Source organism: Flavobacterium soyae (assembly GCF_021245985.1).
In the GTDB taxonomy this organism is placed as follows: Bacteria; Bacteroidota; Bacteroidia; order Flavobacteriales; family Flavobacteriaceae; genus Flavobacterium; species Flavobacterium soyae.
In genome coordinates this window covers 66,054-123,724 of the sequence record NZ_JAJQXA010000009.1, presented here as the reverse complement: position 1 = coordinate 123,724, position 57,671 = coordinate 66,054, and the positions used below count along the sequence as shown (strand labels likewise).

The 57,671-nt window shown below is 33.7% G+C and carries 51 protein-coding genes and 2 tRNA genes (2 of these 53 cut by a window edge); 29 read left to right on the top strand and 24 right to left on the bottom strand.

Features of this window, described 5'->3' with window-relative positions; translation table 11 throughout:
- From LUU93_RS13125 to LUU93_RS13105, 5 genes are all read left to right on the top strand, one after another.
- Positions 1 to 1,663, top strand: partial view of a DEAD/DEAH box helicase gene (locus tag LUU93_RS13125; protein ID WP_232681583.1) — the 3' portion only. The gene continues 1,238 nt to the left of window position 1, outside the view; 1,663 of the gene's 2,901 nt are visible here — the last part of the coding sequence; its start codon lies off the left edge, out of view; its stop codon occupies positions 1,661 to 1,663.
- Positions 1,664 to 1,741: 78 nt separating this feature from the next.
- A complete protein-coding gene (locus LUU93_RS13120) occupies positions 1,742 to 3,001 on the top strand; it encodes a type IX secretion system plug protein (RefSeq protein ID WP_232681581.1) in 1,260 nt (419 codons plus the stop codon).
- 79 nt (positions 3,002 to 3,080) lie between these two features.
- On the top strand, positions 3,081 to 3,467 hold the full coding sequence (gene apaG / locus LUU93_RS13115; protein WP_073489142.1) for a Co2+/Mg2+ efflux facilitator ApaG/CorD: 387 nt from the start codon (positions 3,081 to 3,083) through the stop codon (positions 3,465 to 3,467).
- 182 nt (positions 3,468 to 3,649) lie between these two features.
- Complete coding sequence (pruA, locus tag LUU93_RS13110; protein WP_232681580.1) at positions 3,650 to 5,275, top strand: L-glutamate gamma-semialdehyde dehydrogenase; 1,626 nt, start codon at positions 3,650 to 3,652, stop codon at positions 5,273 to 5,275.
- 343 nt (positions 5,276 to 5,618) lie between these two features.
- Positions 5,619 to 6,350: a hypothetical protein gene (locus LUU93_RS13105; protein ID WP_232681579.1), complete on the top strand. Its 732-nt coding sequence runs from the start codon at positions 5,619 to 5,621 to the stop codon at positions 6,348 to 6,350.
- A gap of 70 nt (positions 6,351 to 6,420) precedes the next feature.
- On the opposite strand, the gene rsmG is transcribed toward LUU93_RS13105, so the two are convergent.
- A complete protein-coding gene (rsmG, locus tag LUU93_RS13100) occupies positions 6,421 to 7,050 on the bottom strand; it encodes a 16S rRNA (guanine(527)-N(7))-methyltransferase RsmG (RefSeq protein WP_232681578.1) in 630 nt (209 codons plus the stop codon).
- Between the two features lie 107 nt (positions 7,051 to 7,157).
- On the opposite strand from rsmG, the gene LUU93_RS13095 reads away from it, so the two are divergent.
- From LUU93_RS13095 to LUU93_RS13065, 7 genes are all read left to right on the top strand, one after another.
- Complete coding sequence (locus tag LUU93_RS13095; RefSeq protein WP_232681577.1) at positions 7,158 to 8,255, top strand: fatty acid desaturase family protein; 1,098 nt, start codon at positions 7,158 to 7,160, stop codon at positions 8,253 to 8,255.
- 74 nt (positions 8,256 to 8,329) lie between these two features.
- Positions 8,330 to 9,520, top strand: coding sequence for a pyridoxal phosphate-dependent aminotransferase (locus LUU93_RS13090; RefSeq protein WP_232681576.1), 1,191 nt, complete (start codon positions 8,330 to 8,332; stop codon positions 9,518 to 9,520).
- Between the two features lie 483 nt (positions 9,521 to 10,003).
- Positions 10,004 to 10,459, top strand: coding sequence for a ferritin-like domain-containing protein (locus tag LUU93_RS13085; protein ID WP_232681575.1), 456 nt, complete (start codon positions 10,004 to 10,006; stop codon positions 10,457 to 10,459).
- Between the two features lie 317 nt (positions 10,460 to 10,776).
- A complete protein-coding gene (locus LUU93_RS13080; protein ID WP_232681574.1) occupies positions 10,777 to 12,651 on the top strand; it encodes a peptidase U32 family protein in 1,875 nt (624 codons plus the stop codon).
- A gap of 1,045 nt (positions 12,652 to 13,696) precedes the next feature.
- Positions 13,697 to 14,857: a formate-dependent phosphoribosylglycinamide formyltransferase gene (purT, locus tag LUU93_RS13075; protein WP_232681572.1), complete on the top strand. Its 1,161-nt coding sequence runs from the start codon at positions 13,697 to 13,699 to the stop codon at positions 14,855 to 14,857.
- A gap of 3 nt (positions 14,858 to 14,860) precedes the next feature.
- The gene (locus LUU93_RS13070; protein ID WP_232681571.1) at positions 14,861 to 15,178 is read left to right on the top strand and encodes a DUF6370 family protein; all 318 of its coding nucleotides are present in this window, start codon (positions 14,861 to 14,863) and stop codon (positions 15,176 to 15,178) included.
- Positions 15,178 to 15,753: a Crp/Fnr family transcriptional regulator gene (locus LUU93_RS13065; protein ID WP_232681570.1), complete on the top strand. Its 576-nt coding sequence runs from the start codon at positions 15,178 to 15,180 to the stop codon at positions 15,751 to 15,753. Before LUU93_RS13070 ends, LUU93_RS13065 begins: the two co-directional genes overlap by 1 nt.
- A 188-nt stretch (positions 15,754 to 15,941) precedes the next feature.
- On the opposite strand, the gene aceA is transcribed toward LUU93_RS13065, so the two are convergent.
- Both aceA and aceB read right to left on the bottom strand, forming a co-directional pair.
- Complete coding sequence (gene aceA, locus LUU93_RS13060) at positions 15,942 to 17,222, bottom strand: isocitrate lyase (protein WP_232681569.1); 1,281 nt, start codon at positions 17,220 to 17,222, stop codon at positions 15,942 to 15,944.
- A 325-nt stretch (positions 17,223 to 17,547) separates the two neighbouring features.
- Positions 17,548 to 19,149, bottom strand: coding sequence for a malate synthase A (aceB, locus tag LUU93_RS13055; RefSeq protein ID WP_232681568.1), 1,602 nt, complete (start codon positions 19,147 to 19,149; stop codon positions 17,548 to 17,550).
- Positions 19,150 to 19,346: 197 nt separating this feature from the next.
- On the opposite strand from aceB, the gene LUU93_RS13050 reads away from it, so the two are divergent.
- The 5 genes from LUU93_RS13050 to LUU93_RS13030 all read left to right on the top strand — a co-directional run bounded on the left by LUU93_RS13050 (position 19,347) and on the right by LUU93_RS13030 (position 23,623).
- The gene (locus LUU93_RS13050; RefSeq protein ID WP_232681567.1) at positions 19,347 to 20,828 is read left to right on the top strand and encodes a helix-turn-helix domain-containing protein; all 1,482 of its coding nucleotides are present in this window, start codon (positions 19,347 to 19,349) and stop codon (positions 20,826 to 20,828) included.
- Positions 20,829 to 20,834: 6 nt separating this feature from the next.
- Entirely contained in the window at positions 20,835 to 21,194 is a 360-nt protein-coding gene (locus tag LUU93_RS13045; RefSeq protein WP_232681566.1) for a hypothetical protein, read from the top strand.
- Positions 21,195 to 21,707: 513 nt separating this feature from the next.
- The gene (locus LUU93_RS13040) at positions 21,708 to 22,424 is read left to right on the top strand and encodes a pirin family protein (protein WP_232681565.1); all 717 of its coding nucleotides are present in this window, start codon (positions 21,708 to 21,710) and stop codon (positions 22,422 to 22,424) included.
- 165 nt (positions 22,425 to 22,589) lie between these two features.
- A complete protein-coding gene (locus LUU93_RS13035; RefSeq protein ID WP_232681564.1) occupies positions 22,590 to 22,820 on the top strand; it encodes a (4Fe-4S)-binding protein in 231 nt (76 codons plus the stop codon).
- A gap of 269 nt (positions 22,821 to 23,089) precedes the next feature.
- Entirely contained in the window at positions 23,090 to 23,623 is a 534-nt protein-coding gene (locus LUU93_RS13030) for a YceI family protein (RefSeq protein WP_232681562.1), read from the top strand.
- A 270-nt stretch (positions 23,624 to 23,893) separates the two neighbouring features.
- On the opposite strand, the gene LUU93_RS13025 is transcribed toward LUU93_RS13030, so the two are convergent.
- On the bottom strand, positions 23,894 to 24,757 hold the full coding sequence (locus LUU93_RS13025) for a helix-turn-helix domain-containing protein (protein WP_232681561.1): 864 nt from the start codon (positions 24,755 to 24,757) through the stop codon (positions 23,894 to 23,896).
- Between the two features lie 95 nt (positions 24,758 to 24,852).
- Between LUU93_RS13025 and LUU93_RS13020 the strand changes: the two genes are divergently transcribed.
- Together LUU93_RS13020 and fabD are read left to right on the top strand one after the other, a co-directional pair.
- Positions 24,853 to 25,215 (top strand): DUF983 domain-containing protein, encoded by a 363-nt coding sequence (locus LUU93_RS13020; RefSeq protein ID WP_232681560.1) that lies wholly within the window; start codon positions 24,853 to 24,855, stop codon positions 25,213 to 25,215.
- Positions 25,216 to 25,288: 73 nt separating this feature from the next.
- Positions 25,289 to 26,164: an ACP S-malonyltransferase gene (gene fabD / locus LUU93_RS13015; RefSeq protein ID WP_232681559.1), complete on the top strand. Its 876-nt coding sequence runs from the start codon at positions 25,289 to 25,291 to the stop codon at positions 26,162 to 26,164.
- A 94-nt stretch (positions 26,165 to 26,258) separates the two neighbouring features.
- Here fabD and LUU93_RS13010 read toward each other — a convergent pair whose 3' ends face one another.
- From LUU93_RS13010 to LUU93_RS12995, 4 genes are all read right to left on the bottom strand, one after another.
- The gene (locus LUU93_RS13010) at positions 26,259 to 26,576 is read right to left on the bottom strand and encodes a hypothetical protein (RefSeq protein ID WP_232681558.1); all 318 of its coding nucleotides are present in this window, start codon (positions 26,574 to 26,576) and stop codon (positions 26,259 to 26,261) included.
- Positions 26,564 to 26,761, bottom strand: coding sequence for a hypothetical protein (locus LUU93_RS13005; RefSeq protein WP_232681557.1), 198 nt, complete (start codon positions 26,759 to 26,761; stop codon positions 26,564 to 26,566). The genes LUU93_RS13010 and LUU93_RS13005 overlap by 13 nt, the downstream gene beginning before the upstream one ends.
- Before the next feature lie 210 nt (positions 26,762 to 26,971).
- Complete coding sequence (gene galE / locus LUU93_RS13000; protein ID WP_232681556.1) at positions 26,972 to 27,985, bottom strand: UDP-glucose 4-epimerase GalE; 1,014 nt, start codon at positions 27,983 to 27,985, stop codon at positions 26,972 to 26,974.
- Between the two features lie 38 nt (positions 27,986 to 28,023).
- Positions 28,024 to 29,157 (bottom strand): DegT/DnrJ/EryC1/StrS family aminotransferase, encoded by a 1,134-nt coding sequence (locus tag LUU93_RS12995; RefSeq protein ID WP_232681555.1) that lies wholly within the window; start codon positions 29,155 to 29,157, stop codon positions 28,024 to 28,026.
- Positions 29,158 to 29,290: 133 nt separating this feature from the next.
- On the opposite strand from LUU93_RS12995, the gene LUU93_RS12990 reads away from it, so the two are divergent.
- Both LUU93_RS12990 and LUU93_RS12985 read left to right on the top strand, forming a co-directional pair.
- Entirely contained in the window at positions 29,291 to 30,523 is a 1,233-nt protein-coding gene (locus LUU93_RS12990) for a 3-deoxy-D-manno-octulosonic acid transferase (RefSeq protein WP_232681554.1), read from the top strand.
- A 346-nt stretch (positions 30,524 to 30,869) separates the two neighbouring features.
- Complete coding sequence (locus LUU93_RS12985; RefSeq protein ID WP_232681552.1) at positions 30,870 to 31,094, top strand: PG1828 family lipoprotein; 225 nt, start codon at positions 30,870 to 30,872, stop codon at positions 31,092 to 31,094.
- A gap of 146 nt (positions 31,095 to 31,240) precedes the next feature.
- Here LUU93_RS12985 and LUU93_RS12980 read toward each other — a convergent pair whose 3' ends face one another.
- The 4 genes from LUU93_RS12980 to mutS all read right to left on the bottom strand — a co-directional run bounded on the left by LUU93_RS12980 (position 31,241) and on the right by mutS (position 34,708).
- Complete coding sequence (locus tag LUU93_RS12980) at positions 31,241 to 31,621, bottom strand: DUF1508 domain-containing protein (protein WP_232681551.1); 381 nt, start codon at positions 31,619 to 31,621, stop codon at positions 31,241 to 31,243.
- Between the two features lie 145 nt (positions 31,622 to 31,766).
- Positions 31,767 to 31,852, bottom strand: a tRNA-Leu gene (locus LUU93_RS12975).
- A 14-nt stretch (positions 31,853 to 31,866) separates the two neighbouring features.
- Positions 31,867 to 31,939 (bottom strand) — tRNA-Gly (locus LUU93_RS12970).
- Between the two features lie 162 nt (positions 31,940 to 32,101).
- Positions 32,102 to 34,708 (bottom strand): DNA mismatch repair protein MutS, encoded by a 2,607-nt coding sequence (mutS, locus tag LUU93_RS12965; RefSeq protein WP_232681550.1) that lies wholly within the window; start codon positions 34,706 to 34,708, stop codon positions 32,102 to 32,104.
- 155 nt (positions 34,709 to 34,863) lie between these two features.
- Between mutS and LUU93_RS12960 the strand changes: the two genes are divergently transcribed.
- The 3 genes from LUU93_RS12960 to LUU93_RS12950 all read left to right on the top strand — a co-directional run bounded on the left by LUU93_RS12960 (position 34,864) and on the right by LUU93_RS12950 (position 38,183).
- On the top strand, positions 34,864 to 35,295 hold the full coding sequence (locus tag LUU93_RS12960) for a DUF1573 domain-containing protein (RefSeq protein ID WP_073489093.1): 432 nt from the start codon (positions 34,864 to 34,866) through the stop codon (positions 35,293 to 35,295).
- 74 nt (positions 35,296 to 35,369) lie between these two features.
- The gene (locus tag LUU93_RS12955; RefSeq protein ID WP_232681549.1) at positions 35,370 to 35,906 is read left to right on the top strand and encodes an RNA methyltransferase; all 537 of its coding nucleotides are present in this window, start codon (positions 35,370 to 35,372) and stop codon (positions 35,904 to 35,906) included.
- A gap of 114 nt (positions 35,907 to 36,020) precedes the next feature.
- Positions 36,021 to 38,183, top strand: coding sequence for an Ig-like domain-containing protein (locus LUU93_RS12950; protein ID WP_232681548.1), 2,163 nt, complete (start codon positions 36,021 to 36,023; stop codon positions 38,181 to 38,183).
- A gap of 87 nt (positions 38,184 to 38,270) precedes the next feature.
- On the opposite strand, the gene folK is transcribed toward LUU93_RS12950, so the two are convergent.
- Positions 38,271 to 39,404, bottom strand: coding sequence for a 2-amino-4-hydroxy-6-hydroxymethyldihydropteridine diphosphokinase (gene folK, locus LUU93_RS12945; protein WP_232681547.1), 1,134 nt, complete (start codon positions 39,402 to 39,404; stop codon positions 38,271 to 38,273).
- A gap of 136 nt (positions 39,405 to 39,540) precedes the next feature.
- Between folK and sppA the strand changes: the two genes are divergently transcribed.
- From sppA to LUU93_RS12930, 3 genes are all read left to right on the top strand, one after another.
- On the top strand, positions 39,541 to 41,298 hold the full coding sequence (sppA, locus tag LUU93_RS12940; RefSeq protein ID WP_232681546.1) for a signal peptide peptidase SppA: 1,758 nt from the start codon (positions 39,541 to 39,543) through the stop codon (positions 41,296 to 41,298).
- Between the two features lie 12 nt (positions 41,299 to 41,310).
- Positions 41,311 to 42,258: an alpha/beta hydrolase family protein gene (locus LUU93_RS12935; protein WP_232681545.1), complete on the top strand. Its 948-nt coding sequence runs from the start codon at positions 41,311 to 41,313 to the stop codon at positions 42,256 to 42,258.
- A 169-nt stretch (positions 42,259 to 42,427) separates the two neighbouring features.
- Positions 42,428 to 45,028, top strand: a complete 2,601-nt coding sequence (locus LUU93_RS12930; protein ID WP_232681544.1) for an AsmA-like C-terminal region-containing protein — start codon at positions 42,428 to 42,430, stop codon at positions 45,026 to 45,028.
- A gap of 81 nt (positions 45,029 to 45,109) precedes the next feature.
- On the opposite strand, the gene LUU93_RS12925 is transcribed toward LUU93_RS12930, so the two are convergent.
- Both LUU93_RS12925 and LUU93_RS12920 read right to left on the bottom strand, forming a co-directional pair.
- Positions 45,110 to 46,162, bottom strand: coding sequence for a glycosyltransferase family 9 protein (locus tag LUU93_RS12925; protein WP_232681543.1), 1,053 nt, complete (start codon positions 46,160 to 46,162; stop codon positions 45,110 to 45,112).
- Between the two features lie 227 nt (positions 46,163 to 46,389).
- Entirely contained in the window at positions 46,390 to 47,184 is a 795-nt protein-coding gene (locus tag LUU93_RS12920; RefSeq protein WP_232681542.1) for a DUF2797 domain-containing protein, read from the bottom strand.
- A gap of 222 nt (positions 47,185 to 47,406) precedes the next feature.
- On the opposite strand from LUU93_RS12920, the gene LUU93_RS12915 reads away from it, so the two are divergent.
- Positions 47,407 to 48,915 (top strand): GH3 auxin-responsive promoter family protein, encoded by a 1,509-nt coding sequence (locus tag LUU93_RS12915; protein WP_232681541.1) that lies wholly within the window; start codon positions 47,407 to 47,409, stop codon positions 48,913 to 48,915.
- A gap of 1,018 nt (positions 48,916 to 49,933) precedes the next feature.
- Here the strand turns inward: LUU93_RS12915 and serB are convergent.
- The 6 genes from serB to LUU93_RS12885 all read right to left on the bottom strand — a co-directional run bounded on the left by serB (position 49,934) and on the right by LUU93_RS12885 (position 53,777).
- A complete protein-coding gene (gene serB, locus LUU93_RS12910; protein ID WP_232681539.1) occupies positions 49,934 to 51,163 on the bottom strand; it encodes a phosphoserine phosphatase SerB in 1,230 nt (409 codons plus the stop codon).
- Positions 51,164 to 51,399: 236 nt separating this feature from the next.
- On the bottom strand, positions 51,400 to 51,837 hold the full coding sequence (locus LUU93_RS12905; protein ID WP_232681538.1) for a VOC family protein: 438 nt from the start codon (positions 51,835 to 51,837) through the stop codon (positions 51,400 to 51,402).
- 115 nt (positions 51,838 to 51,952) lie between these two features.
- Complete coding sequence (locus LUU93_RS12900) at positions 51,953 to 52,396, bottom strand: SRPBCC family protein (protein WP_232681537.1); 444 nt, start codon at positions 52,394 to 52,396, stop codon at positions 51,953 to 51,955.
- Positions 52,397 to 52,398: 2 nt separating this feature from the next.
- Positions 52,399 to 52,806, bottom strand: a complete 408-nt coding sequence (locus LUU93_RS12895; protein WP_232681536.1) for a VOC family protein — start codon at positions 52,804 to 52,806, stop codon at positions 52,399 to 52,401.
- A 109-nt stretch (positions 52,807 to 52,915) separates the two neighbouring features.
- Positions 52,916 to 53,320, bottom strand: coding sequence for an SRPBCC family protein (locus LUU93_RS12890; protein ID WP_232681535.1), 405 nt, complete (start codon positions 53,318 to 53,320; stop codon positions 52,916 to 52,918).
- 46 nt (positions 53,321 to 53,366) lie between these two features.
- Positions 53,367 to 53,777, bottom strand: coding sequence for a VOC family protein (locus LUU93_RS12885; protein ID WP_232681534.1), 411 nt, complete (start codon positions 53,775 to 53,777; stop codon positions 53,367 to 53,369).
- 143 nt (positions 53,778 to 53,920) lie between these two features.
- Here LUU93_RS12885 and LUU93_RS12880 point away from each other — a divergent pair, with 143 nt between their 5' ends.
- On the top strand, positions 53,921 to 54,886 hold the full coding sequence (locus tag LUU93_RS12880; RefSeq protein WP_232681533.1) for a GlxA family transcriptional regulator: 966 nt from the start codon (positions 53,921 to 53,923) through the stop codon (positions 54,884 to 54,886).
- Positions 54,887 to 55,575: 689 nt separating this feature from the next.
- On the opposite strand, the gene LUU93_RS12875 is transcribed toward LUU93_RS12880, so the two are convergent.
- The 3 genes from LUU93_RS12875 to LUU93_RS12865 all read right to left on the bottom strand — a co-directional run.
- Positions 55,576 to 55,857 carry a hypothetical protein gene (locus LUU93_RS12875; RefSeq protein ID WP_232681532.1) on the bottom strand — a complete coding sequence of 94 codons (282 nt, stop codon included), beginning with the start codon at positions 55,855 to 55,857 and terminating at the stop codon, positions 55,576 to 55,578.
- Between the two features lie 87 nt (positions 55,858 to 55,944).
- Positions 55,945 to 56,514 (bottom strand): hypothetical protein, encoded by a 570-nt coding sequence (locus LUU93_RS12870; protein ID WP_232681530.1) that lies wholly within the window; start codon positions 56,512 to 56,514, stop codon positions 55,945 to 55,947.
- A 7-nt stretch (positions 56,515 to 56,521) separates the two neighbouring features.
- Positions 56,522 to 57,671 carry the 3' portion of a hypothetical protein gene (locus LUU93_RS12865; protein WP_232681529.1) on the bottom strand. 323 nt of this gene lie beyond the right edge of the window, so the window shows 1,150 of its 1,473 coding nt (coding positions 324–1,473); its start codon lies beyond the right edge, outside the window; its stop codon occupies positions 56,522 to 56,524.

Here is a 57,671-nt window from a genome sequence, read left to right as displayed (position 1 = left end):
AAACATAAAAAGCAAAGAAAGGCTTTTCCCTCTGCCTGACGGAAATTATTTCCTGATTCCGTTAGAATGGTTCAGTAAATACAGTTCGCTGGCAAAACTCGGAAAAATAGAAAGCGGCACTTTACTTTTACGCAAAAGTAATTTTACTGCCCTTGATGCTATTGCCGAAATCAAAGATGATGTAACGTATAAAGCTGAATATGTGGCTTCTGATTTATTGAAAGCAACTTTAAGGCCTTATCAAATCGATGGTGTAAAATGGCTTTTAGGACATTTTAATTCGAATTTGGGCGCTTGTCTTGCCGATGATATGGGACTTGGAAAAACATTGCAGACTTTAGCTGTTTTGGTTGCCGTTCAGGAACAATTAGGATTTACTACGAAAACTACCAATTTTGATTTATTTGCAAACGAAACTACTATAGAAAGAGAACCACTTAAAACTTTGATTGTTTTGCCTTCTTCATTGGTTTTTAACTGGTACAATGAAGCTGCAAAATTTACTCCGCATTTTTCAAAAATGCAATATGTGGGTAATGACAGAAAACAACTAGCCGCAAGATTAGCCACAACTGATTTAATTTTTACGAGCTACAGCATTATTCATCGTGATATTTCAATTTTAGAAAAATATGATTTCCGTTATTTGATTTTGGACGAAAGTCAATACATTAAAAATAAAAATTCTAAGATTTTTAAAGCCATTAATAAAATAAGTACAGGTCATAAAATCGCTTTAAGTGGTACGCCTATCGAAAATTCGCTGGACGATTTATGGTCGCAGATGCAGTTTATTAATCCTGATATTTTGGGCACTTATAATTTCTTTGCTGAGAATTTTAAAATCCCAATTGAGAAAAAGCAGAATGAAGAGGTTTTATCTGAATTAAAAAATCTGGTTCAGCCTTATATTTTGCGAAGAACCAAGGAACAGGTTTTAAAAGATTTACCTGAATTATCAGAGCAGATTTATTATTGTGAAATGGATCCTGAACAGGAAAAATTATATGAACAGGAAAAATCAAAAGCGCGTAACTTTTTATTAAAAATGGATGGTTCAAGTCCGGACAAAATCAGCATTATTAATACGCTGATGAAGTTAAGACAATTGAGTAATCACCCAAAAATGGTAGATCAGGAATCTGAAATTGATTCCGGAAAATATATTGCTGTTACAAATTATTTGGAAAATTTAGTCAAAGCAAAACAGAAAGTAATCATTTTCAGTTCGTTTGTTACCAACCTGCATTTTTATACCGATTGGTGCAAGGAAAACAAAATAGGATATTGTGAGATTACAGGAGAAACGCCAGCCAGCAAAAGAGAACAGCAGGTAAAACTGTTTCAGGAAAAAGAAGAACCTTTATTGTTTTTTATTTCGTTAAAAGCAGGAGGCGTCGGTTTAAATATTACTAAAGCTTCTTATGTTTTATTTTTAGATCCGTGGTGGAATCCTTTCGCAGAAAAACAAGGAGTTGGAAGGGCACACCGAATTGGGCAATTGAATAAAGTAAACGTGATTCGTTTTATTTCGAAAAATACGGTAGAAGAAAAAATCATCAAACTGCAGGAAAATAAAAAGCTTTTATCTGATTCCCTTTTAGAGGAAAGCTACATAAATGATGAGATCGAAGCTAATTTAGAATACATTTTAAATTCTTAATAAATCGCTCCGTCCAATAAATGACATCTTATTACGTTTAATAAAATTCTTATATTTACAATCTTACAACGTAATAAGATGCCAAAATTTTTATATCAAAGTCTGCTTTTGTTTTTTGTTTTTACTTTCGCGAAAGCTCAGGAAATACAAACTGAAGTAGTTCCTCCATACAATATCAAAACCGTTACTTTTGTTCAGAATGGCAATAATGTTGTTCCGATATTTGAAATGAATTCTACTTTTGAATTTCAGTTTGATGATTTGTTTGGAAATGAAGCCAATTATTATTTTGAAATCACACATTGCGATTATAACTGGAAACCAACAGATATTCCAAAAACAGATTATTTAAGAGGTTTTGACGGTCAAAGAATTACAGATTATTCGAACTCGTTTAACACGCTTCAGGTTTATTCGCATTATAGATTGGCATTTCCAAACCAGTTTACAACACAGATACGATTGTCTGGAAATTATATTTTGAAAATTTTAAATGAAGATAAAGAAGTTATTTTCTCCAGAAAATTCATTATTTATGAAGAACATTGTACAGTTGCGGCACAGGTAAAAAGAACCCGAAACCTGAGCAATATTGATTACAAACAGAATTTAGATTTTTCGATTGTTTCTAATGATATTACTTTTCAAACTCCAATTCAAAATGTAAAAGTTCTTTTATTACAAAACGGAAATTTTAATACGGTTATTAAAAATATCCCGCCACAATACACAATTGGGAATCAACTGGTTTATAAATACGATGCCGAAACGCAGTTTTGGGGTGGAAACGAATTTTTATATTTTGAAAATAAAGACATTCGTGCAGCCAATAATAACGTTGGTAAAGTGGGTGCTAACAACGATATTTATAACGCTTATTTGTATACCAATGCAGCAAGAGGAAATCAGATTTATACCAATTATCAGGACGTAAACGGTAATTTTGTGGTAAAAAATATAAATGGCTCAGATAACAGCATTGAAGCTGATTATGCCTGGGTTTACTTTTCGCTTTCGGCGCCGGCTTTCAGGCTTAACAAAGATATTTATGTTACGGGAATGTTCAATAATTACAGCCTTTCACCAGAATATAAACTGGATTATAATACTGATAAAGCCGTTTTTGAAAAAGCAATAATGATCAAACAAGGTTTTACTAATTTTCAATACACCGTTGCCGATAAAAAAGGGAATATAGATAATGAAAATGCCATTGACGGTAATTTTTATCAAACAGAAAATGAGTATACTATATTAGTTTATTACAAAGAAAGTACTGATCGTTATCAAAGAGTTATAGGAAAAGGTAATGCAAACTCCATAAATATCGTTAATTAAAACATTGTTAAGGTTTTAGGTTTCCTGTTTTTTTTTCGTAGCTTTGTACCTATAACTCACACAGATTTACTAGGTTAATATGGTTTCTCAAATTACACGAGGCATAAAAATATCGGTTCTAACTAGTTTTGAAGGCACTTACTTCAAGAACTATAAGATTCACTTTGCTTTTAGTTACGTGGTTACAATCGAAAATCATAGTAAAGATTCTGTTCAGTTAACTTCTCGCCACTGGGAAATCCACGATTCATTAAACGACTTAGATATCGTTGATGGTGAAGGCGTTATAGGTAAAAAACCAGTTTTAAAACCGGGAGAAAACCACACTTACAGCTCTGGTTGCTTATTATCATCTCCTTATGGTGCCATGAAAGGTCATTTTAATATGATCAATTTCACTACAACCAAAACATTCAAAGTAATTGTACCTACTTTTAGAATGTGCGCTCCTTTTGCATTGAATTAATTCAAGTTTTTTTCAGAAAAAAACTCAAACTTAAACATTTACATGGATAGATGTTTTTACAATTTACCCCTATTAGTTTATTAAATTACAACTTTTTAATCTTGTATTGTGATATAATCAAATTATCATTTGTACTTTTGTAAAAAATTAAACAATTCGTAAATTTTAAAATAATTTATCCCATGTTAAAAGGATTCTTTCATGTACCAAAAGCGGTAAACGAGCCTGTAAAAAGCTACGCACCGAACTCACCAGAAAAAGCAGCTGTTCAGGCAGCTTATACTACAATGTGGAACGCTCAAATTGATGTTCCTTTATATATTGGAAGCGAAGAAATCAAAACTGGAAACACAAGAAATATTACAGCTCCTCATGATCACAAACACATCGTTGGAAAGTATCATTTAGCTGAAAAACAACATATCGAAAAAGCAATTGCAAATGCTCTTGAATCAAGAAAAGCATGGGCAAACATGGCATGGGAACAACGTGCTGCTATTTTCTTAAAAGCTGCTGAATTAATCGCTGGTCCTTACAGGGCGCGTATTAATGCTGCAACTATGATTGGTCAGTCTAAAAATATTCACCAGGCAGAAATTGATGCTTCTTGTGAATTAATTGACTTTTTACGTTACAATGTTGAGTTTATGACTCAAATCTACAACGATCAGCCAAAATCAGATTCTACTGTTTGGAACCGTTTAGAATACAGACCCCTTGAAGGTTTTGTTTACGCTATTACACCTTTTAACTTTACTGCTATTGCTGCAAATCTTCCTGCAAGTGCTGCTATGATGGGTAACGTTGTGGTTTGGAAACCAAGTGACAGCCAGGTCTTCTCTGCAAAAATCATCATCGATGTTTTCAAAGAAGCTGGAGTTCCAGACGGTGTAATCAACGTAGTTTTTGGAGATGCTTTAATGATTACAGATACTGTTTTGGCAAGCCGTGATTTTGCCGGTGTTCATTTTACAGGTTCAACTCACGTATTTAAAGATATCTGGGCAAAAATTGGAGCTAACATCCACCATTATAAAACGTACCCAAGAATCGTTGGTGAAACTGGTGGTAAAGATTTTATCATTGCACACCCAAGCGCAAACGTAAAACAAGTTGTTACGGGTATTACTCGTGGAGCTTTCGAATTCCAAGGTCAAAAATGTTCTGCAGCTTCAAGAGCTTATATTCCACAAAGTTTATGGCCAGCTGTAAAAGAACAATTAATTACTGATGTAAAATCTATGAAAATGGGTTCTCCGGAAGATTTCGGAAACTTTATTACAGCAGTTATTCACGAAGGTTCTTTTGATAAATTAGCTAGTTATATTGATCAGGCTAAAAAAGATGCTGATGCTGAAATCATTATTGGTGGAAATTACGATAAATCAGTTGGATACTTTATTGAGCCAACGGTTATTGTAACTACAAACCCAAAATATACTACAATGGAAACCGAATTATTCGGACCAATAATTACAATTTATGTTTACGAGGATGCTAAATGGGAAGAAGCTTTAGAATTAGTTGATACTACTTCTGAGTATGCTTTAACAGGAGCTGTTTTCAGCCAGGATCGTTATGCTATTGAAACAGCAACTACAAAATTACAAAACTCTGCTGGTAACTTCTATATTAATGACAAACCAACCGGAGCAGTTGTAGGAATGCAGCCTTTTGGTGGTGCAAGAGCTTCTGGAACTAACGATAAAGCAGGTTCTGCATTAAACTTATTACGCTGGGCTTCTCCAAGAACGATCAAAGAAACTTTTGTAACTCCGGAAGATTACAGATATCCTTTCTTAGGTTAATTTTTGTTTCAAGTTTCAGGTTTTGAGACCTGTCCATATAAAAAAGCCGAATCTTGAAAAGATTCGGCTTTTGTTTTTTCCGTTAGACTTACATGAAAATGCTTTTTTAGATACTTCTGGCAATAATAAAGTCAGGTTTCAAATTGGCATAAAGTCTTACATGTACGACAATTTTAAAAAAATGTAGTATTTTTCTTATAACACTAATTATCAGCTATATACACATTAAAAAAAACATATTTTGATATTTTAAAAACTTCTTGTTCCCTACTAAAAAGATGCATGACTCTAAATTTGTCCTCGTAAAAAACTACTATTTATATAAGATAAAGAACTACAAAACATGAGAAATTTAAACAACGTACCAGAGGTAATTTCAGAAGCAAAAAGCATTGGGCATCCAATTAACTTTAAATGGACTAAAAAGAAAATAGATCAGCTTTTAGATCCTATTGAAGGTAATGATGCATTAGAAAGTGTATTAATGCAAATTAACCACAAAGCTTCTGTAGGTCTAACTGCAGCTTTATTAGAATGGATTTACTGGCGTTTTACAGGTTACACAAAATTTACAGAAGATACACAAAAACGTATTGAAGCACTTTGGTGCTCGATTAACGATCGTGAACAAACAAATCCTTTGTTATTTGATTGTGATCTTGACATACCTGCTAACGGATCTGTTAATGGTGCTTTATGGATCGCTCTAATGAATGTGAGAATGGTCGATGTAAAATACAGAAAAGGATCTTACCTGCTTCAAAGCGAACTTGTAGGCCTGGCATTACTAGCCCGACACGTAACCCCAAAAAAGAAAATATTTGATAAATGGTTCGATAATACAATTATAGAATTAATTCGTTTATATCCTTGCCAATACAGTTATGATAATCTTGATGAATCAGATGAAGCAATTTACGACTCATCAAACGAACCTGTTTTATGCAGAGAATTCTTTTTTGATGCTGCGTTTAAATATTCTGTCGAAGCGTCAGAAAATGCAATTCATAACTTTATTGATAATTTAGACATAAAAGCAAACCCTTTTCTAGACTTCTCTAGGAAAGCATCTTAGTAGTAGAAACTATTAATTCAAAAATAACCCGTAAAGAAATTCTTTCCGGGTTATTTACTTTTATTTATATTTAGGACTTAAACTTTAAAGGAAGATGAACCACTTTTTTGGTTTCAAAAAATTCATCATCAAATATTGCTGCTAAATCATACAAAGCCGCATTTGGAAAATCTTTTAATTCTTCAGTCAGATCACCGCCTTTCAAATATAGAATACCATTTTTTAAAGTATGCTTATGCTGCTTTTTAATTTTATCTTTTATCCACGAAACAAAATCCGGCATATTGGTTACGGCACGGCTTACGATAAAATCGAAATCACCTTTTACCAATTCAGCACGTTTTTGTTCAGCTTTTACGTTCTTTAATTCTAATGCATCAACAACACCCTGAACCACTTTTATTTTTTTTGCTATAACATCAATTAAATAAAAACGAGTTTCCGGAAAAAGAATCGCTAACGGAATGCCGGGAAAACCGCCGCCCGTTCCAACATCTAAAACTGTTGCTCCGGGCTCAAATTTCATTATTTTGGCAATTCCTAATGAATGTAAAATATGTTTTGTATATAAAGAATCAATGTCTTTGCGTGAAATCACATTGATTTTTTCATTCCAATCGTGGTATAAAAAGTCTAATTTTTGAAATTGTTCAATTTGAAGATCGGTCAAATTGGGAAAATATTTCAATATCTCATCCATTGCTGTAAATTTTTAACAAAAGTACTACTTTACGATTGAAATATTTAACTCAATTTTGCAAATTGAAAATTTATAATAATTACCTTTGAAAACTATTTAAATTAATTATGAATAACACTGCTCCAACTTTTGCAAGGCAAGACAATCTGAAGTTTTTCAGAACACTTAATTCTCGGGTAAACAATTACTTTAAGGAGAATAACATTCAGAAAACAGGGAACTGGAAGTTACATTTAAAAGCCGTTATTCTATTCGCAGTTTTTTTAACTCCATATTTTTTAATACTTACCTTAAATATGCCTTTTTGGGTAATGCTGCTTTTATCTATCGTCATTGGCGTTGGAATGGCAGGTGTTGGAATGAACGTAATGCACGATGGTAATCACGGTTCGTACTCTAATAAAAGCTGGATTAATAAATTCATGGGCGGAACCATTTATGTTCTGGCCGGAAACGTTTACAACTGGCAGGTTCAGCACAATGTGCTTCACCATACTTATACTAATATTCCGGGGCACGACGAAGACTTAGATGCCGGAAGAATTATCCGTTTTACAAAGCATGCAGAATGGCATAGTTTTCACCGTTTTCAACATTATTACTCTGTTTTCTTATATGGTTTATTGACTTTCAATTGGGCTATTACTACCGATTTTAAGCAAATGAGAAATTATCTTAAAAGAAAATTATCTTACGGAGAGCCAAAAAGCCCAAAAATTCTTTGGACAACTTTAATCATCACTAAAATCATTTATATCTCAATCTGGATTGTTTTACCAATGCTTATTGGAATTTCTTGGTGGAAAGTACTTATTGGCTTTTTCGTAATGCACTACACAGCCGGATTGATCTTAAGTGTTGTATTTCAATTGGCACACGTTGTAGACCACACTACAAATCCATCTCCAAATGAATTAGGAGAAATGGACAACACATGGGCAGTTCACCAATTGTACACCACAACTAATTTTGCACCAAAAAATGCAATTGTAAATTGGTACACTGGCGGATTGAATCACCAAATCGAACATCATATTTTTCCAAATATCAGTCACATTCACTATGGTAAAATTGCAAAAATTGTAAAGGAAACTGCAAAAGAATGTAATTTACCCTATTACGAATACAAAACAATGCGAAGTGCTATTGCAGCTCACTTTAAACATTTGCGTGACTTAGGAATGAAACCTGAATTATCTGTTTAAACTAAAAAAAATCTATTAATAATTAACCTTCCTTAAATTAGCGCAGCAAATTAAGGACATTCAAAATTTTTATAATGAACCATATTCTTTCGGACAGAATCAACAACTTAGCGACTTCACAAACTTTAGCAATGGCGGCTTTAGCACGCGAGCTAAAAGCACAAGGAAAAGACATTATCAGTTTAAGTTTAGGTGAACCAGATTTTAATACGCCAGACTTTATTAAAGAAGCTGCAAAAAAAGCAATCGACGATAATTACAGCACATATTCTCCTGTTGATGGATATCAGGACTTAAAAGAAGCTATCTGCAGAAAATTTAAAAGAGACAATGATTTAGAGTACAAACCATCTCAAATCGTAGTTTCTACGGGAGCAAAACAATCTTTATACAACATTGCACAAGTAATGTTAAACGATGGTGACGAAGTTATTTTACCAGCGCCATACTGGGTTTCTTATTTCGAAATCGTAAAACTTTCTGGCGGAGTCCCTGTTGAAGTTCCAACATCTGTAGAAACAGATTTCAAAATTACTCCAGAACAATTAGAAGCTTCAATCACGCCAAAAACAAAAATGATGTGGTTCTCTTCTCCATGTAATCCTTCAGGATCTGTTTACAGCAGAGAAGAATTAACAGCGCTTGCAAAAGTTTTAGAAAAACATCCAAATATTTACGTAGTTGCCGATGAGATTTATGAACACATTAATTTCTCAGGAACTTTCTGCAGTATCGGTTCAATTCCGGGAATGTTGGAAAAAACAATCACAGTAAACGGAGTTGCTAAAGCATTTGCAATGACTGGATACAGAATTGGATATATTGGAGCGCCAGAATTTATCGCAAAAGCGTGTACAAAGATTCAGGGGCAAGTAACATCTGGAGCAAACTCTGTGGCACAAAGAGCTACAATTACAGCTGTAGATGCAGATCCAAAAGTATTAAACGAAATGGTTCAGGCTTTCCACGGTCGCAGAGATTTAGTTGTTGGATTGTTAAAAGAAATCCCGGGAGTAAAAATCAACGTTCCAGAAGGTGCATTTTATGTATTCCCAGACGTTTCTTCTTTCTTCGGAAAAACATTAAAAGGAACTGAAATCAAAGATGCAAACGATGTTTCGATGTATCTTTTGGCCGAAGCGAATGTTGCAACAGTAACAGGAGACGCTTTCGGAAATCCAAATTGTATTCGTTTCTCTTATGCAACAAGCAACGACATTTTAAAAGAAGCATTACGCAGAATCAAAGAAGCTTTGACTGCATAACAATATTCTAAGTTTATAAAAACGGCTTAAGGTTCAAAAGTTTCATCACTTTTATACTTTAAGCTGTTTTTTTATGGGATTAATTTGGGCGTGTCCCTCCGGGTCGGGCTTTCGGCTATATCTTTTATTTCGCTCCGCTTCATAAAAGGATACCGCCTCAATCCCTCACGCAAAGCGAAAACGAGAAAAATTCATTTTAAAAAGAAATAAATAACATTTAGTTTAATTGCCTCCAGCTTTAGCTGGAGGTTAAAATAAGCTTCCATACTGGCTTTAGCCAAACTATACCTTTGGCTAAAGCCCATTCCTAGTCCATTTAACTTTCTCCAGCTAAAGCTGGAGGCAATTAAATCTGAATAAAACAAATCAATATTTTCAAAATTCCCATTCCACAATATTGTAAAACCCTGCACATAATCCTGTAAAACATAACACTTTAGAAATCACCAACTTTGTAATGTATTAATTTAAAAACTATTAGTCATGATACATACAGATGAAACCACAAAAGAAACAGTTAAAACTTTAGAAGGATTAATTTCAATTCTTGAAGACGGAAAACTAGGATATACAAACGCCGCAGAACATGTTGAGAATTTAGCCCTCAAAGCTGATTTTCTGGAATATGCCCGTGAAAGAGCTTTATTTATTGTAGAATTACAAGACGAAATCAACAAACTCGGAAAATCAACAGATACTTCCGGCGGTGGGCCATTAGGCGCATTACATAGAACATGGATTGATATCAAATCATCTTTTACCGGCGGAGATACTAAAGCCATTATAAATGCCTGTATTACCGGAGAAGAAGCCGTTATTGAAAAATACAAAAAAGCACTTGAAGAAAACGATTTGGAACACAGCCAGGTTTTCATTGTTTCAAAACAACTAAACAGTATTCAAAATACTTTATCGCAAATTAAAATGAAAGCGAACTAATTATTATTGACACTTTTATTTTAGGGAAACTATCTGGTTTAAATAATCAGATAGTTTTTTTATTTTTATATATCGACATACATGAGCGGATTAAAATCCGTTCCTAAAATATGTTCCGAACTTACAGCTCTTCTTAATAAAGTTCCGAAGGAACGATTCATTTTGCAGCAACGGATTTTAAAGAAAATAACATTAACTCATTCCATATTAAGTTAACAATTTCAAAAAAATCCCTTCATCGTTAGCAAACTCAAATAATTTATAAGACCTTTGCACACTTTTTTTCGGGAATACCACAAAAGTCTAAAGTTTTAGAAATGAAGAAGAAAATCGAAATATTAGCTCCTGCTAAAGATTTAATTGGAGGAATCGCAGCCATAAACAGTGGTGCTGATGCAGTATATATTGGAGCTCCGCAATTTGGTGCACGATCTAATGCCAACAACTCTATTGAAGATGTTGCTGAGTTGGTAAAATATGCGCACTTATTTAATGCACAGGTTTTTGTGGTTATGAATACCATTTTGTACGACAACGAATTAGAAACTTGCCGTCAAATGATCTGGGAATTGTATGAGATTGGTGTCGATGCCCTGATTATTCAGGATATGGCTATTATGGAAATGGAGCTTCCTCCTATCGTACTTCACGCCAGCACACAAGCCAATAATCGTGATGCAGATAAAATTAAATTCCTAAAAGATGCTGGAATCAAACGCGTGGTTTTGGCACGTGAATTAAACCTGCATCAAATTAAAGAAATATACGACCATGCTGATGTTGAATTAGAGTTTTTCGTAACCGGTGCATTATGTGTATCCTTCAGTGGAAACTGCTACATGAGTGTGGCAAACGGAGAACGCAGCGCCAATCGTGGTTCTTGCGCGCAAAACTGCCGTTTACCGTATAACTTAATCGACGGAAATGGAGATACTTTAATTAAAAACAGTCACTTACTTTCGATAAAAGATTTAGATGTTTCAGATCAAATTCCGAATTTGATCGAGGCCGGAATCGTTTCTTTTAAAATCGAAGGCCGATTAAAAGATGTAGTTTACGTAAAAAACAACGTTTCATATTTACGTCAGAAATTAGACAACTTTTTAGAAGGTGCAGGAAGCGATAAATACACAAAAGCTTCTTCTGGAAAATGCACTTATACTTTTGATTCTACCTTAAGCAGAACTTTCAACCGTGGTTATACCGATTATTTTGTAAACGAAAGACATAACACAATTGGTTCTTGGGAAAGCCCAAAATCAAAAGGGCAGTATATTGGTAAATTGATCCGAACTGTTGGGAACGCTTACGAAATTGAAAACGGCGAATTATTAAACAACGGTGACGGACTTTGTTTCATTAACGAAAACAATGAAGCCGACGGAATCTACGTAAACAAAGCCGAAAACGGTAAAATTTACCCGAACGTTTTAAAAGAAGTAAAAGACGGAACTTTCATCTACAGAAATAACGACGCCGCTTTCATCAAAATTGTTGAAAGAGAAGACAGTGCTGTTCGTAAAATCGGTACTACTTTATTGCTTACCGAAAATGAAACCGGTTTTGAATTAATCGCAACCGATGAAGACGGAAACGTAAGTATCGTTAATTTAGAACACTCAAAAGAACAGACTAAAACAGGCGAATCAATTGAAGAAAATATTAAAACACAATTGGCAAAAACAGGTTTCACTCCTTATACTGCCGATGAAATCAATATTATGTTTTCTCAAAACTGGTTCCTTCCTATTTCAAAAATCAACGAAATGCGAAGAACGGTTTACGATCAGTTAACCGAAATTCGTTTGGCAAATTACAAACGTGAGGAACACCAAATGGTAAAAACGTCACATCCGTATCCAGAAACCAAACTGGATTTCATGTACAATGTTTCTAACAAAACAGCTCGTAAATTCTACGAACGTCACGGTGTAACCGAAATCGAAAAAGCATTCGAGTTACAATGGGATCCAGGAAAATCTCGTGTAATGACAACCAAATATTGTATAAAATACGAGCTGGCAAAATGTCCAAAATATCATAGAAATACAATGGAAGGCAAATTAAAAGAACCATTAGTATTAAAACAGGGAGAACTTGAATACAAACTAAAATTCAACTGTAAACCCTGCGAAATGGAAATCTGGGAAAAAGATGCCGAATTTGAAATTGAAGAAGATCATTTTCATTAAAAAAGTTTAACCGCAAAGTTCGCAAAGGAATACGCAAGGTTCGCAAAGGTTTATAAAATCTTTGCGATCTTTGCGGTTAAATTAAAATCTTCCGAATCTCCAAAATCTGCGTGAGAATAAATTCCATTTTTTATCTTTACTCTTCAAACTAAATTTAAATGGAATCTAAAAATAACATTCAAAAACATGCAATTATTACTGGAATTTTTGTTACCTCTTTTTTTCCATTATTAATATTTTCGGATAGTTATTTCATCGATTTATGTATTCAAATATGTGATTTCGGTATTTTTTGGAATTCAATTTTCTGGGGAATCTTATTTCCAATATTCATTGTTTTTCTCTTTTGGAATACCGCTAAAAAAATAAGTCATTCATTAAATCAAATAACTTACTTTCAAGCTTGTTCTCAGTTTTCTTTTGGAGTAAGTTCTAAACTTATACTATCATTTTTTACAATTTACATAATCGGACTATTTGTTAATGGATTATCTGTTGTATTAAGATCACAAATTCCATACATAATTCTATTTTCAATGCTAATGATTTTATTTCTATCATTTGTATTAATGATTTTAACATTTATAAGCAGTTTAATAATGGTAAAGCTAAACCAGAATATCCAATCTTGAATTAAATTGCCTCTAGCTAAAGCTAGAGGTCAAAAAAGAAATCTCGCAATTAGGCTTTAGCCAAAAAAGCAAGAATTTTGGCTAAAGCCTCTCACTTAATCAATTTACCCCCTCCAGCTAAAGCCGGAGGCAACTCATCCTAAAAAATAAATCTGCCGAATCTGCAAGCCGAGCGACAGCGAATAGGCGAAGCAAATCTGAGTGAAAAACTCTTAGTGATCTTTTTTAACTTAAAAACAAAAACCTTGCGTTCTTTGCGTAAATCCTTTGCGAACTTTGCGGTTAAACCCACATTACGTAGACGCACTGCAGTGCGTTTCTACACCAATCCATGCGAATAGGCTTTGCGGTTAAAAACATTTTTCGCTACTTTTACTACTCCATTTATATTCCAAAATTTCAAATATCCTCCTATGAAAATACTACTCCTGGGTTCAGGCGAATTAGGCAAAGAATTTGTCATTGCCGCGCAACGAATCGGACAAACCATAATTGCTGTTGACAGTTACGAAAATGCCCCGGCAATGCAAGTTGCACACGATTTTGAAGTCATCAATATGCTTGACGGCGAAGCACTTGATAAAATCGTAGCCAAACACAAACCAGATTTTATAGTTCCTGAAATAGAAGCCATTCGCACCGAACGTTTTTACGATTACGAAAAACAAGGCATCACCGTTGTTCCTTCAGCTAAAGCAGCAAACTTTACCATGAACCGTAAAGCGATTCGTGATTTAGCAGCGAAAGAATTAGGTTTAAAAACAGCCAAATATCAATACGCCACTTCAGCAGAAGAACTGCAAAAAGCCGTTCAGGAAGTTGGAATTCCGTGTGTAGTAAAACCTTTAATGTCTTCATCAGGAAAAGGACAATCGACTATAAAAACAGAAAGTGATATCGAAAAAGCTTGGCAATATGCCGTTGCAGGATCGCGTGGTGATGTTATTGAAGTTATTGTAGAGGCTTTTGTCGATTTTCATTCAGAAATTACACTTTTAACGATTACTCAAAACGGCAATCCAACTTTATTCTGTCCTCCAATTGGCCACAGACAAGAACGCGGCGATTATCAGGAAAGCTGGCAGCCGGCGCAAGTTTCTGAAGCTGATTTATATGAAGCCCAGGATATGGCTGAAAAAATTACCGAAGCGCTTGGCGGTGCAGGACTTTTTGGTGTTGAGTTCTTCTTAACGAAAGAAGGTGTTTATTTCTCTGAACTTTCTCCACGTCCGCATGATACCGGAATGGTAACTTTAGCGGGAACTCAGAATTTCAACGAATTCGAATTACATTTAAGAGCTATTTTAAGTCTTCCAATTTTTGAAATCACTTTAGAAAAAGCAGGAGCAAGTGCTGTAATTTTAGCATCAGAAAATTCTACTAATCCAACTTTTACCGGAATTGAAAAAGTCGCTGCCTTACCAAAAACTGATTTCAGGATTTTTGGAAAACCAACTTCAAGACCCTATCGCCGAATGGGAGTTGTTTTAAGCCACGATACACTTTCGACTCCAATCAACGAAATAACAGAACGTGCCAAAGAAACGGCAAAATTAATAACTGTAAATTCTTAAAAAATGAAAAAACTTATATTCATGCTTTTCTTATTTATTGGAATTGCAGCTCAGGCTCAAGATAAAAAAATAATCAATAAACCAATAATTGTTGAAGCTTCTTGCGGAGAATGCCAATTTGGAATGAAAGGCAAAAGTTGTGACCTAGCGGTTTGTATTGACGGAAAAACGTATTTCGTTGACGGAACAACGATTCACGATCACGGAGATGCACATGCAGAAGATGGGTTTTGCAATGCGATCAGAAAAGCTTCTGTAACCGGAACAATAGAAAAAAATCGTTTTAAAGCAACATCCTTCACTTTAGTAAACGAAAAATAATGGCATTAATTCTTGAAAATATTGCCAAACATGTTTCTTTGACACCAGAGGAAAAGGTACTTTTTTTATCTAAACTAGAAACGAATACTTACAAAGCCAAAACAATTTTATTGAACGCTGGCGAAGTCTGTAAACATTCTTATTTTGTAAATTCAGGAATTTTAAGGAGTTTCAATATCAACGATAACATTGTTGAACACGTACTTTCTTTTGCCTGTGAAGGCTGGTGGATGAGCGATATGTACAGTTATTTTTCGCAAAAACCGGGACAGCTTTTTATTGAAGTTTTGGAAGAAGCTGAAGTTGTTTCTTTATCGAAAGAAAACCAGGAACAATTGTATCTTGAGATTCCAAAACTGGAACGCTTTTTTAGAATTTTAATTGAAAATTCGTTAGTAGCCAATCAACAGCGATTAATGGACAATTTAAGTTTACCTGCCGAAGAACGTTTTGAAAAATTTACTAAAAAATACGGAACATTAGTTCATAAAGTTCCTCAAAAACAAATCGCTTCTTTCATTGGTGTAACGCCAGAATTCTTTAGTAAAATGAAGGCTAGGCTTTTGAAGAAATAAGTTTTTTTGCCACAGATTTAACGGATTAAAAATATTGCCACGAATTGCACAAATTTTCACGAATTAAATTGTGTTAAAAATTGAACTAAAATTTGTGGTAATTCGCGGCTAAAAAAAATCCTTTTTAATCTGTGAAATCTGTGGCAAAAAAAATAAAGCCAGTTCATTGAACTGGCTTTTCTTTTGAATTAAAATTGCTCAACCTCAGTAGAATGTTTCATTGCTGTTATTGAAGACCTTCCTATCATAACCGTATTTTGAACGGCATCAAAATAAGAAGTACCAACAAAAGCCTGATGTTTTACCGCTCTGAATCCGTTTTTCTGTAAATCAAATTCACGTTCCTGCAATTCAGAGTAACCCGCCATTCCGCGTTCTTTATACGCTTTAGACAATTCAAACATACTCGTATTTAAAGCATGAAATCCTGCCAAAGTAATGAATTGGAATTTATAGCCCATTGCAGCCAAATCTTCTCTAAACGTTTCCATTTCGGCAACTGTTAATTTTGCAGCCCAATTAAAAGACGGAGAACAATTGTATGCCAGCATTTTATCCGGAAATTCTTTTTTCATAGCTGTCGCAAATTTTCTTGCAAATTCTAAATCTGGATTACTGGTTTCCATCCAAATTAAATCAGCGTAAGGTGCATAACTCAAACCTCTTGCAATTCCCTGCTCGATTCCGTTATTTACATAAAAGAAACCCTCGGCAGTTTTCTCTCCAGTTAAAAATTTTCTATCTCTAGGATCTGCGTCGCTTGTTAATAAATTAGCTGCATCAGCATCTGTTCTGGCAACAATTAAAGTTGAAACACCCATAACATCTGCTGCCAAACGCGCAGCAATTAATTTATTGATTGCTTCCTGAGTAGGAACCAAAACCTTTCCGCCCAAATGGCCGCACTTTTTAGCAGAACTCAGCTGATCTTCAAAATGAACTCCAGAAGCCCCGGCTTCGATCATAGATTTCATTAATTCGAAAGCATTTAAGTTACCGCCAAAACCCGCTTCGGCATCAGCTACAATTGGAACCAGATAATCTTTTTTATCTTCAATATTATTTACAGTCTGAATCTGATCAGCGCGCAATAAAGCGTTGTTGATCTTTTTTACCACCATCGGAACGCTGTTTACAGGATAAAGCGATTGGTCAGGATACATTTCTCCTGCCAGGTTTGCATCGGCAGCAACCTGCCATCCGCTTAAATAAATCGCTTCTAAACCTGCATCGACTTCCTGAATCGCCTGATTCCCGGTCAAAGCCCCTAAACCAGCTACATAATCCTGACTTTTTAACTTTCTCCATAATTTTTGAGCTCCCATTTTGGCAATAGAATGCTCAATATGATATGAACCCTGAAGTGTAACTACTTCACTCGCAGTGTAAGGACGTTCAACACCTTTCCATCTTGGGTTCGTTATCCAATCGTTAATCAATTCCTGAATTCTGTCTTCTGTTGTTTTCATAAATGTTTAAGTTAAGTGGTTAGTAAGTGATAGTATTCAGTTCACAGTTAAAAGTGTTCAGTTTTAACTGGACTCATTTTTTTTTAACACATAGAAGCATAGTTTTCATTTGTGGTTAAAGGCATTTCATTTGTTTAAACAAACATAGCTATGTGTGAAAATCTAGATTTTTTCAAAATTCTTTTATTCACATTTTAAAACTATGTATCTATGTGTTTAAAATCATTCGCAGAAATTTTCTATTCTCATTTTATCTGCCTGATCTGCTAAATCTGCGTGAAAAATTTATTCTCTCGCAGATCTTACAGATTTAGCGTTTTTTTTCTTATAGATATTTATAACATGGAATCGTTAAGAAATCAACAAAATCAGCATTTACAACTAATCTTTCCAGTACTTTTTCAGCCAGTGGAAATTGTTGTTTTTCGTGATTTTCTTCTCCTAATTCCTCTTTGATTTTTCTAAATTCGTCTAAAGCCAATTCATGATAATAAGCCAAATCTAATTTTCGTCCATTATCCAAAACCACTTTATTCTGAAGCCATTGCCATAATTGCGATCTCGAAATTTCGGCAGTTGCAGCATCTTCCATCAAATTATGCAGTGCAGCGGCGCCTTGTCCGTTCAGCCATGAAGCCAGGTACAAAACTCCTACGTTAATATTTTTTCGAACTCCGTTTTCTGTAATGATTCCTATTGGCGGCTCAATCAAATCTTCTTCAGTTATTTTGCGATGTTCTCTTTTAACATGAATCTGATTTGGAGTTGGCATTCCTTTATCAAAAACTTCTTTTGCCAAAGAAACCAAATCCGGATGCGCCACCCAGGTTCCGTCGTGACCGTTTCGAACTTCTCGTTCTTTATCCGTTTTTACTTTTGCAAAAGCAACTGCATTGGCTTCTTCATTATTTTTAATCGGAATTTGAGCCGCCATACCGCCAATGGCATGAATACCATGTTTATGACATCTCTGAATTACCAAATTTGAATAGGCATTCATAAAAGGCGAAGTCATATTTACCTGATCGCGATCCGGAACGATGAATTTTGGGTTCTTGCGAAATTTCTTGATATAAGAAAAAATATAGTCCCAGCGTCCGCAGTTCAAACCAACGATATGTTCTTTCAATTCATAAATAATTTCATCCAGCTGAAAACTTGCTGTAATCGTTTCGATTAAAACCGTCACTTTTATAGTTCCTCTTTTCAGTTTCAAATAATCCTCTGTAAAATCAATTACATTATTCCACCAGCGCGCTTCCAGATAATGTTCTAATTTCGGAATGTAGAAATACGGCCCTGAATTGTTTTCTAAAAGTCGTTTATGATTATGAAAAACATACAAACCAAAATCTACCAAAGAACCTGAAACTTCTTTTCCTTCAATTAAAACATGCTTTTCTGGCAAATGCAAACCTCTTGGACGTACAATTAGCGTTGCAATCTTTTCATTTAAATGATATGACTTTTGTTTCACCAAATCGGTGTGTGTAATTGTTTTGTTAACTGCATCGATTAAATTCAGCTGACCATCCATTAAATTTTGCCAGGTTGGCGAAGTGCTGTCTTCAAAATCGGCCATAAATGTTTTGGCACCAGAATTCAAAGCGTTGATAATCATTTTACGGTCAACAGGACCGGTAATCTCCACTCTTCGATCTAATAAATCTTTTGGAATTTCACCAGCTGTCCAATTGCCTTCTCTGACATTTTTAGTTTCCGGAATAAAAACCGGCATGATTCCCTGATCAAAAGTGACTTGTTTTTGCTCGCGCTGTAAAAGCAATAGTTTTCGCTGTGATTCGAATTTTCTATGCAATTCAGTTATAAAAACAATTGCTTCTTCTGTCCAGATTTTTGGGTAACGAAGCTTCTTTTCGGCTAAAAATTCCATCGCCGTTTCGGTAATTTCAATTTGGTTTTTCATAGCAGTGGTTTTTAATTTTCATCAGTAACAATTGAAACGCTTATATTTTTTTCAAAACACAAAACCATAACAAACTGATAACTAATAATTTCTACACCACAATATTAGAAAAAAGTTTTTTACAAAACAAGCGAACGTTCGCTAAATATTAAAAATAATTTTTTGGCGATTATTTTTAGAATAACTATATTTGATTCATGGATATCGAAAAAGACTATATAAAGCTGATCTTCGGACTAAAATTGAAGCAAGTTCGGACGCAAAAAAATCTGTCACTTTTTGGCTTGGCCAAATTGACAAATCTTTCAAAATCGTATTTAAACGAGATTGAAAAGGGGAAAAAATATCCAAAAACAGATAAAATTTTATTACTCTGCGAACATTTGGACGTGACTTACGACCAAATGGTGTCTTTAAAACTTGATAATAATCTAGCCCCAATCGGCGAAATCTTGAAATCAGGAATTTTAAAAGAGATTCCACTTGAGCTTTTCGGAATTCAGGAAGCTGATTTAATTGATATTATTGCAAATGCTCCTGCAAAGGTCAATGCGTTCATTAGTACGATTATTGAAATCGCACAACATTATAATTTAAGCCGTGAAAGTTTCTTTTTGGCTGCATTACGATCTTATCAGGAAGCACACAGTAATTATTTTGAAGATTTAGAAGATAAAGTTATTGCATTTTCGAAGTCGTTTCAGATTAATCTGGATTCTAAAATCAGTATTGAAGAATTAGAAGCAATTCTGGAAGAAGAATACGAATACAACATAAAAGAAATCGCTTTTACAGATCAGGAAGCTTTAGACGATTTACGTTCGATTTATGTTCCCAAAAGCAAAACTTTATTACTTTCTACAGAACTTGATGCTCCGCAGAAAGCTTTTATCCTGGCAAAAGAAATTGCCTATAATTACTTAAAGATTTCAGATCGATTATTGACTTTCAGCTGGATAAAGTTTGAAAATTTCGATCAGGTCCTGCATAACTTTTATGCCTCATATTTTGCCGGTGCTTTATTATTGCCGAGAAAATCATTGGTAGACAAAATCAATTCTTTTTTAGAAAATGAAAATCCAAAACCTGAAGAATTTGTGGCGTTAATAGAAAGTTTTGAAGTTTCACCGGAATCGTTTTATCAGCGATTAACCAATTTATTACCGAAAGATTTTCAACTGAAAAACTTATTCTTTTTAAGATTATCTCATCGAGTTGGTTCGGATGTTTACCAAATCAATAAAGAATTACATATTACACATCAGCAGGAACCTCATGCCAACGAAACCAATGAGCATTATTGCAGAAGATGGGTTTCGGTTAAAACGATAGACGAAGCCATCAAACAAAATAAATCTCATTTTTTTGATGCACAAATTTCAAGCTACGCCAATAGCGGCAATGAATATTTAGTTTTTTCATCGGCCACAAAAGATCCTTTCGCAGAAAATTACATCAGAAGTATTTCTGTTGGTATTTTAATTAATCCGACAATGAAAAAGAAATTTAAATTTATTGAAGGAAAACCTTTAGTGAAAAGAATTGTTGGTGTTACGTGCGAAACTTGTGCCGTAAAAGATTGCCTGGAAAGAGCTGCGCCTCCAATTGTTTTAGAAAGAAAGAAACGCCATGAGAATACTGATATTGTAGTACAGCAGTTTATAAATCAATTTAGTTAGAATCTTATGAAATATTTCGCTTTAATAATAATGCTCCTTTCTATTAACTTCAATCAGAAAACAGATAAACTTAACGGTCGTTACAATTATTTAATTGAAGATGACAATTCCTATATTCAAAAAGATAAAATTACTTTTAAGGATAGCATTTTTGCTTTTGACAACAAATATCTGCCGAAAGGAAAAGTTTCTTATGGGAATGTAATATTATTAGAGAATTTCATCAATACTGATTTAATTATAAGCATTCGTAAAGATCAAATTAAAAAAGATACTATTCTGTTTTACATGCATGATAAGAAACATCCTGCCATGAATTATCTTGATATAGTGGTTGGAAAAGGAAAATTGATTAAGATTAAGTAATTCAGCACAATCTTGTCATCCTGAGGAACGAAGGATCACACTCGGAAGTCGACAAAGATTGGCGATTATGCAGGCGGAATTTCTCGTGTGATCCTTCGTTCCTCAGGATGACAAACTGTGTGGTTAATTTGAAGCTAAAAAAAACTTTATAATTTCCAATCTTTGCAGAATTACTTGAGAAGATTTCTCCTTCGTCGAAATGACAAACCATGTGGTTACTTTGAGGTAAAACCTTTGTAACTTTGTACCTTTGTACCTTTGAACCTTCTTATAAAAACAAAACTTCTCGTTTAGCCCCGATAGAAGTGGAAATCCTTTTGTGGTGAGGTTCAACACAAAAGATTGCAGCGAATAGCGAGACGTCACGTCTCTTAAAAACTAATTTTCTGCTTCAAAAAAACCTTAGAACCTCAGCATCTTAGAATATCAGAATCTTTTCTTAATCTAGGTTAAGTGCTTTTCCTTGACCATCGTGGTATCTTTGTACTATAAAATTACAAAACATACAAAATCATGGAAAATATAATATTGCACAAAGCAGAAACAAGAGGAAACGCAAATCACGGATGGCTTAACGCTTATCATAGCTTTAGTTTTGCGAGCTGGTACAATCCAGAAAGAATTCAGTTTGGAGCACTTCGCGTTTTAAACGATGACACGATTGCAGCCGGAATGGGATTTGGAACTCACCCTCACGATAATATGGAAATTATTACAATTCCGTTAGAAGGTGATTTGGCTCACAAAGACAGCATGGGAAATACTGAAGTTATCAAAAACGGTGATATTCAGGTGATGAGTGCCGGAACCGGAATTCAGCATAGTGAATTTAACCCAAATACAGATCAGCAGACTAAGTTGTTACAAATTTGGTTATTTCCTAACAAAAGAAATGTTACGCCGCGTTACCAGCAAATTACTTTAAGTGCTGCTGACAGACACAATAAATTAGCGCAGGTTTTATCTCCTAATGCAGATGACGAGGGAGTTTGGATTCACCAAGACGCTTGGTTTCAAATGGGAAATTTTGATGCTGGAATTACAACTGAATATAAAATTAAAAAAGAAGGAAACGGAGTTTATGCTTTCGTTTTAAAAGGAAATGTTACAATCAACGGTCAGGAATTAAACACTCGTGATGCTGTTGGAATTTCAGGAACTGATTCTTTAAATATTAAAGCAAACACAGATGCTGAATTCTTATTAATGGACATTCCGATGAATTATTAATTCGTAAAAAAATAATTAATACCTGTATTTTGAAACGATAATAAATCTGAAAATCAGATCATTATCGTTTCTTTTTTTATTCCATTTCAAAAAAGAAAGACTAACTTTATAAATAAGAAAATTGGTCTGACTTTAAAATTAAACTAATCCTTAAAATTTTAAACCATGAATCCAAATAACCTCACTAAAGAATATACAAACGGAGAAGTCACGATTGTATGGCAATCCGGAAAATGCATTCATTCTGCAAATTGCGTAAAAAACAATCCAGATGTTTTTCGTCCTAAAGAAAAACCTTGGATTACTCCTGAGAAATCTACAACTGAGAAAATAATTTCGACTGTTAATAAATGTCCTTCCGGAGCTTTGACGTATTATATTAATAGTAAAAGCTAAGATTACGCAATAGTATTTTTGCCACAGATTAAAAGGATTAAAAAAAAACGCTGCCACGAATTGCACTAATTTTCACCAATTTTAAATCAATTTATTTCGTGGAAATTCGTGCAATCGTGGCGAAAAAAAATCACTTTAATCCTTTTAATCTGTGGCAAAAAAACATCTCATTTTTATTTCTTAATCTAGATTAAGTACTCCAGGACAACTGTCAACGTAACTTTGTCCTATCAAAATGAAATAAATTAATTATTTAAAAAAATAAAATTATGGCAACTACAAAATGGTCAATTGACCCAACACATTCAGAAATTGGTTTTAAAGTTAAACACATGATGTTTACAAATGTTTCAGGAAAATTTGGAGCATACGACGCAACAATTACTACAGACGGAGACAGCTTCGAAAATGCTGCAATCGAATTTTCTGGTGATGTAGCTTCTATCGACACTGCAAATGCTGACAGAGACGGACATTTAAGAAGCGGAGATTTCTTTGATGCTGAAAATCATCCAAAATTAGCTTTCAAAGCTTCATCTTTCAAAAAAATCAATGATGGAGAATATGAATTAACTGGTGATTTAAACATTAAAGGTGCTTCTAAAACAGTAAAATTTCCTGTAGAATTTAGTGGAACCATGACTGATCCCTGGGGAAACACAAAGGTAGGTTTAAGCATTGAAGGAAAAATTAATCGTAAAGATTGGGGTTTAAACTGGAACTCAGCTCTTGAAACCGGAGGTGTTTTAGTAGGCGAAGAAGTTCGTTTAAACATTGAATTACAATTTGTAAAACAAGCTTAATACTTTATAATAGGTTTTAATTTGGTTGGTTAAGAAGCCTGCTCCTTTTCTCGGGAGTGCAGGCTTTTTTGGGTTTGCCACGAATTACACGAATTTCCACTATTTTTTTTCCTTCAAAACTGTAAATGTTTTTTTTCTGCCACAGATTAAAAGGATTTTCACGGATTATTTATTCGTAGAAATGCAGAAAAAAAATCTTTTTAATCCTTTTAATCTGTGGCAAAAAAAATAATTCGTGGAAATTCGTGTAATTCGTGGCAAACTTAAAACTTATCGCACAGTATTTCGAAATTCTGTTGGTGACAATCCTGTTTGTTTTTTAAAGAATCTGGAGAAATACGAGTAATCTTCGTAACCGACTTTAAATGCCACTTCATTAACCGCTAATTGTTTATCGATCAACATTCTTTTTATTTCGAGGATTACGCGATTTGCGATAACTTCTGTGGCGGTTTTTTGCAGAATTTCATTGCAGATTCTGTTTAAATGTTTCAAAGTAATATTTAGTTTTTCTGCATAAAAAGACGGCAATTTTTCGGTTCTAAAATATTCCTCTAAAAGCGTTTCAAACTTATTGATTTTAATATTGTACGAATGGGTTTGATGCGAATAGGTTTCGCCATATTTACGGGCAATTTCGATATGAATTGAATCTAACAAATTCAGCATTTTGTCCAGCTGATATTTATTATTTTGATTATTTTCCTGAATCAGTAAATCAAAATAAGGGAGGATTTTTGGGATTTCTTTTTCTTCGAAAACCAATTCCGGTCGGTTATGGATCGAATGATAAAAATTATAGTCGTTGATATTTTTTTGTCCGAAATACAAATTATACAATTCCTGCGAAAAGATAATTACAAATCCTTCAACGTCTTTAGACAAACTCCAATGATGCATTTGTCCGGGCTGCAGTACAAACAGACTTCCTCTTTTTATTTCGAATTGATCAAAATCGACTTCGTGCTGTCCGGAACCTTTTGTAAAAAACACCATTAAATACGAATCATGACGATGCGGTTCTTCTACAAAACTGTGGCTTTTTAAATGCTCTGTAAAAGTATTGACGTAAAAATCGCAATGAATATCATTACAGCTAAAATTCTGAACGCTGTAAACGGGGTACTTCTTCATAAGAAATGTCTCTATTGTGCTATAATATGCGAAGATATAAAAAAGACTTTTATCCCGCTCTGAATTATCTTTGTGCAAATAAAAACATCAAAGTCATGTCAAATTCATTAACTCATATTTTAAGCAACGAATGTCCTGTTTGTCATAAAGGAAAAGTATTTACAGACAAAAATATTTTTTTGACTTTTGGCCTTCCAAAAATGAATGAATACTGCAGTCACTGCAATTATAAATTTCAAAAAGAGCCTGGTTATTTCTTTGGCGCTATGTATGTAAACTACGGATTAACAGTTGCTCAGGGAATTGCCACCTATTGTATTGCTCAGTTTTTCTTTGAAAAAAATTTCGATTTAAGAATTATTCCAATCATCACTGTTGTCATTACTTTACTCACTTCTTTTAATCTTCGCTTTTCGAGATTAGCATGGATTTATATGTTTAAGGATTATACGAAATAAAAAAATAGTACTTTTGCCTTCCAATTGAAACTAATTTTCAATTTTAAAAAAAAGTAAAAATTAAATTAGACAAATGAAAGCATACGTATTTCCGGGTCAGGGCGCACAGTTTACAGGAATGGGCAAAGACTTATATGAAAATTCGGCTTTAGCCAAAGAACTATTCGAAAAAGCCAATGAAATTTTAGGTTTTAGAATTACAGATATAATGTTCGAAGGCACTGCCGAAGAACTAAAAGAAACTAAAGTAACACAGCCGGCAGTATTTTTACATTCTGTTATTTTAGCTAAAACTTTAGGCGAAGATTTTAAGCCAGAAATGGTTGCAGGACATTCTTTAGGAGAATTTTCTGCTTTGGTTGCCAACGGAACTTTATCTTTTGAAGATGGTTTGAAATTAGTTTCTCAACGCGCTCTTGCTATGCAAAAGGCCTGCGAAATTACCCCATCTACAATGGCTGCTGTTTTAGGTTTAGCCGATAATATTGTGGAAGAAGTTTGTGCTTCGATAGACGGAATTGTGGTTGCAGCAAATTACAACTGCCCGGGACAATTAGTTATTTCCGGAGAAACTTCTGCTGTTGAAAAAGCTTGTGAAGCAATGAAAGCTGCAGGAGCAAAACGTGCTTTAATTTTGCCTGTTGGTGGTGCATTTCACTCACCAATGATGGAACCCGCAAGAGAAGAATTAGCGGCAGCGATTGAAGCAACTACATTCTCTACTCCTATATGCCCAGTATATCAAAACGTAACTGCAAATGCAGTTTCTGATGCTGCAGAAATTAAAAAAAACTTAATCATTCAATTGACTGCTCCGGTAAAATGGACGCAATCAGTACAGCAAATGATCGCTGACGGTGCTACTTTATTCACAGAAGTTGGCCCAGGAAAAGTATTGACTGGTTTGATTAGTAAAATTGATAAAGAAGCGGTTACTGCGAATGCTTAATTTTTAGTATTCAGTAATCAGTTTTTAGTGATCAGTTTAAAACTATACGCATAAAAAAATCCTCATGAACGAAATGTTTATGAGGATTTGTTTTTTATAGCTGTTTTACTTCTTCGCAATAATTATTTATAATTCCGGTGATCAAATAGTTTTGGTTTCTTTTTTCAAAGAAGATATACCAAGTTGTTCTGAGATTAATTTTATAAAAAATATAATTTGAACCTAAATACTGGAGAGGTTTTGGGGTTTTCTTGTGAGAAAAACTTGAAATACAGGAAATAACAAAACCAACTATTTTATCGGTATAATTCTGAGCCGTTTCAAAGAAACCAAAATATTCCTCTTCAAAAAGTGCAAAAACTAAATTATCAAAATATTCAAGAACTGCTTTTTCAAAAATTATTTTTTCCAAGGATAAGCTTTTATTCTTTTAGACATTTCAGCTTTAAACTCCTCCGGTGTTAATCCTCTTGCAAACTCAGCATCAAAATCAAAAGTTTCAGGATCTATTCCTTTAAATTTAGGTTTTTGAATTTCGTATTCTACTCTAGGCTCCTCAACCTTATCATTCTTTTTATTTTCTTTTTTTGAGCCCATAATTCCTACATTTTTATCTTACAAAATTACAAAATAAAAAAGAGGCTGTCTCAAAAGTAAAATCAAGCTGTTGAGAATCGCGTAAATGGAAAATTTCTCCGATAGGTATCCGAATAAAAAAGAGGTTGTCTCGACTTTTGAGACAGCCTCTTTTTTATGTGTATAGTTTTCAACTGATCACTAAAAAAACTGACCACTGAATACTAAAAATCAAGAACGAACCTTCTGCTCCCATTTCCAGGCACTTGCCATTGCTTCGTCTAAACTTAATTCTGCTTTCCAGCCTAAAACATTGTTTGCTTTATCTGTGTTTGCGTAAGCTTCTGTAATATCCCCTTCGCGGCGCGGCTTGATTACGTACGGCAGTTTTTTATCGCTTACTTTTTCGAAACTATGAATTACTTCTAACACAGAACTTCCTTTTCCAGTTCCTAAATTAAAAGTTTCAACTTTTTGCAAGTTCTTTTTATCCAACAAACGCTGTAAAGCAATTACGTGTGCTTTAGCCAAATCGACAACATGAATATAATCACGAACAGCAGTTCCGTCTGGTGTTGGATAATCATTTCCGAAAACTGATAATTCCTGACGTAACCCTACTCCGGTCTGGGTAATAAACGGAACTAAATTTTGAGGAACTCCTAAAGGTAATTCTCCAATTTCGGTTGAAGAATGCGCCCCAATCGGATTAAAATAGCGTAATAAAATAGCGCTGATATTAGTTACTTTAGCTGTATCTGTAATAATTTCTTCTCCAATCTGCTTGGTATTTCCATAAGGAGACATTGCAGTTTGAACCGGAGCATCTTCTGTAATTGGCATTTTTTCGGCTTGACCGTAAACCGTACAAGAAGAGCTAAAAATAAAACTTGCTTCAGGTTTTTGCTGTAATTCCTGCAAAAGATAAACCAAACTGCTAATGTTGTTTTCGTAGTACAACAAAGGCTGTTCAACACTTTCTCCAACCGCTTTTGAAGCCGCAAAATGAATCACCCCAGTAACATCATTATGTTTTTTAAAGAAATCCCGAACGGCACTTTTTTCTCTTAAATCAATTTTTTCGAATAAAGGTGTTTTTCCTGTTATCGCTGTAATTCCTTTTAAAACATCTTCTGAAGAATTTGAAAGGTTATCAATTATCACAACTTCAAAGCCTTCGTTTTGCAATTCGACTACGGTGTGAGAACCTATAAATCCTAATCCTCCTGTTACTAATACTTTCATTTTATTTGGTTGTTTTTTGTGGTTATTTTGGCTTTTAATTATTTATTCAAAAATTCTAAAACAGAATCTGTTATAAATTTAATCTGCTCGTCATCAAGTTCTGTATGCATCGGTAAAGCAATTACTTCCTGCACTAACTGGTTTGTAACCGGAAATTGCTCTTCTTTATAACGAGGATCTAAATATGCTTTTTGTGAATGCAATGGAATTGGGTAATAAATTGCACACGGAATTCCTTTATCTAATAAATGCTGCATTAAAGCATTTCTGTCGGCATCTAAGATTCTTAAAACATATTGATGAAAAACGTGATCGTTTTCATTTGCATCAAATTCTGGTGTAACAATATGTTTATTTCCAGCAAATGCTGCATTGTATTTTGTTGCTGCTAAACGACGTGCTTTATTATATTCATCTAACAAAGGCAGTTTTGCATTTAAAACTCCAGCCTGAATGCTGTCTAAACGTGAATTTACTCCCACAACATCGTGGTGGTAACGCTCGTACATTCCGTGATTTACGATTCCGCGGATAACGTGAGCCAATTTATCATCATTTGTAAAAATTGCTCCACCGTCTCCATAGCAGCCTAAGTTTTTAGAAGGAAAAAATGAAGTCGCTGCAATGTGACCAATTGTTCCAACTTTACTTTTTGTACCCGATTTTGAAATATAATCGGCACCGATAGCCTGAGCGTTATCTTCAATTACATACAAATTATGCTCTTTGGCAATTTCCATAATCGCATCCATATTTGCAGCGCGACCGAATAAATGTACCGGAACAATTGCTTTTGTTTTTGGCGTAATTGCTTTTTTTACCGCATCAATATCAATGTTCATATTTACCATATCAACATCAACTAAAACTGGGGTTAATTGTAACAATGCAATAACCTCAACAGTTGCTGCAAAAGTAAAATCAGCAGTAATAACTTCGTCTCCTGGCTTTAAATCCAGACCCATCATTGCAATTTGCAAAGCATCGGTTCCATTTGCACACGGAATTACGTGTTTTGCTCCTAAATAATCTTCAAGATTTTTTTGAAACTGATGAACTAAAGGTCCGTTAATATAAGTATTTGTATCTAAAACCTCTTGAATTGAAGCATCTACAGTCGTTTTTATTTTTTCATATTGACTTTTTAAGTCAACCATTTGTATTTTTTTCATTTTCGATATTTTATTAAAAAAAGCCTTTCTATTAAACCAGAATGTCAGAAAGAAGGAACAAAAATAGTTATTAATACCTTCAAACCAATGAAAATAAACGAAAGAAATGTAATTTAGCTGCAAAAATTACTACATGCTTTTTTTATACAATTTAGCTGTTTCTTTAGCAGCGTTTTTTCTTAAAATAGTCGCACTTTTTAGTCCGAAAATTAAGCTTTTTGTTGAAGGTCGGAAAAATGTATTTTCCATTTTAGAAGAAAAAATAAACCCCAATGACAAAACCATTTGGTTTCACTCTGCCTCACTTGGCGAATACGAACAAGGTCTTCCTGTAATTGAAAAAATCAAAGAAAAATATCCTTCGCATAAAATTATTGTAACCTTTTTTTCACCATCTGGATACGAAGTGCGTAAAAATAACACAGCTGCCGATGTTACAGTTTATCTGCCTTTGGACACAAAAAGCAACGCCAAAAGATTTTTAAAATTGGTTCATCCTGAATTTGCTTTTTTCATTAAGTATGAATTTTGGCTGAACTATTTAAAGGAATTAGAAAAAAACAAAACCCCAGCTTATTTAATTTCGGGAATTTTTAGAGACAGCCAGATGTTTTTTAAATGGTACGGAGGTTTTTACAGAAAAGCACTAAAAGCATTCACTTATTTCTTTGTACAGAACGAAAGTTCTAAACAGAAAATTGAAGCAATCGGATTTAAAAATGTAGTTGTTTCCGGTGATACTCGTTTCGACAGAGTTGCAGCAATTTTAGAAAGAGACAACAGCCTTGATTATATCAAAAATTTCAAGAATAATCAGCAAACCATAGTTATTGGCAGTTCATGGCCAAAAGACGAAGTTTTAATTGCTGAATACATAAATCAGGCTCCGGAAAATGTAAAATTTATCATTGCACCACATAATATAAAAACGGATCAAATAACAAATCTTAAATCCCAAATTACAAAATCGACAGTTTTATTTTCTGAAAAAGAGAATAAAAATTTATCAGATTATAATGTTTTTATAATTGACACCATTGGGCTTTTAACCAAAATTTATAGTTACGGAACGATTGCTTATGTAGGCGGAGGTTTTGGAAATCCGGGAATCCATAACATTCTTGAACCGGCAGCATTTGGAATTCCAATTGTAATTGGACCTAATTATTCTAATTTTGCAGAAGCTGTTTCCTTGGTTGGTCTTGGAGGCTGTATGACGATAACTAACGTTTCTGAACTAAAAGAAATCTTAAACCGCCTGCTGACTGATAAAACATTTCTTAAAGAAAAAAGCCAAATCTGCGAATCTTTTATTCAGAATAACAAAGGGGCTTCAAATACGATTATGAATATTGTTTCACAATAAGCCTCTGGGTTCAAATTAATTTTTTGAGCAGGTATTTTTAAAAAACAAATTAAAAGCAGGTATTTTTTTATTGCTGGAGCATACACAATAATCCTTAAAAAGCAAAATAAACCGCAATTAAGAGAAATAAAATAGCCAAATCAACCATAGAATTTTCAACAAAAAATTATTTATACAAAACATTAAATAATTTAAGATAATTTTATATTTTTGGCATATTCTTTGATAAATAAGATAAACGTGAGCTGGGAAAATATTTTAAAAAAAAAGTGAAAAAATATTTTACATATTAAAAAATTTATATCTTTGCCACGAATTAATAATTAACCTTTTATAATAAAGTAAGATGAAAAAAGTATTTTTAAGTTTAGCTGTTGTTGCTGTTTTAACTGTTGTATCTTGTAAAAAAGCTGACGCTGCAGCTACTGAAACTGTAGATTCTACTGCTGTTGCTGTTGATTCTGCTGCTGCTGTAGTTGATTCTGCTGCTACAACTGTTGACTCTGCTGCTGCAAAAGTTGACTCTGCTGCTACTAAAGTAGAAGAAGCTGCTAAAGAAGTAAAAAAATAATTAGAATCTAAATTCTAAAGATTTTAAAACCATCCTTGTGATGGTTTTTTTTTATGCTCAAAAATTAACAAAATAAAATTCCAAATTCCAATATACATAAAGCATTATTAGAATTTGGAATTTTAAAATATTGGAATTTCTTCCATCTAATCTTCTACTTCTTCCTCAACAGAGACCTCCTCATCTTCAAAAATCGATTCATTCGACGAGAAATCCAAAATCTCCGCTTTTGAAGCATAAGTCACAATTTCTTTTATTCCTTTTTGCAAAAGCAATTCTGTGGTGTATTTTCGACTTGTCGCAAAGTGAACACCATCTAACATCAATTTAAAAAAATACTTTCCTCCAGAGCCCTTAAATTTCAAAAATTTAGAAAGATCAACAGTCCTCTTAAATCTTTCAATATCCTCTTCACATTCAAACCTCAATTCATAGCTCAAACTTGTAAAAATCACTTTTCCTTTTCTGGAAGTAAACACAAACTTATATTCATCATTAAATCGCCTGCTAATTACAAAAGCACCCATATTTGAATTTTAGATTTTAGATTGTTGATTTCAGATTGCTAATTGTTAATTTTCCTAGAATCTCAAAAACTTAGAATCTCAGCGCCTTAGCATCTTTAAAGAATTTACCCAATAAAAAAAGCCTCTTCAAAAGAAGAGGCTTTAGTACTCAGAGCGGGACTTGAACCCGCACGAACATTGCTGTTCACTGGATTTTAAGTCCAGCGTGTCTACCAATTTCACCATCCGAGCATTATATGGTTTTGAGCGAAAAACGGGGCTCGAACCCGCGACCTCGACCTTGGCAAGGTCGCGCTCTACCAACTGAGCTATTTTCGCATTTCAAATTCTAATTAAGAACTACAATACTTGACTTGCTTCGTATTGCGAGTGCAAATTTAGGACATTTATTCAATTACACAAGCCTTTTTTCAAAAAAATATTTACTTATTTTATAACTTTCTGATAACCTAAACTTTAAACTTGAATTTTTTTTTCGATTTATTTCTTGACCAGCATTCTTTTTATTTCATTCAGCTTCATCAATGCTTCAACGGGTGTAATCGCATTAATATCGAGGCCTAAGATCTCTTCTTTGATTTCTTCCAATAAAGGATCATCCAGATTAAAGAAACTCATCTGCATTTCATCATTAGCTGTTTTTACTCCGTTTAAAGCATCGCTTGAATGATTTTTTTCTAATTTCTTTAAAAGTTTCTGTGCTTTCAAAATTACAATCTGCGGCATTCCGGCCATTTTTGCCACGTGAATTCCAAAACTATGCTCACTTCCTCCTTTTACAAGCTTTCTAACAAAAAGAACAGTATCTTTTAATTCTTTTACCGCAACATTATAATTTTGAATTCTCGAAAGCGATTCTGTCATTTCATTCAATTCATGATAATGCGTCGCAAACAACGTTTTTGGTTTTGACGGATGTTCGTGCAAAAATTCAGCAATAGCCCACGCAATTGAAATTCCATCATACGTACTCGTCCCTCTTCCAATTTCATCCAGAAGCACTAAACTGCGATCTGAAATATTATTCAAAATCGAAGCCGTTTCATTCATCTCAACCATAAAAGTCGATTCTCCCATCGAGATATTATCAGAAGCCCCTACCCTTGTAAAGATTTTATCTACAACTCCCATTCTTACGCTGTCAGCAGGAACAAAACTTCCCATTTGAGCCAAAAGCACAATCAAAGCCGTTTGTCTTAAAATTGCCGACTTACCCGACATGTTAGGTCCGGTAATCATTATAATCTGCTGTGTTTCTCTATCCAGAAAAACATCATTTGCTATATATGGAGTTCCAACTGGTAATTGTTTTTCGATTACAGGGTGTCTTCCGTTTTTAATATCCAATTCAAAAGTTTCATCAATTTCAGGGCACACATATTGGTTTTCAACCGCCATTTGTGTAAACGAACACAAACAGTCTAATTGCGCTACCAAATAAGCATTCATTTGAACGGGCTTAATATAAGTGGCAATCCAGGCAACTAACTGCTCGAAAAGTTCTGATTCAATTTTATGAATTTTTTCTTCGGCACCTAAAATTTTGGTTTCATATTCTTTTAATTCTTCGGTAATATAACGTTCTGCACTTACCAAAGTCTGTTTACGAATCCATTCTTCCGGAACTTTATCTTTGTGTGTATTTCTAACTTCGATATAATAGCCAAAAACATTATTGAATGATATCTTTAAAGATGAAATCCCTGTACGTTCAGATTCTCTTCTTTCTATTCCTTCCAGGAATTCTTTTCCAGATGTAGAAATTGCTCTCAGTTCATCTAGTTCTTCATTAATCCCAGCTGCAATTGCATTTCCTTTTGAAATAGCAACCGGCGCATCCTGGTTTAAGGTATTTTTAATTTTTTCGCGTAACAAATCACACGAATGTAAACTATCCCCAATAACCTTTACAGCTTCCTGCGGACTTTCGAGCGCTAATGTTTTTATTGGAATAATCGCATCCAGAGATTCTTTCAAATACACAATTTCGCGCGGCGAAACTTTTCCTGCCGCAATTTTAGAAATCAAACGCTCTAAATCTGAAATTTGTTTAATTTGATATTGAATATTCTGTAAAACATCCTGATTTGATTTCAAATATGAAACCACGTCATGACGTCCTTTTATTTTATTACTGTCTTTTAGCGGAAGCGCCAGCCAACGTTTTAACAAACGTCCGCCCATTGGCGAAAGCGTTTTGTCGATTACATCTAAAAGTGTTACTGCATTAGGATTATAACTATGATACAATTCTAAGTTTCTAATCGTAAAACGATCCATCCAGACATAAGCATCTTCGGCAATTCGCTGAATCGCTGTAATATGCTGCACTCTGTTATGCTGCGTTTCTGACAAATAATAAAGGATTGCCCCCGCAGAAATAATTCCTTCTTTTAACTCTTCTACACCAAAACCTTTTAATGAATTGGTTTGAAAATGTTTGGTCAGTGTTTCTAAAGCATAATCTTCTTTATAAATCCAGTCTTCCAGATAAAAACTATGAAAATCTTCTCCAAAAGCGTTTTTAAAATCACCTTTACAATTCTTTGGAACAAGAACTTCACTTGGATTAAAATTCTGCAATAATTTATCTATATATTCGGCATTTCCCTGAGCGGTAAGAAATTCTCCTGTCGAAACATCTAAAAATGAAATTCCGATATTTTTATTAGCAAAATAAACAGATGCTAAAAAGTTGTTTGTTTTAGATTGTAAAACTTCATCATTTAAAGAAACTCCTGGAGTTACCAATTCTGTAACACCACGTTTTACAATCGTTTTAGTCATTTTAGGATCTTCCAGCTGATCGCAGATTGCAACACGAAGTCCGGCTTTAACCAATTTTGGCAAATATGTATTGATGGAATGGTGTGGAAAGCCTGCCAGAGCCGTTTCTGTATCAGACCCAGCGCCTCTTTTTGTTAAAGTAATCCCAAGAATCTTAGAAGCTCTAATAGCATCTTCTCCAAAAGTTTCATAAAAATCTCCTACTCTGAAAAGCAGACATGCATCAGGATATTTTCTCTTGATTTCGTTGTACTGTTTCATTAAAGGTGTTTCCTTCACCACTTTCTCTTTAGCTGCCAAAATTGATATGTTTTTAAATGAAAATTAAGACAGCGAATTTATAATTTTTTGGCGGCATATCGAGCACTTCAAAAATTAAAATATTTTAAGATTTTTTTATGTTCATATATAAGAATTTTATATAGCTTTGTTCTTCATTAAAAAAGACCCTTAAAATGAAAAAAATAATTTTATTCGCTATGTTAGCTGTAGCTGGTATTACGGCTGCTAATGCACAAACAACTAAAAAAGCTAAAGCTGCCAAGGTTGCAAAAGTTGAAGGAGCCGGAATGCTTTTCGAAACAGAAACTATTGATTACGGAACTATCGCTCACAATGCTGATGGTAAACGTGAATTTGTTTTTGTTAACAACGGGACAAAACCATTAATCATTACAAACACTCAAGGTTCTTGCGGTTGTACAGTGCCTACAACACCAAAAGAGCCAATTGCTCCGGGTGCTAAAGGTATTATTGGTGTAAAATATGCTACTGACAGAGTTGGTGCTTTTACAAAAACTGTAACCGTTACTTCAAATGCTGAAGGACAGCCAACGAAAGTACTTACAATTAAAGGTACTGTTTTACCAGATCCTGTAAAAAGCTAATCTGAAAAACAATAAAATAATCGAAAAAGCTTCCTTATCTTTGGAAGCTTTTTTTATGACCTGAATTTAAACCAATGAGAAAACTTGAAAATAGCGAATTAGACAGAAAATCAATTGAAGATTTTAAAAAATCAGACAAAACCCCTTTAATACTGGTTTTGGACGATATTCGCAGTTTACACAATATTGGATCAGTTTTTAGAACTGCCGATGCTTTTTTGATCGAAAAAATAATTCTTTGCGGTATTACAGCAGCGCCTCCAAATAAAGAAATTCATAAAACTGCTCTTGGTGCTACTGAAACTGTTTCGTGGGAACATCATGAAAATGTGTTGGAGGTTATAGAAAACCTGAAAAAAGAAAATGTACTAACCCTTGCGATTGAGCAGGTTGAAAGCGCCATTTTTCTTCAGGATTTTAAGGTTGAGAAAAACCAAAAATATGCTTTAGTTTTTGGAAATGAAGTTTATGGTGTAGCTCAGGAAGCGGTTGCAATTTGCGACGGCTGTATCGAGATTCCGCAATTAGGAACAAAACATTCTTTAAATATTTCTGTAAGCGCCGGAATTGTGGTTTGGGATTTGTTTCAAAAACTAAACTGGCCAAACTAACAAATAAAGATTTTTTTTCGCTAAAAAGATGTGATTTTTAAATTAGTTTTAGATTTTAAATGTTAGATATTTAAATATATTTTTTTATTATTATAAAATTGATACTTTTATAAAATGAAAACTATCAATTTCTTAAAAATAACCACCTTAGTACTTGTTTTAAGTTTTACAAACTCTTATGCAGTCGAAAAAGTTACAATTAAAAACAGAAATATAATTGGAGCTTTTCATGATACCCTTAAGTCAAGCAAAAAACGAAATACAAAATTAAATTTTGCTGTTACCCCTCCAGTTATCAAAGCAGTTGGAGATCAATTATACTGCCCGCAAAGCAGCATAAAAATTGTAACCGACGTAACTATTACGCACGATCCGACTGAACCTGCAACTCAGGCAGTTTATATCCAGATTTCATCTGGATATTCCAGCGGATTTGACCTTCTTGAACTTTCAAATCCTGCAGCACACCCCACAATTATTACAAGCTGGGATGTTACGGCGGGAAAATTAAAATTATCAAGCCCAACCGGAGTTGATGTTTTATATACTGAATTTGTTGATGCAATTAAAGATGTTGTATATTCTAATTCTTCAGCAGCAGCTTCTGGAACCAGAACTTTTTCTATAACAATTGGTCAGGCAAACTACCTGCCTTCGACACAGCATTTTTATTTATTTGTTCCGAGTATTGGTATTACCTGGACAACTGCCAAAACTGCGGCAGAGGCAAGTACTTATTATGGACTTAAAGGATATTTAGCCACAATTTTATCTGCAGATGAAGCCAAATTAATTGGCGAACAAGCATCTGGAACCGGATGGATTGGCGGAAACGATGCAGAAACCGAAGGTGTCTGGAAATGGGTTACAGGACCCGAAGCCGGAACTGTAATGGGTTATACTTTCTGGAATTCTGGAGAACCAAATAATTTAGGCGAAGAAGATTATGCACATATTACACAGCCCGGAATAGGAATTGGAGGTTCATGGAACGACCTTTCTAATACCGGATCGTTAACGCCCGGCGATCCTTATCAGCCAAAAGGTTATGTTGTTGAATATGGTGGAATGCCCGGAGAATCGGCGTTAGAAATCGCCGCAAGTACTAAAGTTACAATTCCAGTGGCAGTGCCATCAGCAAATCCAGGTCCGGTTTGCGATTCAGGAACTTTTACTTTTAATGCAACAGCAACAGCCGGCGCAGTAATTAGCTGGTATGATGCCGCTGTGGGAGGAAATATATTAGGAACAGGAAACACATACACAACTCCAATAATAAATACTACAACAACTTATTATGTAGATGCCGGCTGCGCATCAAACAGAAAATCGGTTATGGCCACGGTAAATATAACTCCAAGCGCCCCGGCAGCGGGTCAAGCTTCTTATTCGAACTGCGGACCTGGGTCTGTAACTATTACTGCCAGTTCAAATATTGGAACTATTAATTGGTTTACAGCAGCAGCAGGAGGAGCAAGTATTTTTACCGGAAATAGTTTTACAACGCCAACAATTTCAGCAAATACAACGTATTATGCCGAGGCTTCAAATGCCGGCTGTATCAACTCAACTCGTACACCTGTAAATATTCAAATTTATACTCCGCCTGTTGTTCAGGACGAGACTGTAACATTATGTCAATTTCAAACCGTAACATTAGACGCAGGAGTTTCTGGAATGAATTATTTATGGTCAAATGGAGCAGCAGCACAAACAATAACTGTTTCTCAAGGCGGCACTTATACTGTAGCAGTAAAAAGTCCATCTCCGGAAAATTGTACAAGCACAAAAACAATTATAGTTGAAGAACATCAGGTTCCAGAAATTGACCGAATTGATGTAAACGGAACGAGAGCCATAATTTACATTAAAAAACAAGCTCCTTATTTTGAGTTTTCTGTAGACGGTGTTAACTTTCAGGATTCAAATATTTTTTATGATGTACCAGGCGGACTAAGAACGGCTTATGTTCGCGAGAAAAGCGGCTGCGGCGGAGACACTCAAAATTTTGTTGTTCTTGTTTTTCCATCTTTTTTTACTCCAAATAACGACACTTATAATGATTTGTGGGAAGTAACCGGAATGGAAAATTATCCGCAGGCAGAAGTAACTATTTTTGATCGTTATGGTAAGCTTATCGCGCAGTTAAATGATTCAAAAATGAGTTGGGACGGCACATTTGAAAAAACTCTGCTTCCTGCCTCTGATTATTGGTATGCATTAAAAATAGACAATACAAAACCTATTTTACGAGGACACTTTACCTTAAAGAGATAATTTCTTAATTAGAGAATGTATCAATTAGGATAATTAGATAATTTATAAAGTTGAGTAAATTCTCTAATTGATACATTCTCTAATTTTCTAATTCAATTTCTTCTGAATTTCGTTTAATACAAAAAAATAGTCTTCCTGTTTTTTTACAAAATCACGATCTGAAACATCGATAATTAAAACATTCAAATCCGTTTGGGATTTAATATATTCCAAATATCCATTGTTGATTTTATCCAAATAATCAGCCTGAATGTTTTGCTCGTAAGTTCGTCCGCGTTTTTTAATATTTTGAAGAAGGCGTTCTGTATTTTGATACAAGTAGATGTACAAATCCGGCTTTGGCATTTCTTTGTAAATGATATCGAATAAATTTCGGTATAAACGATATTCGTCTTCCTGCAGCGTAATTTTAGCAAAAATCAGTGATTTAAAAATATGATAATCGGCTACAATAAAATCTTTAAACAAATCAAATTGTGCCAAATCATCAGATAATTGCTGATAACGATCGGCCAAAAAAGACATTTCAAGCGGAAAAGCATATCGGTTTTGATCTTTGTAAAACTTAGGCAGAAACGGATTATCTGCAAAACGCTCTAAAACCGTTTTCGCATTAAAATCATCTGCAAATTTGTGAACCAAAGTAGTTTTTCCGGCTCCAATATTTCCTTCAAAAGCAATATAATTATATTTTTCTAACGGAATTTCACTCAGCGGGCATTTTAAATCCTGAACAACAGTACAAACGCTGTCGTCTGGAGAAACGACAATTAATTCCGAAATAGATTGTTGCAAAACAGGATGTTTCCAGTCTAACTTTAAATCCTGCATGGGCAGTAAAACAAAATTGCGGTTCTGCATTAATGGATGCGGAATATGAAGTTTTTCGGTCTCCATAATTTCATCATCAAAAACAATTACATCAACATCAATAATCCGGGATTGATACCCTTCCTGATTCAATCTGATCCTTCCTAGCTGTTTTTCGACTTTTAAAACCTGATTTAATATTTTTTGTGCCGATGAAGCAGTGTGCAAAAGTAACGCGCAATTATAAAATGCATCGCTCTCAAAACCCCAGGCAGGCGTTTCATAAAGCTTAGAAACCCTAATTACAGTTCCCACTTCCTGATGTATCAAAGCGATACAACTTTCAATGTTTTCTAACCTGTTTCCCTGGTTGCTGCCTATAGATAAAACGACTTGGTGCTGTGATTTCATAATTAATGCAAATTAACTAAAACTATTTTAGAATTAACTAATATATTTGTGAAACGGCACATTGAATCGATTAAAATTTATGTGCCAAATTTGTAACAAATAGCCCATTAACGCTACTTATTTAAAAAATATACTTATGAAGTTTTTAGGAAATGTAATTGCCACAGTTATTGGTATTTTTGTATTTATCATGCTCTTCTTTTTTGGAGCAATCCTAATTGGAGCCATTTTTGGCGGAGACGACAAAGTTTCGGTTAAAAACGATTCGGTTATAGAATTAGATTTAAAACAAATTGATAATGATTACGCAGGAAAATATAAAGATCCTTGGGTAACCGTTTTTTCAGATAAAAAAGGAGTTGGCTTAACTGATGTTATTAATGCCATTGAAGCGGCAGAAACTGATGATAACATTAAAGGAATTTCTATCCTAAACGATCAGTCATCTTTAGGGCTGGCACAATATAAAGATTTGAGAAACGCGCTGGAAAATTTTAAAAAATCAGGAAAATTTGTTTGGGCTTATGCCAATACTTATTCGCAGAAAGAATATTATTTAAACTCTGTTGCCAATACAATTTATTTGAATCCGGCTGGAGATTTAGATTTTAAAGGACTTTCGTCTGAAGTTATGTTTTTTAAAGATTTTCAGGAAAAATCAGGCATACATATGGAAGTGATTCGTCACGGAAAATATAAAAGTGCCGTTGAGCCATTTTTAGAAAACAAAATGAGCGATGCTAACAGAGAGCAAGTTACAGCACTTTTAAATTCGATTTGGTCAACGGTTTGCAGCGATATCTCAAAGAGCCGAAATATTCCGGTTGACAAATTAAACGAAATTGCAAACGGCTTATTAGCCAGAACTCCACAAATGGCAAAAACACAGCATTTGGTTGATATTGTGGCTTATGAAGATGTTTACCACAATGCGATTAAAAAAGCTTTGAAAGTTAATGAGGACGAGGATTATAATAAAATCTCGATTTTAGATTATACTCAAAATAACTTAACAACTGCTTTAGCTAATACTGCCGATAATCAAATTGCCATTATTTATGCTCAGGGCGAAATTGCCAGCGGCGAAGGCGACGTAAATGTTATTGGCGAAGGTTCAATGCGCCGTTCACTGCAGGAAGCCAGAAAAAATGAAGATGTAAAAGCAATCGTTTTAAGAATTGACAGCCCAGGCGGAAGCGCACTGACTTCTGATTTAATCTGGAGAGAAATTGAAGTAACTAAAAAAGTAAAACCGGTAATTGTTTCAATGGGAAATTATGCCGCATCTGGAGGTTATTATATCGCTTGTAATGCCAATAAAATTTTTGCAGAAAGCAATACCATTACAGGTTCTATCGGGGTTTTTGGAGTATTACCAAACTTTACTCCGCTTGCCAACAAATTAGGAATTAATACAGAGCAGGTAAAAACACACGAAAACTCAGCAAATTACAGTCCGTTTGTACCTGTTGATGAAAAATTCAAAGCCTTTACACTTGAAGGCGTTGAACAGATTTACAAAACTTTTGTAACACACGTTGCCGAAGGAAGAAAAATGACTTTTGCACAAGTAGATTCTATTGCACAAGGAAGGGTCTGGTCTGGATCTGAAGCCGTAAAAATTGGATTAGTAGATAAAATTGGAGGTTTGAACGATGCTATTGCCGAGGCAGCTAAAATTGCTAAAATCAAAGACTACAGTACACAAAACTATCCTGAATACGAAAAAACGTTTGGAGATTTAATGGCTAATTTACCTTTTGCGCAATCTAAAGAAGCTCTTATAAAAGAGGAAATTGGCGAAGAAAATTATTTGCTTATCGAGCAGGTAAAAAGATTTCAGAGACAAAAAGGAGTTCAGGCGATGATGCCTTTCGGAATAAACATTAAATAATTCCATTTAAAGATGAAAAACATAATTCTGTTTTTAACCGTTTTGTTTCTGACATACGTAAATGCTCAAAGTCCGAAACAAGATACTTTTAAAGAAACACCTGCCATTTTAAAAATCAATAATGATCAGATTTTTGGTACGCTTACTGTTCCAGACGGAGTAAAAAAATGTCCGGCGGCATTGATTATTGCTGGTTCTGGCCCAACAGACCGAAACGGAAATAATCCGATGATGAAAAACAATTCCCTGAAAATGCTGGCAGAAGAACTGGCAAAAAACGGAATTGCATCTTTACGATTTGACAAACGCGGCATTGGCGAAAGCAAAAAATCTGCAGTAGCAGAGTCTAGCCTGGTTTTTGAAAATTATACCGAAGATGTAAAAAGCTGGATTAACTATTTAAAGCAAGACAAGCGTTTTACACAATTAACGGTTATTGGTCACAGCGAAGGATCTTTAATAGGAATGATTGCGAGTGCAAAAGCGAATAAATTTGTCTCGATTGCCGGAGCCGGAGAATCTGCAGATAAACTGATCAAGACGCAAATCGCTTCTAAATCAAACAAGCAGTTAGAAGATATGACGTTCCCTATTATTGACAGTTTAAAAAACGGCAATAAAGTAAACAAAGTCGATCCGCTTTTAAATTCACTATTCAGGGCAAGTATTCAGCCGTATTTGATTTCGTGGTTTAAATACGATCCGCAGACAGAAATTAAAAAATTGACGATTCCTGTTTTAATCATTCAGGGTAACAACGATTTACAAGTTTCGGTTAAAGATGCTGAAAACTTATCGAAGGCTAAACTGAATTCTGAATTGGTAATTGTTGATAAAATGAACCATATCATGAAAATAATCGATGGCGATCAAAAGGCCAATATGGAGAGTTATGCTAATGAAACTCTTCCCATTTCTGAAACCATGGTCCATAAGATTGTTTCCTTTATTAAAAAATAATTACAACAATAACACTGTTAAATCCGTTTGAAAAGTATCAAGCGGATTTTTTTATTTAATACCAACATAATTTTCTTACATTATTAAGAAAATTTTATCACCGTACTTGAATAAAAAAACTATTTTTGCAAGAGTAAATTTTCAAAAAATAAACCTCAAATCTATAAATATGTTAAAGAAAATTTTAAAAGTAACTGCCATTGTTCTAGTGGTTTTTGTGGCCGCATTATTTGCCATTCCGTATTTCTTTAAAGACCAAATCAAAGCAAAAATTGCCGAAGCAATCAACGAAAGTGTTGATGCCAAAGTTAGTTTTGCCGATGCTGATTTAAGCTTGTTTAAGAACTTTCCGAATGCAGCTGTCGGAATCGAAAAACTGGTGATTATAAACAAAGCCCCTTTTGAAGGAGATACTTTGGTGTCATTAGGAGAATTAAATCTTAAAATGAGTATTAAAGAACTTTTTAAAGGTAAAGACGAGCCTTTAAACATTCAGGGAATTACATCTGAAAATGGTTTAATCAACATTATCTTCAATAAAGATGGTGTTGGGAATTTTGATATTGCCTTAAAAGACAAAAAAGAAGAGAAAACGGATGAAAAAAGCAGTCCGCTTTCTTTAAAAATTCAAAACTATAAAATTGAGAACTTTACCTTTAGATATATCGATCAGGGTTCAAAAATTAAAATGGTTATTGATAGTTTAAATCACGAAGGAACTGGAGATTTTACTAATTCTAAACTGGATTTAAATACAAAAACTACAGCAAACGTATCTTTAGATATGGATAAAGTTAATTATATGAAAAATATAAAATTGACTTTAGACGCTATTTTAGGAATTGATTTAGAACAAAGTAAATATACTTTTAAAGAAAATAAAGCCTTAATTAACCAACTGCCGTTAGAATTTGACGGTTTTATTCAAATGGTTAAAGAAGGTCAGATTTATGACCTGAAATTTAAAACGCCAACTTCGTCATTTACCAATTTCTTAGGGTTAATTCCTTCTGCTTATGCTTCTAGTCTTGATGGTGTAAAAACAACCGGAGACTTTACTGTTGTTGGTTTTGCAAAAGGAAAATTAACAGACACAACAGTTCCTGCATTTAACATAGCCATTGCATCAAACAATGCCTCTTTTCAATATCCGAACTTACCAAAATCAGTTCAAAATATTGTAATTGATACTAAAATCATCAACGAAACCGGGATTTTAAACGACACGTATGTAAATTTAGATAAGTTATCCTTTAGAATCGATCAGGATGTTTTTAGCGCTAAAGCAAATGTTAGAAACATTACTGTTAATCCGCTTGTAAATGCAGCTTTAAAAGGAACTATCAATCTTGCTAATCTTTCTAAAGCGTATCCAATTAAAATGGACAAGCCTTTGGCAGGTATCTTAAAAGCTGATGTTACTACAAATTTTGATATGGCATCTGTAGAGAAAAGCCAATATCAAAACATCAAGAATGCCGGAACTATGAGTTTATCAGGATTTAAATATACTGATGAAAACAATAAATCAATGAATATCAGCACGGCTTTGGTTGAATTCAACCCAAGCACAATTAATCTGAAACAGTTTAATGCTACAACCGGAAAAAGTGATATTGCTATAAACGGAGTTTTGGAAAATTTCTACGGTTTTATGTTTAAGAAACAAGAACTTAAAGGAAACTTCAATATGAGTTCTAACCAACTGGCTGTTGATGATTTTATGACTTCTGGAGAACCGGCTAAAACAGAAGAAAAAACACCGGCTAAACCAGCTGAAGCAATGAAAATTCCAGCTTTCCTGAACTGTACTTTAAATGCAAAAGCCGCAACTGTTTTATATGACAATTTAAAACTAAAAGATGTTTCCGGAAAATTGATTATTAAAGATGAAAAAGCACTTTTAGAAAACTTTAAAACGTCAATTTTCGGCGGGACAATTGGTTTGACCGGAGCGGTTTCGACTAAAACAAAAGTGCCAACATTTGATATGAATTTAGGTTTCAATCAGGTTGATATTGCGCAGACTTTTACGCAGTTAGATATGATGAAAAAAATTGCACCAATTGCCGGAATCATTAATGGTAAATTAAATTCGACTATTAAATTAAATGGAAATTTAGATGATAAGGAATTAACTCCTGACCTAAAATCTATTTCAGGAGATTTAATTGGGCAATTACTTTCTACAACGATAAATGCTAAAAATTCTACGGTACTAAACTCTTTAACTTCAAACATTAAATTCATTGATATGAATAAAGTGAATTTGAATGATATTAAAGCAGCCTTAACTTTTGAAAACGGAAAAGTAAATGTAAAACCTTTCGATATTAAATATCAAGACATTAAAGTAACGGTTGGCGGAACTCACGGTTTTGACCAAACGATGAATTACAACTTAAAATTTGATGTTCCTGCTAAATATTTAGGAAGTGAAGCAAATGCTTTTATTGCAAAAATGTCTCCTGCTGATGCGGCTAAATTGGAAAACATTCCTATTAATGCTGTTATTGGAGGTAATTTTTCAAATCCAAAAGTTACGACAGATATGAAAAGTGCTGTTTCTAGTTTAGCATCTCAAGTGGCAAATCAGCAAAAAGAAAAACTGACTAAAAAAGGTACAGCAGCTTTGACTGATCTACTCAACAAAAACACAAAAGCGAAAGATACTACACAAGCTGCAAAAACTGAGAAAGAACAAAAAACTCAGGAAGCAACTAAAAAAGCAAGTGACTTAATCAACGGACTTTTCAAAAAGAAAAATTAAGTTTTTAGTTTAGTACAGAAATAAAAACTGCTCTGGAAATTACTTTCCGGAGCAGTTTCTTTTTATAGATAATCGATTTGATTATTTATTCAAAATTTTATTTATAGCATTTATATAATCAGGAACCGATAATTTATTTGTGTCAATTCCCACGCTGCTATTTCCGTATGGCTCATATTTTTTAAGAACAGAAATTGAAAATAGTCCAACAGTTGGCGCTTTTGAAGCACTTGATAAATGCATAATTCCACTATCTGCACCTATAAAGACATCAACATTTGCCAAAACAGAACCAATTTCGCGAATATCCTTACTGTAAAATGAAGGTGCCTGAAAATCAATTTGTGATACATTTTCAACCGGTAAAACTTCAAAAATATTATAATCCGGATATTCCTTTTTTAAAGCAGTATAAAACTCTTCCCACCACGAAACACAATAACATTTTTCTCCTGTTGCAAATGTAAAAATTGCGATTGTTTTCTTTTGTTCATCAACAATATTGTTGAGAATTTCTTTTCCTTTAGAAATTTCTTCCTGAGTCAATTTTAAATCAAGAAGTGCAACTGGTTCTTTCTTATCTTCTATACCAAATTGGCTTAGAAAATATCTTAAATTATAAACAGGATATTTTGCAATATGCTCATGATCATTATAGTTTAACTGTACATTTTCAGGAAGGTCTCCAAAAAATTTATATTTAGCATTTGAGAATTGAACGGCTAACCGGCCCGAAGAAGAATTTTGATCAACATTAATTACAAGATCGTAATTCTGTTTTTTTATTAAAGTCCATACTTTAAAATACTTAACTAATTCTTTGAAAGGTTTTTTAGGCAGATCGATTATTTTATCGACATTATCATACTTTTCAAAAACAATTGGAGCAAGTGTTCCTTTTACAAACAAATCGATTTTGCACCCCGGAAATACAGCAGTGACTTCCTGAATAAGCGGTGTAACTAAAAGCATATTTCCAAGTCTGCCGTTGGGTCTGCAGATTAGTATATTTTTAATTTTGCTTTTATCAATCGTTCCACTTTTACTAACGTTCGCGTTACCAATATTCTTGGTTAAAACACGCATTAGGCCACGCCTGACTTTATTAACGCTAACTTTTTTTAAGCTACTCATTGCAGTATTTATTTCAAGATTATTTTTGGAAACAGCAAAAACAAATTTAGCCTCTTTTTTTGCACAAAAATAAATTCCAATAATAAGCAATTATTACAAAATTGTAATAAAATTTATCATTATTCATGTTTTTATGCCTTCCAATGAAATAAAAATACAACAATTAACAAAACAAACGACAAAGAATAGACCATTTGTTATTAAGAATCGACAGAGAATAGAAAATACTAGACGTTTATATTTACTACGTAACCTTCTGAACCACGGATATTAAACACTGTTCCGTTTTCAAAAATTAAATACTGCCCTTTAATTCCTACTAGCTTTCCCTGAAAATTTGGAGTTTTGTCTAAATTCAAACTGGATACTTTTGCAGGATAATTTAAAACCGGATAATTTAACTCGTAAACATCATTTTTTTGACTATAAAAATACTCTTTGACCTCAGCAGGAATTAAACTTTCAACTTTTGATTTTTCCAGAATTAAGTCACATGAACCTGTAGTGTATTGGAGCATTTTTCGCCAATTTGTTTTATCTGCATAATGGTCCTTAAGCGCAACCTCAGTAATTCCGGCTAAATAACGGTTTGGGACCTCAACAATTGCAATAGCCTGTGCTGCACCCTGATCTATCCATCGTGTTGGAACCTGGCTTTTGCGTGTTACCCCCACTTTTATTTCGCTTGATAAAGCTAAGTAAACGACATGCGGCTGTAATTGTGCTTTTTGTTCGTACTCTAAATCTCGGTCAGCAATTCCTAAATGTGCGGTACTCAATTCAGGCCTCATAATCCAGTCGCCTACAGCTGGACTTGAGTAAAAGCAGTCATAGCAAAAACCTTGTCTAAATATTTTTTTCTTCTTTTGGCAATTTAAACATTGAAAACCGGCAAAACTAATCTCAACTTCTTTGTCTAATAATTGATTAACATTCAAGAAACTATCTTCGAAAACTAAATAATATTGAATTGGGTTTCCAAATTCAGTCTGCATTTTTGTAAGTACGCCTTGATATGTCATTAGGATTTAATTGTAGATTTTAGATATTAGATTTTAGACTGCTCATATTTTTTGAGTTAATCTTTTAGTTTATAAGTAGTGGTTTTTATTACAAAAAAACACTATTTTTGATACAATGACAAAGTTAATATTTGTTGCTTGATATTCAAATTTTAAGATTCGTTTTATATGAATCATAAAACCTAAATCTAAAATCAGCAATCTAAAATCTAAAATTTACACATGCCTTTATCAATAATAAATTCTTTCGCTTCCTGGGTCCTTAAACAAAGGATACATCAAATCGAACTTTTTTTAAAATACCCAAATGAAGTTCAGGAAGAGCTTTTGCATAATTTATTATTGGCATCTGAGAATACAGTTATTGGAAGAAAATACGATTTTGAATCGATAAATTCTTATCAGACTTTTGCAGAAAGAGTTCCCATTGCAAGTTATGAAGAATTACAGCCTTTAATAGAACGTACACGCCAGGGTGAACAGGGCGTTTTTTGGGAGTCACCTATTAAATGGTTTGCAAAATCCAGCGGTACAACAAACGCAAAAAGTAAATTTATTCCCGTAAGTAATGAAGCTCTTGAAGATTGCCATTATAAAGGAAGTAAAGATTTACTTTGTTTGTACTTAAATAATAATGAAGATTCTGAATTGTTTTTGGGAAAGAGTTTACGCTTGGGAGGAAGTTCTCAGATTTACGAAAATAACAATACTTTTTTTGGTGATTTATCGGCAATTTTGATTGAAAACATGCCTATTTGGGCCGAGTTTAGCAGTACGCCAAGCAGTAAAACTTCTTTAATGAGCGAGTGGGAAACTAAAATCGCAGCGATTATTAATGAAACCAAAAGCGAAAATGTAACCAGTTTTGCCGGAGTTCCTTCCTGGATGCTGGTTTTAATGAATAAGGTATTAGAAAATACAGGTAAACAAAGTTTACTGGAACTCTGGCCAAACCTTGAAGTTTATTTTCACGGCGGTGTGAGTTTTTCTCCTTATAAAGAACAATACAAGAAAATTTTGCCAAGCAAAGATTTTAAATATTACGAAATCTATAATGCATCTGAAGGCTTTTTTGCGATTCAGGATTTAAATAATTCCAGCGATTTATTACTGATGCTTGATTACGGAATTTTCTATGAATTTATTCCGATGGAAACTTTTGGAACTCCAGATCAAAAAGTGATTCGTTTGGCCGATGTTGAATTGAATAAAAATTATGCAATCGTAATTACTACAAATTCTGGTTTATGGCGTTATTTAATTGGCGACACGGTTCGTTTTACTTCATTAAATCCGTACAGAATTAGAGTTACGGGAAGAACCAAACATCATATTAATGTTTTTGGGGAAGAATTAATGGTAGAAAATACGGATCAGGCGATTGCGAAAGCCTGCCAGATTACTCAAACGGAGGTGATTGATTATACGGTTGCTCCTATTTTTATGCAGGATAAAGAAAAAGGTGCTCACGAATGGATGATTGAGTTCAAGCAAAAACCTGCTGACGTTGGTCTTTTCCAGAAAGTTCTGGACGAAACGCTGCAGACTTTAAATTCTGATTATGAAGCGAAACGCTACAACAATATGACTTTGAATCCTTTGGTGATTAATGTAGCACGTGAAAATTTATTTTATGATTGGCTGAAAGAAAGAGATAAATTGGGTGGTCAGCATAAAATTCCTAGACTTTCTAATCAGAGAGATTATTTGGAGCAGTTGAAGGAGATGTAAATTTTAAAAATTGGCACACAGATGACGCGGATTCACTTTGTGAAAACACGGATTGACATGAATTTCAATATAGATTCTATACAAATTTTCAATAGCCCCTAGCTTTAGCTAGGGGTTTATAATTTATATCAAAGCCAGGCTTTAGCCGAATTCTACGTTGCAAATAATTTGGCTAAAGCCTTAAACTCTTTGTCATTTATTATTCCTCCAGCTAAAGCAGGAGGCAATTAATTTTAAAAATTCCTAAGAATTTTGTTAAGTTTTTTTTATAGCCCCTAGCTTTAGCTAGGGGGTCATAATATAATAACGCCAGGCTTTAGCCGAATTCTAGATTGTAAATAATTTGGCTAAGCCTTAATCTTTGTCAATTATTATTACTCGAGCTAAAGCTGGAGGCAATTGATCTTATATCTTTTAATTTATTTTCTCTTTAAAAATGTTTCTTCCGCTGAGTTGCATGAGGGATAGAAGTGGAAATCCTTTTTGTTTTTTCTTTAAAAACAAAAAGATTGTAACGGATAGCCCGACCCGGAGGGCAATGTCATTAAGTTAAGAGGAAATCTATAAAATTACTTAACAGTTTAATTAAGAATGTCATTAGAAAAATCAGTTTTTATCAGCGTTTTCGCTTTAGCGAATCAGTAAAATCAGCGTCTAATTGTGACGCGGATAAAACAGATTTACTTCGTAAAAACGCAGATAAACACGGATTTGATTTGCAATAATTTTATTTTCTAAAAGCTTAACTTAATGACATTGCCCGGAGGGGCATGCCATTATTAAGGTTCTGAGATTCTAGGCGGTTAAGGTTTTCTCAATATTGTCATTTCGACGAAAGGAGAAATCGCACTAGAAATTCTGCAAAGTGAATCGTCAATCTTTGTCGATTATCGTGTGCGATTTCTCCTTTCGTCGAAATTGACAAAAATGCGTTGTCAGGCTGAGCGAAGTCGAAGCCCTTCTCAACAAGAAATCCCTTCTCCTGAAGCCTCGGGATCGCTCAGGATGACAAATAGTATTACATCATATCAATATATCTGTCGTGGTAACCTAAAAGGTATAAAACACCATCAAGTCCTAAACTTGAAATTGAGGTTGAAGCACTTTCTTTTACTTTTGGTTTTGCATGGAAAGCGATTCCTAGGCCTGCTAAGTTTAGCATTGGTAAATCGTTTGCACCGTCACCAACTGCAATAGTTTGGTTGATGTGGATTCCTTCTTTTTCGGCAATTGCTTTTAGGTATTCGGCTTTCTTTTGTCCGTCTACGATATCGCCCAGATATTTTCCGGTTAATTTACCATCTTTAATCTCTAATTGATTGGCGTGAACATAATCGATTCCGAGTTCTTTTTGAAGATAATCACCAAAATAAGTAAATCCTCCAGAAAGAATTGCGGTTTTATATCCGTAATATTTTAAGGCTTTCATTAAACGATGCGCACCTTGCGTAATTGGCAAATTCTTGGCAACATTTTGCAAAACGTCTTCGCTCAAACCTTCCAGCAAAGCCATACGCTGTTTGAAGCTTTCGTTGAAATCAATTTCACCATTCATCGCCGATTCTGTAATGGCTCTTACCTGCGGTCCTACTCCGTTTAATTCTGCCAATTCGTCGATAACTTCTGTTTGGATTAAAGTAGAGTCCATATCGAAGCAAACCAAACGACGGTTTCTTCTGTAAATATTATCTTCCTGAAAAGAAATATCAACGTTTAAGGTTCTTGAAATTTCCATAAAACTTGCCGTCATGACAATTTTATTTACAATTTCGCCTGTTACAGATAACTGAATACAAGAACGCGGATATTCTTCTTTTTCTACAATTGAAGTTCTTCCTGTTAAACGTATAATAGAATCGATATTTAAATTTTGATCAGACATTATTTTAGTAACGGCTGCTAATTGTGACGCAGCTAGTTTTTCGCCTAAAATATTGATGATATAACGCTGCTTAGATTGTGATTTTACCCATTTCTCATAATCTTCGATCGAAATTGGAATAAATTTAACTTTGATTTCTAACTCGTAGGCTTTGAATAATAAGTCTTTTAAAACTGGTGCAGAAGAAGAGCCTGCGGCAATTTCGAACAAAATCCCTAAAGAAAGCGTGTCATGAATATCGGCTTGTCCGATATCTAAAATATTAGCATCATAAGTCGCTAATACAGCTGTTAAACCTGCTGTAACCCCTATTTTATCGTGTCCTGAAACTTTTAATAAAATAATTTCTTTATCCTCTACTACCATTTTATCTTTATTGATTTTGAAGCGACAAAAATCGGCAATCTCTAGGTGATAAAAAAGAATAATCTTTGTTTTTTTGAAAAGAAAAAGCACATATTCATGTGCTTTTTCGAGTAATTTAACAATAATACGTTACTATTAAAATAACGTAACAAGTGAGTTTGTTTTTTTAGCCACAAATTCACAAATTATATAAAAATATACTGTTTAAAAAATTAGTGAATTTGTGGCTAAAAAAATTATTTTTGGTTTTCGTCAAAGTTTACCATCCAGTTGATGCCAAATTTATCGGTAAACATTCCAAAATAAGCACCCCAAAATGTTTTATCCATCGGCATAAAAACGTTTCCGCCTTCTGAAAGTCCATTGAAGATTCGGTCTGCTTCTTCTGTGCTTTTTACATTAACCGAAACAGAAAAATTTCCTCCAAATTTCACATCGCCTGATTGTTCGCTGCTGTCACTTCCCATTAAAATGGTATTTCCAATTGGCAATGAAACGTGCATGATACGGTTGGCATCTTTTTCTGAAACTTCGGTACAACCGCCGTCTTCAGCAGCAGGCATTTCTTTAAATCTTCCGATATATGAAAATTCACCGCCAAATACGGATTTGTAATGTAGGAATGCCTCTTCGCAATTTCCATTAAAAACTAAATAAGGATTTACTGTTGTCATGATATTTTTTTTTAATTGTGAGTTGTTAATTATAAATTGTTAATGTTCTTTGTTATAGAATTTAATCTCTTCTCTTTGTTCTTTGTTCTTTGTTCTTTGTTCTATTCTCTTTGTTCTATTTACCCTTTTCTGAAAGTTCTTTTACGACTTCTAAACCTCTAGGAAAAACATCTTTAAAATAATCGGCATATTTTTCGACAGAATCGTTACGAGCAATCAAATCTGTAAATTCATCATCTTGAATTAATCTGTAAGTTTCCATTGCGCCGCTCCATTTTTTTGTTTCTTCATTGAGAGGTTGTTCTTTAAAATCTTTTATCTCGCCTATATGCTTAAAAGCCATATACTCGTTTGGCGTTTTTGTTTCAATTATACTATACATTCCTTCTCCGCTTGGTGTCATAAAATGTATTTTATCGCCTTCATTCCAAGTACTTATGGTATGAGATCCTTCGCAAAAAACACTTGTCCATTTTCTATAGGTTTCATCATTCCATAAAACATCCCAAACTTTTTGAGCCGGGGCTTTAATTCTTATTTTAAATTCTAAAGTTTCCATAATTAAGATAATTTACTAAAATCCATAAATAAAACATTCCAGCGATGTCCTTCTAAATCGGCAAAACCAAAGCCGTACATCCAGCCTTGACTCTCAGCCGGAGCAGAAAAAACAGTTCCTCCGGCATCTTGAACTTTTTTAGCTAGTTCATCAACTTCCTCTTTACTTTCGGCATCGATCGAAATCAGAATTTCAGAACTTGCTTTTGTGTCGGTAATTTTGTTTTGCGAAAAACCTTCAAAAAGTGATTCTTCAAATAGCATTACTACAAAATGTCCTTCACCAACAACCATACAGGTTGAACTTGGTGTATCGTGCTGCTCATTAAAAAAGAAGCCTATTTTTAAGAAAAAATCTTTTGCTTTTTCCACATTTTTCACAGGCAGATTTAACCATATTTGCTTTGTCATATTTTGATGTTTTTCGTTAAACTTTTTTTTAAACCATATAAATGATTTATGCTCATTTAAGATTTGGGAAAAACCTTTGAGCCTTCGCTGCTTTTAACCTCTAAAAGAACTAATTTGCCTCGACATAACTTTTAAAGTTATCCAAAATTGCCTGCCAGCCTCTACGCTGCATTTCTTCAGGGTTTTGGGTTTCTGGGTCAAAACTTTCAGTTACTTCTATTCCGTCTAAAGTTTCTTTGAAAGTAATTTCAACCTTTCTTCCGTCGGCCATTACATATTTTATTGCTTTATTTGGTTCTACGAAAGTATATTCACCTTCAAAGTCAAAACTCATGCTTCCGTCTTTTGCTGCCATTGTTGATTTGAATTTTCCGCCTTGTTTTATATCGTTTTCAGCATAAGGTGTATGCCAGTCCGGAGAAGCAAAACTCCATTTTGTAATATGTTCCGGCAGTGTCCAGAAATCCCAAATTTTGTTTATTGATGCATTAATTGTATTCTGTACTGTTATCATTATTTATATATTTAAAAATTATACTTTATTCAATACTCCATTTTAATTACATATGATCTGGTATCTGACTTTCATCCATGTAGAAAACTTCCCAATGATGTCCGTCTAAGTCAAGAAAAGTTCTTTGGTACATCCATCCATAATCCTGTGCTTTTCTATAATCAGTCCCGCCAGCCTTAACTGCTTTCTCAATCATTTCATCAACTTCCTTTCTTGATCCTAGAGAAATAGAAATAAGGGCTTCACTGGTTGTATGAGAATTGCAAATCTGCTTATCTGTAAAAGTTTGATAAAACTCTTCTACCAAAAGCATGAGATAGATATTTTCACCAATAATGATGCAGGCACCTTTTTCATTTGTAAATTTCGGATTCGTAGGAAAACCCAATTCATTAAAAAATTTTATCGCTTTATCTAGCTCTTTTACAGCTAGATTTAAATACATTTTCGTTTCCATAATATATAAAGTTACAATTTATTTAAAACAAATTTAGAGCTTTAGTATTAGCTTTATGATACATTAAAAGTCAACTTTAGGGGCATTTAAGACATTTTTATTACTTTTGTTGTAAAGTCAATCCTCCAAAAAACCACAAGATTATGAGCAAGAAAGTAGGTTTAATCGTTCCTCACGACTATAAATTATTAAGTATAGCCGCAATTTTAGAAGTTTTTGAAACGGCTAATAAATTAAGTCCGTCTACTGACAAGCCATTTGAAATTATGGTTTTTCAACTGGCAGAACAAATCAATCAGAAACATTTGTTTGGATATGAAATTAATTCTATCGAGGATTCTGATAAACTTTTAGAGCTCATTTTGATTCCGGCTTTTACTACTGATAATATGAGTGAAATGATTGCGAAGAATAAAAAATTTATTCCGTGGCTGCAGAAACAACATCGGGCTGGAGCTGAATTGGCAAGTTTTTGTACGGGTGCATTTTTGTTTGCTGCTTCGGGATTATTAAATGAAAAACTGGCCACTACCCATGTTGATGCCTGCAGTGCTTTTACAAAAGCTTTCCCGATGGTGAAATTAAAACCTGAAGAAACTTTAACGGCCGACGGGAGTTTGTATACCAGCGGCGGATCTACCTCAACGTTTCATTTATTGATTCTTTTGGTTCAGAAATATTGCGGAAATGAAATTGCAGTGCAAATAGCGAAGATTTTCTCAATTGATTTAAACCGATACAAACAAAGTTATTTCAGTACTTTTAGACCGAATCATTTGCATAATGACACTCTGGTTGCAATGCTGCAGCAAAAAATTGAAAGTCAGTATCACAGCATTGAAAAACTGGAAGAAATTACCAAAGATATTCCAACAAGTGCCAGAAACATGACACGACGTTTTAAACAAGTTACAGGAATTCCGCCAATTGAATATTTGCAGAATATTAGAGTTGAAAGCTCAAAGAAATATTTGGAACAAACACAGCTTTCGATTTCAGAAATTATTGAAAAAACCGGATATAACGATCCAAAAGCTTTTAGAAAAGTTTTTTATAAAATGGTAGGCATGAAACCTATTGAATATCGGGAGAAGTTTAGGGTTCAGTAGTTTTTTTAGAAGCAGAAAATTCCCTTTTCAAAATAACCTTTAGTCCTGCTCTGCACTATATCTTTTGCTGTGAACCACACAGCAAAAGGATGCCGTTTCGATCAGGGCTATTTGAGACGTTCCATTTTCATAATTTTAAAATAAAAAAACCTGTTCAAATAAATGAACAGGTTTGATAAAATGAGCATCGTTATTTTTCTATTCTCGACTTCTTCTTTTTCTTAATTGAAGCAATCTAATTACTAACTCTCTCTATCTTTTAGTTGCTTTAAAAAATAAAACACGCTTCCAACTCCTAAAACAAATAGAATGGGATAAAAATAATTTATAACATAGTAAGTATCGCCAATATTTAAAGTAAAATAGATATCAGAGAAGTAAAAATAAGCAAATAGTAAAATGCCAATTATTAAGAATATTAAAAAATTATTTTTCATTTTCTGTTATTATTAAATTATTAAAAAAAAAAGCATTAAACATTGTAAAAACATCCAAAGTCTAAATACTGAAAACTAATATGTTATAAACAGAACTCCACCTCCTTTAATAATATAGTCAAAAGCAAATATTTTCTCTTTTAACAAAGAAAAATACATCACAGGATTACTTTTACTTACCAAAATAAAAATACTATTCGTTTTTTTTGAAAAAATAATCTTATCGTTTTTGTAGTCTTCATATCTTACAATTTAAAAATTGGCAGGATTCAATAACGAGCTTTTTTCTTTTTTTATTTTTTTCAAATGCCTATTTAGGATTTTTATTCGATCAGCAATGGAATACTTTACATTACTAATCGGTTCAAAATATATATAGTTATCAGCTACAAATTTTGCTGACTTATTTTCAAAAAAAACATTTTTTACAAAATTGTTTACAACTAATGTTTCGTCTGATCTATTTTGACCAATGACTGTAATTGTTTTGAATAACAATATTATAATTATTAATATAGATTTTTTTACTTTCATTTTGGTATTCTCCTTTCATCCATTTTAGAATAATTCATAATCTCCTAATACAACACACCACATATTATTATAAATATTGCACTTATATTAATGTAAAATATAATCATAAACAGTTTCAACAACTTTCCACTTATCATTTTCTTTTGTCATAATTATGATTTGATTTCTTTGAATTCCACTTGTACCCGTAATACCTTCAGAAAACTCAAAGATTATATATTTATCATTTTTATAATACATAGGCTCAGAGATAAAATATACATCCATTTGATTATTTTCATATTTATCAAAAAAATTAAAAGTCCACAATCCTTTTCTATTTTGAAAAATAAAATTATAATTAGGAAAATCCGCAGATTTCCAATCTTTCACAATAGTGTCCGTGGAGTAAGTTTTATACATTACTTTCCATGCTTGCTCTTCAAACAATGGGCTTCTATAATTAATAGAATAACTTGAGATTTCATCTCCTCCGTAAAAAATTCGTAAAGCGCTTTTATTTTTCTCCTTTTCTTTAATTACCATCGCTTGTCTTTTATTATCAATACCTCTGCTTTGCAAATAATCTTCAATACATTGATAATTTTTCAAATTAGTCTGTGCACAAGAAACAAAGCTATTAACAACAATTAAAACTAGTATTAATTTAGTTTTCATCTAATATTTATTTACATGGTTTACCTACAGGAATTTGATTCCCACGAGATTTATTATATTTTTCTATTGACCCTCTCGAAAGTATTCTATTTCTATCCTTATAGTTTTTATGATTAGGGTCGTTTGGATAATTTTTATTAAATATGTAAGTCCCTTCAAGACCTGCCCAAGCAATATCAAGATAAACCTGATTAGGAAATCCAGAAACAACAGGAAATCCTGTCTCAAATTCTTGTATACTTGATGCAATAGAATTTACGTATTTTGTAGCAATCAACTCATGTTGGGCATCAACTTTCGCTTGAGAACTTCCTGCAGGGATTTTTTGTGTAATATATGCGTCATAAATTGTAGGAAAATCACAAATTTTAGATGTTCCTAACACTTTATATTCATCAACAACACTCAACAAATATGCATGAATTATTTCGTGAGTTAATGTAGTTGCCAATGATAAAGTTGTTGGTGGAGAATTTATCTCTCCCTCTAGAACCCCATTAGTGTATCTTTCGTTAAGAGTAATATTATAATTAAAATTCGATATCGCTACTGTCTCTGCATCATTATTAGAATTTGTAACAACTCCAGTTTTAAAATTTATTGTTAATATCGAAGAATTTGAATCAAATTTTGAAATCATATCAGCAATATCACTTTGCTTCAAGTTCTTTAATTTATCTAAAACAGATTTTGTACAAAGATCTAATTTGTCAGAATTAATATTCTTTTTTGTTATTTGAGCATTTGTCAAGGCAGTCGTGTTACTACCGCTTCCTCCACCTCCTCCACCATAACCTGAAGTATAATCTTCAGAACTCCCACCCATATAATCCGTACCTCTTCTTGAGACATAATACATTGAGTCAATATAATTATTTTGAACAACTACTGTTCTTAATTGTATTCCTCCAACTGTCACTGATGTATCATCATCAAAATTAGATTCTTGAGGTACTTTAGCAGTAGTATTTTTTACAGCGAGCTTATCTTTAGATAAAATTTCTACATCGCCATTTTCTACAATCTTGTCATTTACAAATTTTGCCGCTTTTATAAAACCAGTTTTTAGATCCCAAACACTGATATAACCGTTAAAGTCATTTGAATTAGCATTTGCTGAATTTTCAGGATAAAATTCATATAATAAAGCCTTATAA

What these genes read in the sequence shown, in the direction of transcription:
- LUU93_RS13120 (WP_232681581.1), top strand. Translation starts at nt 1,742, where the DNA reads ATGCCAAAATTTTTATATCAAAGTCTGCTTTTGTTTTTTGTTTTTACT.
- apaG (WP_073489142.1), top strand. Translation starts at nt 3,081, where the DNA reads ATGGTTTCTCAAATTACACGAGGCATAAAAATATCGGTTCTAACTAGT.
- pruA (WP_232681580.1), top strand. Translation starts at nt 3,650, where the DNA reads ATGTTAAAAGGATTCTTTCATGTACCAAAAGCGGTAAACGAGCCTGTA.
- LUU93_RS13105 (WP_232681579.1), top strand. Translation starts at nt 5,619, where the DNA reads ATGAGAAATTTAAACAACGTACCAGAGGTAATTTCAGAAGCAAAAAGC.
- rsmG (WP_232681578.1), bottom strand. Translation starts at nt 7,050, where the DNA reads ATGGATGAGATATTGAAATATTTTCCCAATTTGACCGATCTTCAAATT.
- LUU93_RS13095 (WP_232681577.1), top strand. Translation starts at nt 7,158, where the DNA reads ATGAATAACACTGCTCCAACTTTTGCAAGGCAAGACAATCTGAAGTTT.
- LUU93_RS13090 (WP_232681576.1), top strand. Translation starts at nt 8,330, where the DNA reads ATGAACCATATTCTTTCGGACAGAATCAACAACTTAGCGACTTCACAA.
- LUU93_RS13085 (WP_232681575.1), top strand. Translation starts at nt 10,004, where the DNA reads ATGATACATACAGATGAAACCACAAAAGAAACAGTTAAAACTTTAGAA.
- LUU93_RS13080 (WP_232681574.1), top strand. Translation starts at nt 10,777, where the DNA reads ATGAAGAAGAAAATCGAAATATTAGCTCCTGCTAAAGATTTAATTGGA.
- purT (WP_232681572.1), top strand. Translation starts at nt 13,697, where the DNA reads ATGAAAATACTACTCCTGGGTTCAGGCGAATTAGGCAAAGAATTTGTC.
- LUU93_RS13070 (WP_232681571.1), top strand. Translation starts at nt 14,861, where the DNA reads ATGAAAAAACTTATATTCATGCTTTTCTTATTTATTGGAATTGCAGCT.
- LUU93_RS13065 (WP_232681570.1), top strand. Translation starts at nt 15,178, where the DNA reads ATGGCATTAATTCTTGAAAATATTGCCAAACATGTTTCTTTGACACCA.
- aceA (WP_232681569.1), bottom strand. Translation starts at nt 17,222, where the DNA reads ATGAAAACAACAGAAGACAGAATTCAGGAATTGATTAACGATTGGATA.
- aceB (WP_232681568.1), bottom strand. Translation starts at nt 19,149, where the DNA reads ATGAAAAACCAAATTGAAATTACCGAAACGGCGATGGAATTTTTAGCC.
- LUU93_RS13050 (WP_232681567.1), top strand. Translation starts at nt 19,347, where the DNA reads ATGGATATCGAAAAAGACTATATAAAGCTGATCTTCGGACTAAAATTG.
- LUU93_RS13045 (WP_232681566.1), top strand. Translation starts at nt 20,835, where the DNA reads ATGAAATATTTCGCTTTAATAATAATGCTCCTTTCTATTAACTTCAAT.
- LUU93_RS13040 (WP_232681565.1), top strand. Translation starts at nt 21,708, where the DNA reads ATGGAAAATATAATATTGCACAAAGCAGAAACAAGAGGAAACGCAAAT.
- LUU93_RS13035 (WP_232681564.1), top strand. Translation starts at nt 22,590, where the DNA reads ATGAATCCAAATAACCTCACTAAAGAATATACAAACGGAGAAGTCACG.
- LUU93_RS13030 (WP_232681562.1), top strand. Translation starts at nt 23,090, where the DNA reads ATGGCAACTACAAAATGGTCAATTGACCCAACACATTCAGAAATTGGT.
- LUU93_RS13025 (WP_232681561.1), bottom strand. Translation starts at nt 24,757, where the DNA reads ATGAAGAAGTACCCCGTTTACAGCGTTCAGAATTTTAGCTGTAATGAT.
- LUU93_RS13020 (WP_232681560.1), top strand. Translation starts at nt 24,853, where the DNA reads ATGTCAAATTCATTAACTCATATTTTAAGCAACGAATGTCCTGTTTGT.
- fabD (WP_232681559.1), top strand. Translation starts at nt 25,289, where the DNA reads ATGAAAGCATACGTATTTCCGGGTCAGGGCGCACAGTTTACAGGAATG.
- LUU93_RS13005 (WP_232681557.1), bottom strand. Translation starts at nt 26,761, where the DNA reads ATGGGCTCAAAAAAAGAAAATAAAAAGAATGATAAGGTTGAGGAGCCT.
- galE (WP_232681556.1), bottom strand. Translation starts at nt 27,985, where the DNA reads ATGAAAGTATTAGTAACAGGAGGATTAGGATTTATAGGTTCTCACACC.
- LUU93_RS12995 (WP_232681555.1), bottom strand. Translation starts at nt 29,157, where the DNA reads ATGAAAAAAATACAAATGGTTGACTTAAAAAGTCAATATGAAAAAATA.
- LUU93_RS12990 (WP_232681554.1), top strand. Translation starts at nt 29,291, where the DNA reads ATGCTTTTTTTATACAATTTAGCTGTTTCTTTAGCAGCGTTTTTTCTT.
- LUU93_RS12985 (WP_232681552.1), top strand. Translation starts at nt 30,870, where the DNA reads ATGAAAAAAGTATTTTTAAGTTTAGCTGTTGTTGCTGTTTTAACTGTT.
- LUU93_RS12980 (WP_232681551.1), bottom strand. Translation starts at nt 31,621, where the DNA reads ATGGGTGCTTTTGTAATTAGCAGGCGATTTAATGATGAATATAAGTTT.
- LUU93_RS12960 (WP_073489093.1), top strand. Translation starts at nt 34,864, where the DNA reads ATGAAAAAAATAATTTTATTCGCTATGTTAGCTGTAGCTGGTATTACG.
- LUU93_RS12955 (WP_232681549.1), top strand. Translation starts at nt 35,370, where the DNA reads ATGAGAAAACTTGAAAATAGCGAATTAGACAGAAAATCAATTGAAGAT.
- LUU93_RS12950 (WP_232681548.1), top strand. Translation starts at nt 36,021, where the DNA reads ATGAAAACTATCAATTTCTTAAAAATAACCACCTTAGTACTTGTTTTA.
- folK (WP_232681547.1), bottom strand. Translation starts at nt 39,404, where the DNA reads ATGAAATCACAGCACCAAGTCGTTTTATCTATAGGCAGCAACCAGGGA.
- sppA (WP_232681546.1), top strand. Translation starts at nt 39,541, where the DNA reads ATGAAGTTTTTAGGAAATGTAATTGCCACAGTTATTGGTATTTTTGTA.
- LUU93_RS12935 (WP_232681545.1), top strand. Translation starts at nt 41,311, where the DNA reads ATGAAAAACATAATTCTGTTTTTAACCGTTTTGTTTCTGACATACGTA.
- LUU93_RS12930 (WP_232681544.1), top strand. Translation starts at nt 42,428, where the DNA reads ATGTTAAAGAAAATTTTAAAAGTAACTGCCATTGTTCTAGTGGTTTTT.
- LUU93_RS12925 (WP_232681543.1), bottom strand. Translation starts at nt 46,162, where the DNA reads ATGAGTAGCTTAAAAAAAGTTAGCGTTAATAAAGTCAGGCGTGGCCTA.
- LUU93_RS12920 (WP_232681542.1), bottom strand. Translation starts at nt 47,184, where the DNA reads ATGACATATCAAGGCGTACTTACAAAAATGCAGACTGAATTTGGAAAC.
- LUU93_RS12915 (WP_232681541.1), top strand. Translation starts at nt 47,407, where the DNA reads ATGCCTTTATCAATAATAAATTCTTTCGCTTCCTGGGTCCTTAAACAA.
- serB (WP_232681539.1), bottom strand. Translation starts at nt 51,163, where the DNA reads ATGGTAGTAGAGGATAAAGAAATTATTTTATTAAAAGTTTCAGGACAC.
- LUU93_RS12905 (WP_232681538.1), bottom strand. Translation starts at nt 51,837, where the DNA reads ATGACAACAGTAAATCCTTATTTAGTTTTTAATGGAAATTGCGAAGAG.
- LUU93_RS12900 (WP_232681537.1), bottom strand. Translation starts at nt 52,396, where the DNA reads ATGGAAACTTTAGAATTTAAAATAAGAATTAAAGCCCCGGCTCAAAAA.
- LUU93_RS12895 (WP_232681536.1), bottom strand. Translation starts at nt 52,806, where the DNA reads ATGACAAAGCAAATATGGTTAAATCTGCCTGTGAAAAATGTGGAAAAA.
- LUU93_RS12890 (WP_232681535.1), bottom strand. Translation starts at nt 53,320, where the DNA reads ATGATAACAGTACAGAATACAATTAATGCATCAATAAACAAAATTTGG.
- LUU93_RS12885 (WP_232681534.1), bottom strand. Translation starts at nt 53,777, where the DNA reads ATGGAAACGAAAATGTATTTAAATCTAGCTGTAAAAGAGCTAGATAAA.
- LUU93_RS12880 (WP_232681533.1), top strand. Translation starts at nt 53,921, where the DNA reads ATGAGCAAGAAAGTAGGTTTAATCGTTCCTCACGACTATAAATTATTA.
- LUU93_RS12875 (WP_232681532.1), bottom strand. Translation starts at nt 55,857, where the DNA reads ATGAAAGTAAAAAAATCTATATTAATAATTATAATATTGTTATTCAAA.
- LUU93_RS12870 (WP_232681530.1), bottom strand. Translation starts at nt 56,514, where the DNA reads ATGAAAACTAAATTAATACTAGTTTTAATTGTTGTTAATAGCTTTGTT.